The organism is Serratia sp. TSA_130.1, from assembly GCF_052691795.1.
In genome coordinates, this window is record NZ_JBQZFS010000002.1 from 1 (window position 1) to 54,437 (window position 54,437).

Sequence of the window (54,437 nt, forward strand, 5' to 3'; positions counted from 1 at the left end):
TGGATGACAACGGCGTGCTGACGCTGCTTTACACCGGCCACGTGTGGTTGGGCGAACCCGGTGACGACAGCCTGGTGCGGGAAGTGCAATGTCTGGCCACCAGCGAGGACGGCATACGCTTCGTCAAGCACGGACCGGTACTGGCCCCGCCGGACGGCATTCAGCATTTTCGCGATCCGAAAGTCTGGCGCGAAAACGGCGAATGGTGGCTGGTGGTCGGCGCCAAAGAAAACGGCCTGGGCCAGGTGCGCCTGTACCGCTCTGCCGACCTGCGCGCCTGGCGCTTCGATCGGGTGCTGGCCGGCGCGCAAACGGCGCATCAGGGCTATATGTGGGAATGCCCGGATTTCTTCCCGCTGGGGGAGCAACACCTGCTGCTGTTTTCGCCGCAGGGGCTGGCGGCGCAGGGCTACCGCTACCGCAATCGCTTCCAGAGCGGCTATCTGCTCGGCCATTGGCGGCCGGACGGCGACTTTACGGTAACGCAGCCCTTCTGCGAGCTGGATGCCGGCCACGATTTCTATGCGCCGCAGACCTTCACCGCCGCCGACGGCCGTCGGCTGCTGTTTGCCTGGATGGATATGTGGGAATCACCGATGCCCAGCAAAGCGCACCGCTGGGCCGGCGCCCTCACCCTGCCACGCGAGCTGACGCTGGCCGCCGACGGCAGCGTCCGCATGAATCCGGCGCGTGAACTGGCGGCGTTGCGCCGAGGATCGCAGACGTTGTCGGCGCAGACGCTGACCAATCAGCATCTGCCGCTGACGAACGATATGCAGGAGCTCATCCTGACGTTGAGACCGGCCGCCAGCGACGCCGAGCGGTACGGTCTGGCCATTGGGAGTGCGGCGCGGCTGTTCGTCGACAATCAGTCACACCGATTGGTGCTGGAGCGTTTTAATGAACACCCGGCGCTGTGCACCTGCCGCAGTGTGCCGCTGCCGGAGGGTGACATTCTGTCGCTGCGGATCTTTATCGATCGCTCCTCACTGGAGATCTTCGTTAATCAGGGGCAGGCCTGCCTGACCAGCCGCATCTATCCGACGGCGGGCGATCGCCGCCTCAGCCTGTTCGCCGAAGGCGGCCAGGCGCTGTTCGAGCCCATCACGGGATGGCAGTTGGCAAGCATCTGGGGGTAATGGGAATGAGCACCGGGCGCGCAGCGACGCCCCCGGTGCGTTTACAGCGAACCACGTTCCAGCAGCGGGCAAGGCACTTTCACCGTATCACGCTGTTCCCGCCGCTCAATCACATGCAGCGCCGCAAGACGACCCAGTTCATAATGCGGCAGCTGCACCGTCGTCAATGCCGGCAGGAACAGCTCGCCGGTGCCGACCATATTGTCGTAGCCCAGCACCGCCACCTGCTGCGGTATCCGCCATCCTTGCGCCAGCAATACCTGATACGCCAGAAACGCTATCCGATCGTTCCCACACACCACGACATCGCAATCGCGCCGGCCGGCGGAAAAATGCCGCTCCAGCAACGCTACGCAGTCGCGATAGCTTTGATCGCCGGCGCTCAGATCGAGATGATACTGCCGCAGCTGTTCAACATCGCGCCCCGCTTCGGGCCAGGCGCGTTCCAGACCGCGGCGGCGCAGCCCCGCCGCCAGCGTATCCGCCGGTAAATGAATGCACAAAGGCGCGCGATAGCCTTTGGCGATCAGCGTGCGCGTCGCGTCATACTGCCCTTGCTCATCATCAGGAATGTAGCTGGCGATCGAATGCGCCGGGCTGACGCAGTTGGCCAACACCAGCTTTTTGTCCAGCAGTTTGGCCGGCAGCGTCACCTCACGCAGTCCCATCGTGGTGAAGATCACCCCATCCGGCCGATGCGCCAGCAGCAGATCGACGGTCTGTTCGGCGTTGTCGTCGGCGAACAGGTTGACGACGAAGCTGTTCCAGCCGCGCTCGCGCGCGGTTTTCTCAATCGACAGGATCATTTCCACCGAGAACGGCGTCGTGGCGGTGTCCAGCGCCAGCACGCCGAGCGTCTGCACGCGATTTCCGTCACCGCGAATACGCCGCGCCGACAGATCCGGCACATAGTCCAACCGATCGATAGCTTGTTTGACGCGGCGGTAGGTTTCCGGCCGCAGCTTGCCGGGATCATTGATGGCGCGGGACACCGTCATCAACGAGACTCCGGCAAGTTTTGCGACGTCTTTCAGCGAAGCCATGCGCCCTTCTTTATGATTAATGGGAAAAAGTGAATAATCCCATAACCGAGCGCAGGACTCTACTCTGCGTTAACGGGGTGTGATGTCCGCCCACAGGATAGCGCTGCCGGCCCTTAACGGCGCCACGTCGCCCCCCGCCGCCGATGCCGTCCACCAGACGCCCTCGCGCGCGCTCAGTTCGCCGCCCCCCGGCAGCGACCAGAGCCCGCTCAGCACATACAGCACCCCCGCCCGCCCCGGCGGCAAGGTTAGCGGCTCGGCGCTGCGTTGCACCTGCGCCGCTAGCCGGCCGCGGCGCGTCATGATGTTGAAATCCTGACTGGCGCCGCCCAGCAGCGTCGCTTCCAGCGCCACGTCGCCGGAAAAGGCGAACGGCTCCCCGATACGCGCCAACTGATGGTCGATATGCCCGGCGCTGAACAGCCGCACGCCGTCGCCTTCCAGCAGCGTGATCGAACGGTCAATGCCCGCAAAGGCGGAAAACGGCCCGTCCTGCGCGATGGTGGCGATGCTGGCGCGCCAGTCGAAATCCGGCTCGCCCGGCGGCCAACTGACGATTTCACGGGTTTCCCCGCCGCCGTTGCGCCACGGGCTGACCGGCAGCCCAGCGAAATTAAAACGGGTCAGGCTCATCACGCCTCCTGCTGAAAGGTTTTCAGCACCTGCAGGAACTCGGCGCTGCTCTGCTGCTGCAGCGCGTGCCGCCCCTGCTCGATCACCTGTCGGCCGCCGACGAACACGTCGCGAATTTGCTCTTTGCCGCCGGCGAACAGCCAGCGGTTGAGGATCGAGGCATCCGGCGCCGCCGCCAAATACGGATCGTCGCCGTCCAGCACCAGCCAGTCGGCGCGATAGCCGCTCTGCAAGCGGCCGATCGGCGCGCCACACGCCTGCGCGCCGCCTTGCAGCGCCTGGTGATACAGCACATCGCCCACCGCCGATTGCTGCGGTGTCGTCAGGCGATTGCGGCGCTGATCGCGCAGCCGCTGCCCATATTCAAACCAGCGCAGCTCTTCCACCACGTTGAGCGAAACGTGGCTGTCGGAGCCGATGCCCCAACGCCCCTGCTGCTGCAGATAGGCGTCGCCGGGGAAAATGCCGTCGCCGAGGTTGGCTTCGGTGGTCGGGCACAGGCCGGCCACCGCGCGACTGCGCGCCAGCGCTTCCAGCTCATCGCGATCCAGATGGGTGGCGTGCACCAGGCACCAGCGCTGATCCACCGGCAGATGGTCATACAGCCAGGCCACCGGTCGCTGCCCGCTCCACGCCAGGCAGTCGTTCACCTCTTTTTGCTGCTCGGCGATATGAATATGCACCGGCAAGGTGCGATCCGACGCGGCCAAAATCTGTTGCATCTGGCCAAGTTCCACCGCGCGCAGCGAATGGAAACACAGACCGTGATTCTGCAACGGGCGATCCGCCAGTTGGCGAGCAATCACCTGCTGCTGTTGCAGATAGCTTTCGGCATCCTGGATAAACCGTTTCTGCCCCGGCTGCGCCGGCTGGGCGCCGAAACCGGCGTAGCTGTACAGTACCGGCAGCATCGTCATGCCGATGCCGGCCTGATGCGCGGCCGCGCTGAGGCGGCCGGTCATTTCACCGCGATCGGCGTAAGGCTTGCCGTCGGCGTCGTGATGCAGGTAGTGGAATTCGGCCACCTGGGTATATCCGCCCTTGAGCATTTCGATATACAGTTGACGGGCGACCACCTCCACCTGCTCCGGCGTCAGGCGCTGCACCAGCCGATACATCAGATCGCGCCAGGTCCAGAAGCTGTCCTGCGGGTTGCCCGCCACTTCCGCCAACCCGGCCATCGCGCGCTGAAAGGCGTGGGAGTGCAGGTTCGGCATGCCCGGCACCGCATCGCCGTGCAGCCGGGTGCAGCCTTGCGGTTCAGCGTTGGCGGTAACTTGAGTCAGATAACCTTGCGCATCGACGTCCAGCCGGACGTTATGCGCCCAGCCCTCAGGGAGCAAAGCGCGTGGGGCAAAATAAGCAGGCATGGCAGTATTCCACGGTTAATGTAACGGCGAATAAGGCGCGGCGATGGCGCGTCTTCAGGAATTTTTGGCGGTCGCCGGCAAGTTTCTGGCGCGACGGCCACTAGTTGTATATACATATACATACGCCGACATCAACAGTAAACTGGTGTTATTATTTTTTTATTTGACGAGGTTAACGTCGTGGCTGAACAACAGACCGTGTTACAACTGGCGGCTGCAATGAGCGATGCCCCCGCCCCGATCTACCAACGGGTCAAACAGGCGATCGTGAATCAAATCCGTGCGGGGCACTGGCAACCGCACCAGCGCGTGCCCTCCGAAAGTGAACTGGTGGCGGAACTGGGCGTCAGCCGCATGACCATCAACCGCGCGCTGCGCGAGCTGACCAGCGAAGGTTTTCTGATCCGCATGCAAGGCGTCGGCACCTTCGTCGCCGAAGCCAAGGCGCACACCGCGCTGCTGGAAGTGCACAACATCGCCGATGAGATAGCCGCGCGCGGTCATCGCCACAGCAGCAAAATCCTCGAGCTGAAGGCCCGCCCGGCCAGCGAGGAAGAGGCGGCGGCGCTCGGCATTCAGCCCGGCCAACGGCTGTTCTATTCGCAGATCGTGCATTACGAAAACGACGTGCCGGTGCAGGTGGAAGACCGCTGCGTCAATCCGCTGGTGGCGCCGGATTACCTGAAGCAGGATTTCGACCGCGTCACGCCCTACACCTATCTGACGCAGGCCGCGCCGCTGACCGCCGGCGAACACATCGTCGAAGCGGTGATCCCGACCCGGCGCGAACGCGAGCTGCTGCAGCTGGAGGACCACGAACCCGGCCTGCTGATCCACCGCCGCACCTGGTCCGGCAAAACCGTGGTGACCTCGGCCCGGCTGCTGTACCCCGGCAGCCGTTACCAGCTGTTCGGCCGCTTCACCAGCGAAGTCTGATCCCCGGCGGGCGCGCCCTGCGCCCGCATCTCCGCGGTCGATCACATCCTGATAACAAAATCTCTCCCGCCCCTTGTGACATCCCGGTGAATGCGTTAGGTTGTTTTTAATTGTATATACAACCATGTGGGAGCTGCGGCTCCGGCGGAGGAAAGCAATGACGTCTGAGATTCACTGTGACAGCCTGTGGCGCGGCGCCGATATCGTCACCATGCGCGACGGCAAATATCACACCCTGACCGACGGCGCGATCGCCGTACGCGACGGCAAGATTGTCTGGATTGGCGAACATGCGGCGCTGCCGCCCGGCCTGATGGCGGACGAAACGGTGAAATTCGACGGCGGCATCATCACCCCCGGCTTTGTTGATTGCCACACGCACCTGGTGTTCGGCGGCAACCGCAGCGGCGAGTTCGAACAGCGACTGAACGGCGTAAGCTACGCCGACATCGCCGCACAGGGCGGCGGTATCATTTCCACCGTGAAAGCCACCCGCGAGGCCGACGAAGCGCTGCTGCTGGAACAGGCGCTGTTCCGTCTGCGGCCGCTGCTGGCGGAAGGCGTCACCTGCGTGGAGATCAAATCCGGTTACGGCCTCAGCCTGGAAAGCGAACTGAAGATGCTGCGGGTGGCGCGCAAGTTGGGCGAACTGCTGCCGGTCGAGGTGAAAACCACCTGTCTGGCAGCCCATGCGCTGCCGCCGGAATACGCCAACCGCGCCGACGACTACATCAATCTGGTCTGCGATACCATTATCCCGCAGGCCGCCGCCGCCGGCCTGGCGGATGCGGTTGACGCCTTCTGCGAACATCTGGCGTTCTCACCGGCGCAGGTGGAGCGAGTCTTCGCCGCCGCCGAAGCGGCCGGTTTACCGGTCAAGCTGCACGCCGAGCAGCTCTCCGCCCTCGGCGGTAGCACGCTGGCGGCGCGCCATCACGCGCTCTCCGCCGACCATCTCGAATACGCCACCGAGCAAGACGCCCGCGCCATGGGCGACGCCGGCACCGTGGCGGTGCTGCTGCCGGGCGCCTATTACCTGCTGCGTGAAACCCAATGTCCGCCGGTAGAGCTGTTCCGCAAGCACCACGTGGCGATGGCGATCGCCAGCGACGCCAACCCCGGCACCTCGCCGGCGCTGTCGCTGCGTCTGATGATCAACATGGCCTGCACGCTGTTCCGCCTGACGCCGGAAGAAGCGCTGGCGGGCGTCACCACCCACGCCGCCAAAGCGCTGGGACTGCAACACAGCCACGGCACGCTGGAAACCGGCAAGGTGGCGGACTTCGTTCACTGGCCGCTGTCGCGGCCGGCGGAACTGGCTTATTGGTTGGGCGGCCAGCTGCCCTGTACGGTGATTTTCCGAGGAGAAGTACGTCAATGACCATTCGCGATCCTTTTAGCTTCCAAGGCGGCAGCCTGCCGCTGCTGATCAGCATCCCACACGCCGGCACACAGCTGACGCCGGCGGTCGAGGCCGGGCTGACCGACGATGCCCGCCCGCTGCCCGATACCGACTGGCACATTCCGCAGCTGTACGACTTCGCCCGGGCGATGGGTGCCAGCGTGCTGGTCGGCAACTATTCGCGCTTCGTCATCGATCTGAACCGCCCGGCGGACGACAAACCGCTGTACACCACCGCCACCACCGGCCTGTATCCCGACGTGCTGTTCGACGGCCGCCCAAGCTTCCTGCCGGGCAAAGCGCCGACGGACGCAGAACGCGCCGGTTATCTGCAGCAGATTTGGCAGCCTTATCATCAGCAGCTGCAGGACGAACTGGCACGCCTCAAAGCGCGGCACGGCTATGCGCTGCTGTTCGACGCACACTCCATCGCCTCGGTGATCCCGCGGCTGTTCGACGGCCAGCTGCCGGATCTCAACCTCGGCACCAACGGCGGCGAAAGCTGCGCCCAGGCGCTGAGCGATCGGCTGGTCGCCTGCTGCGAGCAGCAACAGCAGTATACCCACGTGCTGAACGGCCGCTTCAAGGGCGGTTACATCACCCGCGCCTACGGGCAGCCGCAGCAGCAACAGCATGCGATCCAGCTCGAACTGGCGCAGGTGAACTACATGTCCGAACAGTATCCTTACGCGTTCGAACCGCAGCGCGCCGCCTCACTGCAGCGCCTGCTCAAGCAGATGATTGAAGGCCTGTTGGACGGCGCCGCCAGGCTGAACTGATCCCCCTTTACAGGCGCCGCCGGGCGCCTGTTTCTCCCCCTGCCTTTAACCGCAACGTTAGCCGCAATCTGCGCGCTATATCAAAGTTTCGCGTGATTCCCCACTGACTGGTCTAAACAGCGCACAAAACAGCGGCCGACGAAAAACGCACTGCGCCACAATCAGCCGAAAAGCCCGCGCTCATCGTCAGCGCCGGGCGGCGTGTGGCCGAGCTGGCCCGTTTCGAATATCTCTCTGGAGGCCCTATGTCTGTAACACCGTTAAACTGGCGCGCTGCCGGCGCCGTCGCCGAACAACTGCTGGCCGGCTGGCAACGGCGTGGCGAACCCGGCGGCGCCATCACCCTGTTTGACGCCGAACAACTCCGCGCCACCGCCTGCGCCGGCCTGGCCGATCTGGCGCAGAACACCCCCTTCACCGCCGACAGCGTGGTGCGCTACGCCTCAGTGACCAAGCATATCTTCGCCGCGCTGGCGCTGAACGCCACCGATCGCGCCGCTCGGCTGGAACAACGCCTGGGTGAACTGCTCCCCGCCCTGCAGCCTGCGCTGGCGGACGTCACCGTCGGCCAGGCGCTGGACATGACCGGCGGCCTGCCTGACGTGCGCGAGACGCTCGGCCTGCTCGGCATCTCGCTGCATGCCGTCAGCGAGGCGCAGCCGGTGATGCAGTTTGTCGAGGGGCTGGAAAGGTTGAACTATGAGGCCGGCAGCGAGATCGCCTACAGCAATACCGGCTATCGGCTGCTGGAGGCCGCGCTGCGCAGCAAAGGGTATGATTTCGACCAGTTGGTGCAACGGCATATCGCCCAGCCGCTGCAGGTGCAGATGCGGGCGCCGGAAAGCTGGTTCGACGTGGTGCCGGGGTTGGTGCCGGGTTACTGGCGGGCGCCGCAGGGCTGGCAACACGCCAGCGCCGGCCTGCACCTTTCCGCCTCCGGCTGCCTGACCGGCAGCGTCAACGCCCTCACCCGCTGGCTGCAAACGCTGTTGGCGGACCAAGGCCCCGGTCAGGGCGTGCTGGCGCAACTCAGCGCGCCGCGCCGCCTCAATCAGGGCCAACTCAGCGCCTATGGCCTGGGGCTGGCGCGCACGCCGCTGGGCCGCCGCAGCCTGCTGGGCCACGGCGGCTCCCACGCCGGTTACAAAACCTATTTCCTGCTGGCGCCCGACCGTCAGGCCGGCGTCGCGCTGGTGGCCAACCGCGAAGATTGCGACAGTTTCGGCATGGCTTTGCAGGTGATGGCAGCGCTGCTGGGCGAACCTTTGCCGCAGCGCAGCGCGGCGATCCCCGACGGTCTCTACGCCACGCTGGCGGAGCCGCACTGGCTGGAGGTCAAAGACGGCAACCTGGCCTATCTGGGCAGCGATGAACCGCTGTATCAGGGCGAAGACGGCTACGCGGTGTCGCTGTCCGCCCATATGCCAATCAAATTGAAGTGGACCGGCGAAGCGGTCGAGGGCGAGGTCGGGCATGTGGCGCGCCGTTTCCTGCCGGTCACGGCCAACGGTGACTGCCTGAAGCATGTGCAGGGGTTGTGGTATCACCCGCACTATCGCACCGCCTTTGAAATTCGCGGCAATCGGGTGCATATTGGCGTCGGCCCAGCGGCGCAGACCGGCACGCTCAGCCCGCTCGGCCAGGGCCGCATGCTGGTGGAGTGCCAGGACGGCCCATGGTTGAAACGCTTTTGCCTCTATTTCCGCGGTTACAACGTGGATCTCATCGCCAACCGCAGCCGGATGCTGACCTTCCGCCGCAGCACCGTCGGCCGCGACTGACGATCAGCGCGCGCTGTCGGCTTTGACCGCCAGCAGCGCATCCGCCAGCCGCCGCTTGTCGGCGGCGCTGAGATTCACCTGTTCCACGGACGCCATAAACGCCGCCCGATCCGCCGCGTCGAGCGGGCCGGCGCGCAGCCGCGCCGCCAGCCGTTGCAGTATCCGGCTGCTCAATTGCCCGATCTGCACCCGCACCTGCGCCAGCGGGCGCGGCTGCCAATCGCTTTCCGGGCTCGCCAACCAGTCGGCGCGATAGCGGTACTGAATCGCCTTGGCGGCGTCCATCTGCGCGGTGATAAAAGGCCGTACCGACGCCGGCTCCAGCCCCAAACGCCCCGCTTCCGCCTGCGCGTTGGCCAACACCTTCGCCTCCTGCGCCAGATCTTCGATCGGCAAATGCTGCTGCGCCTTGTAACCGGCCACGTCTTTCATCAACGACAGCCGTTGGTTCACCAGCTCGCCGATAGCGGCGCCACCGTCCGCCAACGCCGGAAAACTGGTCAGGCAACACGCTATCAATAACGCCCTGAACATGGCGCCTCCCTTATGATGCAGTGAAAAGGTCAGGCGCCAAGTTCACCACGTCAGCACCGCGCCGGCAAATAAAAAAGGCCCCGCCGCAGCGAGGCCCGATGAGACCCAACCGGCGTTAGTCGAACACGCCGTTGATGACGGAAGCCACAATCGCAGTGCTGAGCGCGACCAGCACCAGATCGTCGCCGGCGATGCGCCATTCATAACCCGGATACTGCGGCAGTTCACGCAGCATCGAAGACGGCACCATTTTTTTGGCGATGCCCGGCGGCAGCGGTTTGCCGCGCGCCAGATTCTTGGCGATGCCCGGCGGCAACGAGCGGTAGCCGGTCAGCCCGTAGGTGTGCGCCAGCGAACGGGCGCGGTCGCGCGAGAGGCTGACGGAAACCAGATTATCGTCGTTTCTATAGTCTCTATAGTCGCCTTTATCTTTGTTGCCGTGATTGCCGTTGTTGCCGTGGTTACCGTTATTGCCGTGATTGCCGCTGTTGCCATGCCTGTTGCCGTTACCATTGCCGCCTTTGTCGGCCATGGCCGGGGCGGATGACAACCCCAGCGATGCAATCAGTGCCAACACCGTGAGAGTCGTACGACGTTTGTTCATGTTGTGTATTCCTGCGTGGGGGACTCTGTTTACTATAGTTGTCCTTTTCCGGGCAAAGTATAAGGAAAACTCCGAGATGACAGTGCGGTTTTACGGCATTCGCGCCACTCTCTTGTTTTAACGCAAAACGCCTCGAGAATTCCGAAATCTACCCCCGATTTTTCTTGAAGAAAAATAAGCCTTCCGCTAGCGTGGGACGGTAACAAAAAAGAGTTAGCGTGCTCTTTTTCGTCGCACCTCAAATCTTATTCTTATCATCCAGAATGATAATATCGAACACTTCCCGCCTTTCCGTGCGGGATTCTTTTTCCCACCGGCGTCGCCCCTATTTGGTGCTTTATGTTGAGATTTCGTTGCCGATAATTTACATTCGCTGTCTGAGAAACCTTAACCTCCCGCGGTGGCCAGGCTGGCAACGGGTGGGCGTTCAGGAGCAAAAGACGTGCAAATGACCCTCATGGAATACATCACTCGGCACTTTAACGGCGATCTTCATCGTTACGCGCAGTCGGAAGGCGTCAGCCGTGAACAAATCATTAGTTGGATAAATAATGAATGTCACGTGATCAAAGGCAGGCTGTTTATGCCGGTGAGGCATCTCCCGGTAGAACAAGCCCAGTGATGACGAAAAAAAACCCCGCCAGGCGGGGTTTTCTGTTTCTGATAACGCGGAAAATCAGAAGTTATAGCCGACCACGAGGTAGTAACCCCAACCGGTAGACTTGATCGGGCCCTGCGGCGTGCCGATCTCCGCGCCATCCTGCCACTGACCGCCGTTATGGAAATAACGCGCCACGAAAGAATAGTGCCAGTGATCGTAGTTCAGCGCCAAAATATGGCTGGAGGCGATAGAGTTGCTGGTGCGCACCTGTTTGCCGGTGCCGTCAACCCAATGGCTGTCCTTGCCCAGATCGGAACCGAAATCGAAGTTGGTGAAGCCGATGTAGCTCAGATTGCCGCCCCACACCTGGGTCAGCGGCACAAAGTATTTCACCTTGAAGCGGTAACCGTCCCAGCTGTTCTCGTTGGCGGCCTGGTAGTTTTCCCACTGGTATTTGGCATAGATGTTCATCGACAGGCTCATCGGCAGGCCGGTGTCGATATCGGTACCCAGGCCCATGTACCAGGTGTTCTGACGGCCGTCGGCGTTATGGCCCAGGTCATAGATGTAGTTGTTGGCGAAGTACCACTCTTTGAACGGACCGAAGCTCAGATCGGTGCCGGTCAGCTTGTCGATGGAGAAGCGCGGTTCAATCTCCATAAACAGCGGGGAGCCTTTGTCCCAGATGCCGCGGTCCGGGGTATTGCCCACGCCGAAGAACTTCGGCACGTCAACGTAGCCGTAGAAATCGAACCAGTCTTTCTTGGCGAAGGCTTCGTATTCGAGATACACGTCGTTATTCAGTTGCGGCCCGAAACGGGTGTGGTAGCTGCCCACCACGTTAACGCTCTGGTGCCACCAGTCGGAGACATATTGACTGTCTTTGCTATCAGCCATTGATGATGCACTGTAAGACGCTGCGAGCAGTACACCTGCTGCGAGAGCTATTTTTTTCATTTTATTACCACATGCTTAAAGGGCCATTTCCTGCCCGTTTAGAAAAGATGACAATGAGTCTGCCGACACCTGGCGTTGTCTTCACACAGAAACTCGGATGACGCGCGCATTATAGAAACCACTGACTGTAAGAATCTGTGATCCAGTTACGCATTTCGCGAATAGGTAATCGATTGCGTTCACATTTGTCAAATTATGTTTCATGCAAATTCACATTCGCTGTGATTTTTGTCATGTGTCGCGTTTTTTAGCGCAGTTTTTAAGCCAAATGACATCAGGGCGTCATCACGAGGTGGAAAAGAAAAAGCCGACGCGCAAGCGTCGGCCTTCATCAGCATCAGGAGAAAGTGCGGAACGTGAAATCAGCTTACCGCCGGCACCGCTTTGGCGATGTTTTCCTGGCGGAACGCCACCTCTTCACCGTTTTTGACCTCCCAGCTGGCGACCGGAATATCGGTTTTGGGCGCCGCCGCGACGACCGAACCGTAAATCAGCTTGTCATCGCGGCGCAAAATATAAACATCGAGCTGATATTCATGCCGCAAATTCGCCGTGGTCAGGCGCACGGTATCGCCGCGCTCATAATGATGCACGTCGATTTCAGGCTGCTGAATAAATTGAATGTCACTTCTCATTGTCGTCGTTCCTTCAGGCAACATGGCTAGTTAAATTCTAGTTCAACATTGCGGCGATGGCGGATAATTTCCGTTAATTTCCGCGAGTTGCCCGCCAACAGATCAGCGAACCCAGGGTAACCATCGCCACGCCCTGCCAGAAATTGACGGTCAGCGAGGTGTGCAGCACCAGCACGGCGAACACCGCCGACAGCACCGGGGTAAAATAGGAGACGGTCGCCAGCAGCGTCATGTTGCCGTGCAGAATGCCGACGTTCCAGGCGGCATACCCCGCCCCCATCGCCACCCCGGCGCACAGCAGCGTCACGGTCACGCCGACGCTGAACTGCATGCCGCTTTCCGCGCTGAAGGCGTACTTCAGCCACAGCGCCAGCGCGGTCAGCACGATAAACAGCACCACACCGTTGCTGCCCTGGGCGATCTTCTTGGTCAGGTTGCAATACAGCGCCCAGATCACCGCGCCGCTGAACGCCAGCGTATAGCTGAGCGGATTGCTGCGCACGTTGGCCAGCATCTGCGCCGGTGACCAGCCGCCCTCGCCGCTCATGATCCAGCCGATGCCGAACAGCGACAGCAACAGCCCCGGCAGCAGCCACCATTTCGCCTTTTGGCCGTTGAGCGCCAGCGCCATCAGCACGGTGAAACAGGGCCACAGGTAGTTGATCATGCCCACTTCTATCGCCTGCAGGCGGGTATTGGCGTAGCCGAGCGACAGCGACAGGCAGATCTCGTAGCTGACGAACAGCAGGCTGCCGACGATCAGGTAAGGCCGCGGAAAGCTGCGCCATTTCGGCACGCCAAGCGCCACCAGCAAAAACACCGCGCTGACGCTGTAGATCATCGCCGCGCCGCCGACAGGCCCCAGCCCTTCGCTGACGCTTCTGATCAGGCCAACGACGCTGCTCCACAGCACGATGGCCAACAAACCGAACAGCGTGGCACGGGTACGCGAGGGCAAAGCGGGCATAAGGCAGGTCCAATAGGTTATTTTTTATCAGGTTTTTCACTCTACTGCCGCACGCGCCAAAAAGAAAGGCGGGAAACTCCCGCCTGTGAATTTATTGCTGCGGTTGCCGCTCCAGCTGCGGCGGCGGTTGGCGAAAACGCCGGGTCAGCCAGGCCAAGTAGCCGAAGCCCAGCGTCGCCCAGATCAATCCCATGGTCAGCGAGCTCTTCTCCAGATTCAGCCACAGCACGCCCACCGTCAGCGCCCCCACCAACGGCAGGAACAGGAAGTTGAAACGATCCTTCCAGCTTTTGTTGCGCCCTTCGCGAATAAAGAAGTGGCTGATCACCGACAGGTTAACGAAGGTAAAGGCCACAAGCGCGCCAAAGTTGATCAGCGCCGTGGCGGTCACCAGATCGAACGACAGCGCCGACAACGCCACCAGCCCGACCATCAGTACGTTCAGCGCCGGCGTACGCCATTTGGGGTGGATATAGCCGAAGAATTTCTCCGGGAACACGTTGTCACGCCCCATCACGTACAGCAGGCGCGACACGCTGGCGTGCGACGCCAGGCCGGAGGCCAGCGTGTTGATAAAGGTCACGCACAGGAAGATCGATTGGAACAGCTTGCCGCCGACGTACAGCGCAATCTCCGGCAGTGCGGCGTCGGGCTGATGAAAGCGTTGAATGGACGGGAAAAACAGCTGAATGAAGAACGACACGCTGATAAAGATCACCCCGCCGTACAGCGCGGTCAGGAAGATGGCGCGCGGGATCACCTTGGCGGCGTCGGGCGTCTCTTCACACAGCGTGGTGACTGCGTCAAAGCCGAGGAACGAGAAGCACAGGATAGTCGCGCCGGTAATGATCGGCAGCAGGTGCGCATTCTCGCTGAGGAACGGCCGCAGGCTCCACACCGTACCCATCCCCTCGCCGTTGTGCAGGCCGCGTACCACCAGGTAGATAAATACCAGAATGATCGCCACCTGCGCCAGTACGAACAGGGTATTGAAGTTGGCCACCAGATTGACGCTTTTCAGGTTGATGGCGGTGATCAGAATCACGAAGCCCACCACCCACACCCAGGGCGGCACCTCCGGGAACAGCGCGGTCAGGTAGATCTTGGCCAGCAGCGTGTTGATCATCGGCAAGAACAGATAGTCCAGCAGCGACGACCATCCCACCAGGAAACCGACGTGCGGGTTGATCGCCTTCTGCGCATAGGTATAGGCAGAGCCGGCGGTGGGAAACTGGCGCACCAGTTTGCCGTAGCTGATGGCGGTGAACAGCACGCCGGCCAGCGCCAGCAGGTAGGAGGTCGGCACATGGCCGTCGGTGAGGCCGGAGACGATGCCGAAGGTGTCAAACACCGTCATCGGTGTCAGATAGGCCAGGCCCATCATCACCACTTGCCACAGCTTGAGGGATTTGCGCAGCTGCGGTTTGCCCGCCTGGCCGCCGTCGATGGCTTTAGTCGTCATGGCATTTCCCCTTTTGGTCCTCTGCTGTCAACCGTGCAACGTCATTCAGAGAGGCCGCGGGGAAACTGCTGCTCAGGCGGCGGGAAAAACGGGTTGGGATCGCTGTCGGGCGGCCGGCGACCGGCCCGTCGGCACTGCGGCACAGGCAAACGTCTGCGCAGGGAGATGACTGAGTCATGGTTATTTCCTCGTCGGCGTCCTGTACGCCGTGATAGAAGAAATTCTGTACCGCAGCGCGCAGCCTCGCCGGCCACAGGAGAGCCGATGAAATGCGCCGGACGCGCGCGGTAGTCGCAGGGTGAGCGGGATCAGGCGTTTTTCAACATCCACTCGATCTCGGTTTCGGTGATCAGGCGCTCAAACTGCACCAGCTCATCGGTTTTGCAGGCCAGATAGACGTGGCTGAAGCGTTCGCCCAACAATGCATTGAGCACCGGCTGATGTTCGAACTCGTACAGGGCGTCGCTCTGGCGGATCGGGAACGGCAGCCCGTCCTGCTCCAGCCCGTTGCCGGTCACCGGCTCAGGCAGCGGCAATGCGGTTTCCAGGCCGTAGACGATGCCGGCCAGAATGGTCGCCATCACCAGATACGGGTTGGCGTCGGCGCCCGCCACGCGATACTCCACCCGGTGGTTATCGCGATCGCCGCAGGGAATGCGCAGCGCCACGGTGCGGTTGTTATGCCCCCAAGAGGCCTGGGTCGGCACATACATGCCGGGCTGGAAGCGGCGGTAGGCGTTGACGTTCGGCGCCAGCAGCGCCATCGAGGACGGCATCAGGGCGATCATGCCCGCCAGCGCCTGTTTCAGCAGCGCCGAATCTTCGCCGTCGTCATCGGCGAACACGTTGTCGCCTTGCGCATTCAGCATGCTGATGTGCACGTGCATGCCGCTGCCGGCGTGCTCCTCATACGGCTTGGCCATAAAGGTCGCCTGCATATTGTGGTTCTCGGCCACCATGCGCACCAAGCGCTTCAGCGCCAGCGCATGGTCGCAGGCCTGCAGCACATCATCGGTATGGTGCAGGTTGACCTCGAACTGCCCCGGCGACGCCTCCGCCACCGCGCCGTCCGCCGGAATGCCCTGCAAGCGCGCCAGTTCGTCGATCTCGCTCAGCACGTCGGCGAAATGATTCAGGTTATCGACGGAGTACACCTGGCTTTGGGTGTTGCGCTCCTGGGTCCCCGGTGCGCACGGCGGCTGCAGATACCCCTCCGCATCGCGTTGACGATCGATGAGATAGAACTCCAACTCTACCGCTACCACGGGGGAGAGCCCGCGCTGGCGCAAACGCTGCCACACTCGGTTCAGCACATTGCGCGGTTCAACGTCAAAGGGAGTGCCATCTTCATCCAACATGGTGAGCAGCACCTGCGCGATATATTGCGGATCCGCCGCCGACGGCGTCAGCGTGCCCGGTACCGGCACGCACACGTGATCCGGCTCGCCCAGCTCCTGCCCCAACCCGGCTTCTTCCACCACGTTGCCGAGAATATCCATCGCAAATACCGACGCCGGGAAGTAACAGCCTTTTTCCAGCTTATTCAGACCGCCGACCGGGATGCGTTTGCCGCGGAAGCTGCCGTTCAGATCGGTCAACAGGACGTCGACATGTTGGGTTAACGGATAACGTTCCAGGTACTTCTTCACTTCGCGCTGGAACGCGCTACTTCGTCTCTCTTCACTGTGCTGAACAAAGTTTTCCACTTCTACGATGTTGGTCTGCATGGTTCACCCGCCGTTTGTGTTTTGCTGTCGTCGATGTTTATTGACCGTCTTGTTCAATATAATGCCCACAAATGAAACGTAGATGAAACAAATTTGTTTTGCAAGTGTTACTTTTGGTTTGAATATTGCCCAATCGACTGCTAGATTTATAGAATATTGAACGAAATCGGCGGTGGAGAAGCTTATCGTTCATAATTTCGAACGTACCAAGGGGATAGCATGGACAATATATTTAACAGACCAGTCATTGGCGTCGTCATGTGCAGGTATAGGTTAAACGGGCACCTCACACAGACCTTGCAAGAAAAGTACCTGAATGCCGTTATCACCGCCGGCGGCTTGCCGATCGCCCTGCCGCACGCGCTGGCGGAGCCGGAAATGCTGGCAGAACTGCTGCCGCGCCTCGACGGCATTTTGCTGCCGGGCAGCCCCAGTAATGTGCAGCCGCACCTTTATGGTGAAAACGGCGATGAGCCTGACGCCGATCCTGGCCGAGACGCGTTGAGCCTGGCGCTGATCCGCCAGGCATTCGACAGGCGCATTCCCCTTTTCGCCATTTGCCGCGGCATGCAGGAGATGGTGGTCGCCACCCAAGGCACCCTGCATCGCCGCCTGTACGAACTGCCCGAGCTGCTGGAGCATCGTGAAGATCACGACCTGCCGCTGGAACAGCAATACGCCCCCGCCCACGAAGTCATCGTTCAGGAAGGGGGGCTGCTTTCGCAACTGATACCGGATTGCAACAGATTCTGGGTGAACTCGCTGCACGGCCAGGGCGCCAAAACCCTGGGCGCGAGCGTTCGCATCGAGGCGCACGCCGCCGACGGGCTGGTGGAGGCGATCAGCGTACGCGATCAGCCTTTCGCGCTCGGCGTGCAGTGGCACCCGGAGTGGAACAGCGACGAGTACGCCCTGTCGCGCCTGTTGTTTGATGGTTTCATTACCGCCTGTCGGAACTATCAAAAGGAAAAACGCCCATGAGCGACGTCAGCTTGGCACCGGGAAAACGTCTGTCGCAGATCCGTCAACAATTGGGGTTGTCGCAGCGCCGGGTCGCCGAACTGTCTGGGTTAACCCACAGCGCCATCAGTACTATCGAGCAAGACAAGGTCAGCCCGGCCATCAGCACGCTGCAAAAGCTGCTGACGGTATACGGTCTGTCGCTGTCGGCGTTTTTCGCCGAACCGGAAAAACCGGCTGAGCCGCAGATCGTGATAGACAGCGACGACCTGATCGAGATCGGCAGCCAGGGCGTATCGATGAAGCTGATCCATAACGGCGATCCGAATCGCACGCTGGCAATGATGATCGAGACCTACGAACCGGGCACCACCACCGGCGAGCGCATCAAACACCAAGGGGAAGAGATCGGCACGCTGCTGGAAGGCGAAGTGGTGCTGCAGGTCAACGGCCAGAGCTATCACCTGCAGGCCGGGCAGAGCTACGCCATCAATACCGGCATTCCCCACAGTTTCAGCAACACGTCGGCGCGCATTTGCCGGATTATCAGCGCCCATACGCCGACGACATTCTGATCAACGGAGCCAGGCATGAACTTTCACCATTTGCAGTATTGGCAACAACGGGCGCAGGCCCTGAAGATTGAGCACCAGCTGTTTATCGACGGCCGCTACCAGCCGGCCGCCGCGGGGAAACGTTTCGCCGTCGAAGATCCCGCCGGTCGCCGTGAGCTGGCGCAGGTCGCGCGCGGCGAAGCCGCCGACATCGATCGGGCGGTCAGCGCGGCGCGCGCCACCTTTGAACGCGGCGACTGGGCCCAGGCCGCGCCGGCGCAGCGCAAAGCCACGCTGCTGCGCTTCGCCGAGCTGATGGAACAGCATCACGAAGAGCTGGCGCTGCTGGAAACGCTGGACACCGGCAAACCGATTCGTCACAGCCTGCGCGACGACGTGCCGGGCGCTATCCGCTGCATCCGCTGGTACGCCGAAGCGATCGATAAGGTGTACGGCGAAATCGCCCCCACCGGTCGCGAGGCGCTGGCGCTGATCGAACGCGAGCCGATCGGCGTGGTCGGCGCCATCGTGCCCTGGAACTTTCCGTTGCTGCTGGCCTGCTGGAAGCTCGGCCCGGCGCTGGCCGCCGGCAACAGCGTGGTGCTCAAACCCTCCGAAAAGTCGCCGCTGAGCGCCATCCTGCTCGGCAAACTGGCGCAACAGGCCGGGCTGCCGGACGGCGTGCTGAACGTGGTGCCCGGCTACGGCCACGACGCCGGCAAGGCGCTGGCGCTGCACCGCGACGTCGACGCCCTCACCTTTACCGGCTCTACGCTGGTGGCGAAACAGCTGATGATTTACGCCGGCGAATCGAACATGAAGCGCGTCTGGCTGGAGGCCGGCGGCAAAAGCGCCAACATCGTCTTCGCCGACTGCCCGGATCTGGATCAGGCCGCCCGCAGCGCCGCCGCCGGCATCTTCTACAATCAGGGGCAGGTGTGCATCGCCGGCACTCGCCTGCTGGTCGAAGCGAGCATAGAGCAAGCGTTCCTGCAGGCGCTGCGCAAACACGCGGCGGCTTTCGTGCCCGGCGATCCGCTCGATCCCGACACGGTGATGGGAACGCTGATCGACAGCGGCCACTGCGAGAAAGTGGCCGGCTATATCGATCGGGGGCTGAGCCAGGGCGCCGCGCTGTTCCTCGACGGGCGCGACCATCCGCAGGGCGACCACGCCGGTTATCTGGGGCCGACCATCCTCACCCAGGTGGACAATGCCATGAGCGTGGCGCGCGATGAAATCTTCGGCCCGGTGCTGGCGGTGACGGCGTTCGACGACGAGCAACAGGCGCTGCAGCTGGCCAACGACAGCGACTACGGCCTCGGTGCCGCGGTCTGGACCCGCGATCTGGCGCGCGCGCACCGCATGGCGCGCCAACTGAAGGCCGGTACGGTGTTCGTCAACAACTACAACGACGGCGATATGACCGTGCCGTTCGGCGGTTACAAGCAAAGCGGCAACGGCCGCGACAAATCGCTGCATGCGCTGGACAAATTCACCGAATTGAAAACCACCTGGATCTCGCTGGAATAAGGGCTTACATCATGACTGAACACGTAAAAAGCTATTATGCGGCCACGGCCAACGCGCATCAGCCCTATCCGCAACTGAATGAATCGATCGAATGCGACGTCTGCGTGATCGGCGGCGGCTATACCGGCCTCTCCTCCGCGCTGTTCCTGGTGGAAGCCGGTTACAACGTGGTGGTGTTGGAAGCGGCGCGCATCGGTTTCGGCGCCAGCGGCCGCAACGGCGGCCAGTTGGTCAACTCTTACAGCCGCGACATCGATGTGATTGAAGAGCGTTACGGCGCGGAAAGCGCCCGCCTGCTCGGCAGCATGATGTTCGAAGGCGCGGAGATCATTCGCAGCCGCATCAGCCGCTACGCCATCGACTGCGACTACCGCCCCGGCGGCATCTTCGCCGCCCTGAACAACAAGCAGTTCCATGCACTGATCGAGCAAAAACGCAACTGGGAGCGCTACGGCAATACCCAGCTTGAGCTGCTCGACGCGGACCGGGTGCGCCAGGAGATCGCCAGCGATCGTTACGTCGGCGCGCTGCTCGATCACAGCGGCGGCCACATCCATCCGCTCAATCTGGCGCTGGGCGAGGCCGAGGCGATTCGCCTGCAGGGCGGGCGCATCTTCGAGCAATCGGCGGTGACGAACATTCGCCACGGCGAACCGGCGCTCATCAGCACCGCCAATGGCCAGGTGAAGGCGCGCTTCGTCATCGTCGCCGGCAACGCCTATCTGGGCGATAAGCTGGAGCCGCGGCTGGCCAAGCGCAGCATGCCGTGCGGTACCCAGGTGGTGACCACCGAACCGCTGGCGCCGGAGATAGCGCAGGCGCTGATCCCGCAGAATTACTGCGTGGAGGACTGCAACTACCTGCTGGATTACTACCGCATCACCGCCGATCATCGTCTGCTGTACGGCGGCGGCGTGGTGTACGGCGCGCGCGATCCGGACGACATCGATAACCTGATCCGGCCGAAGCTGCTGAAGACCTTCCCGCAGTTGAAAGGGGTGCGTATCGACTATCGCTGGACCGGCAACTTCCTGCTGACGCTGTCGCGCATGCCGCAGTTCGGCCGGCTGGAGAATAACGTGTACTACATGCAGGGATACAGCGGCCACGGCGTGACCTGTACCCATCTGGCGGGCAAGCTGATCGCCGAGCTGATGCGCGGCGACGCCGAACGCTTCGACGCCTTCGCCAAGCTGCCGCACCTGCCGTTCTTCGGCGGACGCAATCTGCAGATCCCGTTCACCGCCATCGGCGCGGCCTACTACACGCTGCGCGATCGCATCGGCGTCTAAAACAACAGGCCCGGTCATGATGGCCGGGCCTGCGCATTAACGCTTAGACGATCTTCGGTTGGCCGTCCGAGGCGGTCGCCCCGCCATCGACCGGAATGTTGGCGCCATTGATAAAGCTGGCGTCGTCGCTGGCCAGAAACGCCATCACCGCCGCCACTTCTTCCGGCTCCGCCGCACGCCCCAGCGCGATGCGCTCATTGAACTTGTCGCGGATCTCCTGCGGCCAGCCGTTGGTCATGTTGGTTTTGACCAGGCTCGGGCAGACCGAGTTGATGCGCACGCCGTCACCGCCGTGATCCAGCGCCATGGCGCGCGTCAGGTTAACCACCGCGCCTTTCGCCGCGCAGTAATAGGCCGCGCCCCAGTCACCGCCCAGGCCGGACACCGATGCGGTATTGACGATGCAGCCTTTGGTTTTCAGCAAGTGCGGCAAGGCGAATTTGGAACAGAACACCACGCCGTCGATATCGACCCCGGCGATGCGACGCCAGTCGTCGATGCTGGTTTCCAGCACGCTGCCCGCCACGTGTACGCCGGCGTTGTTCAGCAGGACGTCGATGCGGCCCAGTTTTTCCGCCACCTCGTTCATCATTTTTTCAACCGCCACGTGATCGGAAACGTCGATATGCACCGCCATCGCGCGGCCCTTCGGCAGCGAAGCGGCGACCTTGTCTACCGCTTCCTTGGCCCAGTCGGCCAGCACCACAATGGCGCCCTCGGCGGAGAAGCGCCGCGCCGCCGCTTCCCCCATGCCATTGCCCGCACCGGTGATAACCACGACTTTATTGTCAAAACGCATGAGACCTCCTCCATGTAAACGCATTTATATAAGTCATACAAATCTCATTGCCCCGAGGATAAGACGCAGGCTCCCTGAGAGCCAGTCAAAACGTGCGGTTTATTAACCAAAAGGAGGTATGCGAGTCATTTCAATGCGCTGGGTTAATCTTTATCGGATTTTGGCCAACATATTGATGGAGATAATAAAATTGCGGCCAGTCACTATTTTCCTGGCGGATTGTCAGCAAGCGGGATTATTGCGGATAGACGGTTATGGCCGCTCAGAGATAAGCGATGCGAATGAAAAAAGCAGCCGCCCGCCGGCGGCCGCGACTATTTTTTCTCGATGGGGATCACCAGCAGATCGACGTTCAACTCATTGATCGCCTGACGCGCCGAAGAAACCAGCCGGCTCCAGACATCGTGGTGATGGCCGAAGATCACCAGATCGAACCCTTTTTCCTTCGCCACCCGATTCAGCTCTTCCGTCAATGCGCCACGGCTGACGATCACCTCTTCCACCGGATAGGAAGACTGCCCTTTGATCGCATTGAGCATATTCTTCACCCGCTCCGAAAACGTGCGATCGGTGTAGTTGTAATCTCCCACGCCCAGATCGACATAATAACCGGCGCGGTGAATATCGATATAAATCAGTGAAAGTTTGGCCTGGAGCGCGGCGGCCAGCCTGGCGCCCTTGCCCAACAGGAACTCGGCGTCTTCGCTGAGATCCGTGGCGACAACGATATGCTGATAAGCCATGACGGCGGCCCTCCGCGTCAAACCCATGAACAGGATGGCGTTCCTTGCCGCATGTTTCTCATGCACCTTAAGTTTAGCCCAGCGCCGGCCCCCTCGCCTGCTGCAGTGTCGTTCTATTAATGGAACGATGCATCCCGGCTTTAGGCTCTACCGGATTTATCTCCTCTCTCTACACTGTAGGCAAGTGCTGAGTTTCAGCCTTATCAATCAAAGAAGATACCCACTGACCTCACGACGAGAAAAGGAAAATACCATGAGCACTCCAGCCAACTTCAACGGCCAGCGTCCTGTTATTGATGCTAATGACGCGGTCATGCTCCTGATCGACCACCAGAGCGGTCTGTTTCAGACCGTCGCCGATATGCCGATGACCGAACTGCGCGCTCGCGCCGCCGCCCTCGCCAGCATCGCCACCCTCAGCAAACTGCCGGTGATCACCACCGCCTCGGTGCCGCAGGGCCCCAACGGCCCGCTGATCCCGGAAATTCACCAGAATGCACCGCACGCGCAATACGTCGCCCGTAAAGGGGAAATCAACGCCTGGGACAACCCGGACTTCGTGGCGGCGGTCAAAGCCACCGGCCGCAAAACCCTGATCATCGCCGGCACCATCACCAGCGTCTGCATGGCCTTTCCGTCCATCAGCGCGGTGGCCGAAGGCTATAAGGTCTTCGCGGTGATCGACGCCTCCGGCACCTACTCGAAAATGGCGCAGGAAATTACCCTGGCGCGCGTGGTACAGGCGGGCGTGGTGCCGATCGACACCGCCGGCGTCGCCTCCGAGCTGCAGGGCAGCTGGAATCGCGCCGACGCTCAGCAGTGGGCCGAGGTCTACACCAAAATCTTCCCGGCCTATCAGCTGCTGATCGAGAGCTACCTCAAGGCGCAGGACGTGGTGAAAAATAACGAACTGCTGGACTCGCAGCGTTAAGATCGCGGGTATAAAAAACCCCGGCCAAGGCCGGGGCTATTAATCGTGTGCCGGTGACTTTCCCGGCTGTCATGTTATGGCGTAAGCGTCCATCCCACACTCCAACATTACGCAGACTAAGCGCGACTTTTTCACAACAGAAAAATAGACTGAAACGCGGCGTTATTAATTCTGCGGCAATCTGTTTTTCTGTTGCCAATAATCATTAATTATTGGAACGTCATCGAGGAATCGAACCCCAGTCCGCCAACGAATAATTTCGCTGCCGCTCTTCCTGCTGAGCTAATGACGTATCGAGAAAGACTCCGGGCGGACCCGGAGTTTATTCAGGCTGAGGATTTCATTGCTTAACTGCTCCGGCTTAAACCATCATCGCTGTCGTAAGAAATTGCACCTCGGCCGAAAATTATAACGCGACCACGTTGCCGGCAGAAGGCCCCTTCATGCCATTTTCGATAGTGAACTCAACCTGTTGGCCTTCGTCCAGCGTTTTGAAATCGTTGCTCTGGATAGCGGAGAAGTGTACGAACACATCTTTGCCGCCGTCTGCCGGGGTGATAAAGCCAAAGCCTTTACCTGCATCAAACCATTTTACCAAACCCGTCATTTTATTGGACATAGAGATATTTCCTTTATATTTTTGCGACGCCATAGGGCGATAGAGGTCTGTTTTTATTGGAAACTTATGGGGCACTAGAGAAGAGAATTCGCGGAAGAAGAGGTATCTGAGGGATATCGCTAATACTGAGAACTGCTTTACTAAAACTGCTTTCATAAGGTCTGTACTACAAACCGATGACGCTATTTACACACAGCTAAATTATTTAAGCAAGATATATTTTAAATTATATTCATCTGCCTCATAAATTTATTACCGCAAAGCACCGCCTGCATCTGCCGCTAACGGCCTATGAAAAAATTTTTTCGCACTGCTGGATCATACCGGCGATTCATTATAGAACTAGGTTCCCCCTTCTTACAGGCCGTTAACCGATGATTGATATGCCAGCCGTGCTCGCCGTCTTCACCGTGTATATTGTCGGCGTGGTGATCCCCGGCCCCAACTTTGTCGCCGTTGCACACAAAGCCGTTTCCGCGCGCCGCAGCGAGGCTTTCGCTCTGGTGGCAGGTATTGTCTTGGTCAACCTGTTCTGGGCGAGCAGCGCCCTGCTCGGCGTCGGCATGATTTTCACCCTGTTCCCTTGGCTGGCGCTGGCGGTAAAAGTGGCCGGCGCAGGTTATTTGATTTGGTTCGGTTATCGGCTGATCGCCCATGCAGCTCCCGGCTCAGGGGTTGTCGGCGCGGCGGGTTGGGTGAACTCCGGCTTCAGATCGGCATTCTTGCAAGGGGTCGCCACCAACATCGCCAACCCCAAATCCGTCGCCTTTTACGCCGCGGTGTTTTCGTCGGCGGCGCCTGCCCATGTCTCCATGCCCACCTTCGCCGCCATGCTGCTGGAGGTCGCGGTAGTCGCTAGCCTGTGGTATGGCCTGGTGGCGCTGGTGCTGTCGCACGCGCCGATCGCCAGCGCCTACCGACGCAGTAAAGCCTGGATCGATCGCGCCTGCGGCGTGCTGATCATCAGCCTGGGCATCAGGCAGCTCTTCAGCCGATGATTGCGATCCCCAGCCGCTCCAGCAGTTGAGCGGCCTGGTGACTGTCCATTTTAACGCCCTGCAGATCGGTGGTGCGCAAATCCAACTCGCCCAGTTCCGCGTTGCTCAGATCGCACTGGGTGACATCGGCGGCGCGCCAGTCAAAACCGGAGAATTCGCCGCCGGACAGATCGGAGCCGCTGAAGCTGGCGCCGAGCACCTGCGCGCCGTGCCAACGGTTTTCCCACAGCTCGCATTTCTCCAACACCACTTTGGCAAAATTGGCGTAGCTCAGGTTGCTCTTGGTGATATAGGCGCTGCAAAACCAGGTGCGGCTGGTGATCATATTCATAAAGCTGGCGCCGCGAAAATCTGCTCCCTGCGCGCGACATTCGCGGATCTCCAACCCCAATGCGTCAACGTGGCGGAAATCGGCCATCGATAAATCGCAGCTTCTAAAACTCGCGTCTTTCAGGATCGCGCGGCTGAAGTTACCGCCCTGTCGGCTCTCGCGATCGTAAAATTGGCAGCCGATAAATTCGGTGCCGGTCAGATCGGCGCCCGAAAAATCACACAGCATAAAGCTGCCGTTTTCAATTTTTTCGCCGGTAAAGCGGTTACGCGCGATCTTCTCACCCTTCAGCGCCAGGCTCATTGCAACACCCCTGTTTATTTATACAGTCAGTGCGGCATTTAATCCTATTCCGGCGCGGTTGGCAACCGCCGTCGCTCAGCGGCCATCCGCTGCGGGCGGTGCGAACGCCACCTTGACGATGCTGAAGCGCTTGACGCTTTCCGCCTGAGCGACGTCGGCAAAAAGTTTGGGGTAACGCGAGTTGACCACCCACACCTCGCCATCGCGCAGCGCGGCGCCGGTCGGCCCATCCAGCCCCGGCGGCGCGGCAACGGCGACGATATGCGCGCTGGCCCAGCCGTCCGTCGAGGAGAGCAGCGACACGTCACCGGACATGCCCCCTGTTCTCCCTGGATAAGACTGTACGATCACCAATTCGTTGGCGTTTTTGAGCCGCAGCCCGTCCGGCCCTTTCAGCCGATGCGGCAGCCTGATTTCACTTATCGCAGGCGTGTTATCCAGCGTCACCTTCCACAGCAGCCCGCGGGTGTAGTCCGACGCAATCAGGTAGCCATCCGGGTGATACACGATACCGTTGAGATAAGGCTGCGTGCCCTGTGCAGCCACAGGCGCCTCGGCGGGCAGCAGAAGCGATGAGCGCACCAGGATCGACACCTGGCGCGTTGCCCGGTCGATCTTGTAAATCTGCGGCTGGAAGCTGTCGGTGACGTAGATATTGCCCTGCGCATCGAGCGCCAGATCGTTGGCGAGCGTCGGCCCACGGCTTAACGAAGACAGATCGTACACCTGCTGCAGCGCACCGGTATCGAGACGAAATTCCAACACCTGCGCCACGCGATTGCGCGTGCCGGGCGAAGAGTGGAGGGACACCCCTACGTCTTCATTGCACACCAGCACCCGGTTGCGCTCGGTGTCCACCAGCATGCCGGAGGTGGTAATCAGTCCCTTGCCGGTGGAAAAACGCCGATAGCGGCCATCGGGATAAACCAGGCCAAGTTGCCCGCCGCGCAGGGAAGACACCAAAAACGCGCCGGCGCGCGCATTCCAGGCGACGCCCTCTGGGTAAGCGCCGACGGGATCCGGCGAAAAGTCGATGCGTTGCGTCGCGTGCGCCTGCATCACGCCGCTGAGAAACAGCGCGGCGCTGGCCAGCAGGGTGACGCGCCGGCGGTGCGGCAATAAAAAAGAAAAGAGGCTGTAGCGGAACATGAGCATGATCCTGATGAGGACTCGGATCGCTAGAGTAGGATCGCGCCGCTCACGGCACCAGCCGGGAAAAAGGCAATGCGCCACTAAAAAAATCGCAGTAATCAGCACAAAAAAAAACCGCCCGGTGCGGGCGGTTGAGGTGACGGCGAACCGTTACTTCAGAGCTTCCTGAATGGCGTCGGCCATCGGGCCGACGTGCTTCTCCGCCGCCTTCAGCTGGAAGTCCACGCCGTTGCCGTCGTTGGTATCCGACAGCGTGGCCTTGATCAGCTCCAGCGCCGCCTGCACCGCCACCAGCCGTTTGTGCTGTTCGTCCGTGACCGGTTCGGCGCCCATATTGGCCGGATAATAATGTTCTAACATCGCGCTCTCCTTTTGATGACGTTAACCTCTAACCTACCAGAAAACCGCGCATTTACTAAGGAAACCAAGCCGGGTGCGGCCGAATGACGATAAATTGCACTATACTGGACGAGGCAAACCCTCCTGCTACAGGATCATCGCCATGTCATTTCAGGGAAGCTGCCACTGCGGCGCCGTCACCTTCTCCGTGGACGCCGAACTGCCCACCGCAGCCCTCAGCTGCAACTGTTCAATCTGCCGCCGCAAAGGGCTGCTGCTGTCGTTCTTCCCCATCAACGCTTTCACGCTCAACAGCGGCCAGGACCAGCTCAGCACTTACACTTTCAATCACCACAAGATCCGCCATCAGTTCTGCCGAGTCTGCGGAGCCCAGCCCTTCGCCTACGGCACCGCGCCGGACGGCGCCGCGATGTGCGCCGTTAACCTGCGCTGCGTGCCTGACGTCGCGCTGGATGCGTTACAGATCCACGCCTATGACGGCGCCAGCGTCTGAGATTCCGCGTTTTCAGCGGTAGACGGAGAACTTCTTGGTGAGCGGTTTAAGCTGTTCGGTGTCGCCGTAGAGCGCCACCGCCACGAAATCCAGCTGCTCGTAAGGGGTGTTGGCGGTGTCGGCGATCTGTTGTTCGGCGGAGTGCGACAGCATGGTGGTAGTGAAGAAGTTGGCCAACACGCCCTCTTCCTTACACTTCAGAATCAGGTTGCTAAGCTGGCTGCTGTTCTTGGCCTGCAGGATCACGATCGGGTAGTGGCTCATGTTGGCGCTGACGCCGTCCAGGCTGCTCGGATAGTGGTGAAACTCGCGCTGCTCGATAAGATCGGTGATGCCCGCCGTCAGATGGCAGGAGGCGTTAAACAGGGTGGCCGGTTCGTGGTTGCGGTTGAGGATGATGTAGAATTTTTTCTCGTTGTCGCTGTACATACTCTTCTCCTTGAATAGGCAGCCAGTTTTACCCAAGCTGCACACGGTTTCAAGGCGTGAAAAGGGGCCGCGTTCGGCCCCCATGATAACGCTGCCGGCTCAGACGGCGCCTTCACCTGGGCCGAGCGGTTGCGCCACCTGATGCAGCACGGTGATGTTCTGCAGGATAGTGCCGCCGTCGATCGGTTTCATCTGGCCATCGCGATCTTTATAGTGCGTCGGTTTGGCACCGTGGAAGAACAGCCCGGCGTTGACCTGCACACCCAGATAGCCTGCGCTGGCCGGCAGGCGCTGCACGTCGGTCCAGGGATTGGAAACCGGCACATACTGGAATCCCTCGCTCGTCCTGGCGTATAGCGGGCGCAGCAGCGTGACAAAGGCCATCATCGGCGACAGCGCGTCTTTAAAGATCTGCACCGGCCGGTCAACCGTCATCAAGAAACCCTGCGGCTGCTCCTCGACCGTGTCGAGACTCAGGCTGCTGCTGATATCGTCACCCCGGCCGCCATAGCTCCATTCAATGGCCGGCGCCCCACTCTCGTTCATCATCTCTGACATACACTGCTCCTTATAAAATGAATTCAACACGCCTGCTGCGTGCCGGAACAGTAAACCGCCGCAGGGGGACCCGCGTCCACGCCGGGCGGCACGCTGGCGAACCAAACAACGAAGGCGCGCAATCAATAAAGCTCGAAATGAATAATTTCCCCGCGTGATAGCGCAGCATTTGAACGACCTCAGCCGTTGCAAGGGCACATAGTGATGGCGTTACCGCCACTGGAGAGTGTTATGACCACGATTAAACCGGACGCCATCGACCGCGTTTCCCCTACCGCCACGCCCTGGCTAGCCGTCATCAACGTACTGTTCGCCGGCATCGCCGCGGCGCTGCACGTGGGTAAGGCCACCATCGCGCTGCCGGCGCTACAGACCGAGTTCGGCCGTTCGCTCGAGGCGCTAAGCTGGGTTATTTCGGCCTTTCCCTTCGTCGGGGTGTTCGGCGGCATCGCCGCCGGGCTGCTGGTGCGCCGCTGGGGCGACCGGCGCCTGCTGGCGCTCGGATTGCTGATCATCAGCGCCGCCAGCTTTACCGGCGCCACGCTCCACGACTTCAGCGGATTGATCGTCAGCCGCTTTGTCGAAGGCCTCGGCTTCGTGATCGTGGTGGTCGCCTCGCCGGCGGTGCTGAACCGCATCGTCGCCCCGGCGCAGCGCAGCCTGGTGTTCGGCATCTGGAGCACCTTCATGCCGGCGGGCATCGCCATTTCGCTGTTTTTCGGCCCTCACCTGGCGGGCTGGCAACAGAACTGGCAGGCCGGTGCGGCGCTGACGCTGCTGGCCGCGCTGCTGCTGCCGCTGACCACGCCGCGCCGCGCCGCCGACGCGCACGCTCCGCCGTTGCCGCTGCGGCAAGCGCTGGGCGCGATGCTGCGGGCGCGCCAGCCGCTGTTGCTGGCGCTGATGTTCACCGCTTATAACCTGCAGTTTTTCTCGGTGATGACCTTTTTACCGATCTTTCTGATGCAGCGCATCGGTCTGACGCTGGCGGCCGCCGGCGGCATCAGCGCGGCGGCGGTGGCGGCGAACATCATCGGCAATCTCGCCGCCGGCGTACTGCTGTCGCGCGGCCTGCGCGCCAGAACGCTGCTCGCGGCCACCAGCCTGGTCATCGGCATCTTCGGCATCGGCATTTTCCTGCCGGTGACGCCCAACGGCCTGCTGATCCCCTTGTGCTTCCTGTTCTGCGCCATCGCCGGCATGCTGCCCGCGACGCTTCTGGCCGCCACGCCGGCGGCGACGCCAGAGCCCACGCTGCTGCCGCTGAGTCTGGGGTTGGTGATGCAGGGGAACTACCTCGGCCAGGTGATCGGCCCGGTCGCGCTGAGCGCCATCGTGGCCGCGGCCGGTTGGGCGGCGCCGGCTTGGCTGGTGCTGGCGGCGGCGGTGTCAGGGGCGGGATTGGCGCTGATTTTTCGCCGCGGGCCGCGCAATGCGGCGTAATGGCGCATTAATGAGAAAGGGGGTTCTATTTATTATTAGCGGTGCTGAATATTCCCTGGTGCGGGCGCGTGCTTATCGTGAAGGATAAGGCCAGTGATGATCCAGGCCCGACAATGACAAGGCGCCGGTCGCAACAAGATAAATCAGCAGACCGGCGAAAGCGATCAGTAATGCCTTTTCGATAACGGCAAGTCGTTTGTGTTCTGTCATTTGCATACTCCTGCGTGGTATCGGGCGAACGGCCGCCCTCATCAACACTAGGAAAGCCTGGCGCAGGCGGCAAGCGCAACACACAAAATGAAACACAATCAATAAATTTTGTTAACTATTTAGCGTTCTTTCTTTCCTTGTGCTGCCACCTGAGCCTCGCGCGGCGCCCTCCTTTCCCCTTAGTAACCCTATGGAATACGCCGTTAAAAATCCCCTACCGGATAAGCAAAGGTAATGATAGTGTTGTTTTCATTCAGTTCATCTATGCTGAAAATTCATCTTTTGAGGGACGACTATGATGTCTAAAGGCATTTCCAAGGGATTCTTTATTCTGATCCTATTCATCGTTACCGCCGCCTTTCTCGACGTGCTGGGGCCTTATTACTCCTCGGTGCTGTGGGCGGTTATTCTGGCGGTGATTTTCCATCCGGTGAAAAAGAAGTTGAAACAGTACGTCGGCGAACGCAACGGCGTGGTGTCGCTGCTGACGGTGGCGCTGATCTGCCTGATCGTGTTCACGCCGTTAGCGATCATAGCCTCATCGCTGGCGATGGAATTCAACATGATTTACACCAAGCTGCAGACCAACAACAGCCAATTGCCGACCATGCTGGCGGACTTCATGCGTCATCTGCCCGGCTGGGCGCAGCGCTTCCTGGCGGAACATAACCTCAACAGCGCCGCCGAGATCCAAAAACAACTTTCCGAGGTGGCGCTCAAGGGCGGGCAATACCTGGCGGGCAGCGTGTTCCTGATCGGCAAAGGCACCTTCAACTTCGTCGTCGGCTTCGGCGTGATGCTCTACCTGCTGTTCTTCCTGCTGAAAGACGGCCCGTACCTGGTAAACCTGGCGCTCGAAGCGCTGCCGCTCTCCCAGCACGTGAAGCACCACCTGTTCGTGAAGTTCGCCGCCGTCTCCCGCGCCACCGTCAAGGGCACGGTGGTGGTCGCCGTGGTGCAAGGTGCGCTCGGCGGGCTGGCCTTTTACTTTACCGGCATCGACGGCAGCCTGCTGTGGGGCGCGCTGATGGCGTTCCTGTCGATCATTCCAGCCGTGGGCTCCGCCATCATCTGGGTGCCGGCGGTGATCTACTTCTTCGCCACCGGCATGCTGTGGAAAGCCATTTTCCTGGTGGTGTTCTTCGTGGTGGTGATCGGCCTGGTGGACAACATTCTGCGCCCGCTGCTGGTAGGCAAAGACACCAAAATGCCGGACTACCTGATCCTGATCTCCACCCTGGGTGGCATGGAGATTTACGGCATCAACGGCTTTGTCATCGGCCCCTTGATCGCCGCGCTGTTCATCGCCTGCTGGAACATCCTGTCCGGCCGCGACAGCGAGGAGAATATCGAAGAGATCGACGAAGAATTCATCGAGGAAGGCAAAAATCATCCCGACGCGGCGGAGTAACCCTCTCGCAGCGAATCACACAGGGGCCCAATTGGGCCCCTTTTTTGTCTGTGGTATCCTTGCCGCGCTTACAAGGAAGAACGGGTTTCGTTATGCTTATTTTTTACGCCACGCTGGCTATCGCCTTCACTCTGCTGTGCCTGCTGGCCTTTATCTCTTGCGCTTACCAGCTTTCGAAGCAGGGCGACGTCAAATTTTTGGCCTCGCTTTCCGTGCTGATCTTCGCGCTGCTGGCCTTCTATGCCGCTTATGGCTACGTCAGCACCTGGCTGCAACAGCAGGCGGTGGATGTCCGGCTGTATTAGCGCAGCGGGATGAAAAAGACCTGCTCCGGATCGCCGTCATCGAGATTGTCAATTTGGCCGCTGGCGACAAACCCGGCGTTCAACAGCAGCCGCTGCATCGGCAGGTTGGAATGATTGGTGGAGGTGAACAGCTTCGGGTGCCGGCAGTGCAACTTAAGCGCCGCAATCAGCGCCTGCCCGACGCCCCGGCGGCGATAGCGCTCGCCGACCATCAGCATCTCGACAAAGCCGCAGCCGAAGAAGTGATAGTGCAGCACGCCGTAGCCCATCGCCATGCCCTGTTCCTCGGCAAGATAACAGATACCCTGCCCGCACCAGGTGCGGATCTGCGCCGCGCGCTGCGGCTCGTCTTCGGCGACGCTGTCGAGGGCGATCAGGGCTGCGGCATCGCTGTCGGTGGCCTGGCGAACAAACATGTTTTAATCCTCGTGCTGATGGATAACGGAGATACCGCATCAACGAAACGGCAACCGCGGCGGGATAGTTTTTACATCCCGGTCGAATTTTGTAATCCTATTATAGAGTTACCAAAACACACGCCAAGGAAGGAAAGCATTTCCCGATGAGCATACCGCAAATCTCCGCCGCCCTGCTGTTTACCCTGCTGCTGGCCGGCTGCCAGTTCCACAAGACCGTGTTCCCGCCGCCGTATATCGGCACCCCGCAAGAGATCGGCACCTACGAAGTGAAAGGGCTGACGTTCGTCACCACCGTCACCTTCAGCGGCCTGTTCGCCGAAGATCTGGTGCGCGAATACGCACAGAAACACCACTATCGCTACTATGTGGTAACGATGCGCAGCAACACGAGAGAATTAGCATGAAGCATGCGAGCACCATGATAAATCAGTACTATAGCCCCCTATTTCAGTATCTAAAAAAACACCCAGTAGAAACACCACTTAATGTCCAATTAATTTAAAAAACACCCATAGTTAATTATAGATTCCGTGCATACTGGGATGCGACTCACAAAATAGACACTATTTTTACATGAATAAATCTTTATTCCGATTTAGGTATTGCATCAAAAATATAGCACTAACAAAATAGTCATCGTGTCCAACCACAAAAAGCTAGCATGGTAATCAATAGCATAGCAATGATGTTATTTAAACTAAAAAAGGAATCATAGCATGGCACTTGAAACATTCGATCAACAACTAGACAAAACTAACGGAAATGTCCCATCTATACTGCTGGGGAATGGATTTTCCAGAGCATGGGATAACACTATATTTGACTATAAGAACCTATTTCAACTCGCGGATTTTGGAAGCAGGGATGCTATTTTAAGAAGAATTTTTACAGATTTTTCAACATACGACTTTGAAAAGATCATGCAAGCTCTAGAAGCTGCAGAATTAATATGTCAGACATATAATGCAAATACCCAAACCATAGATGACATACGTAATGACAAACACAGATTGAAAGATTCCCTCATTGAAGTTATAGCACACAATCATCCAGAGCGTTCTAGCCATGTAACTACGGCACAATATGACAGAGCAAAGCCATTTATATCACAATTCGAGAATGTGTTCACGTTAAACTACGATTTATTACTTTATTGGATAATTAATAAAACTGAAATAGCTCCATTGGGATACCACCATAACGATGGATTTAGAGGCGACACCTGGATTGGTCGTCCCGAGCAAAATATATTTTTCCTCCATGGAGGACTACATCTTTATGATACAGGAACACATATTAAAAAACACTTATTCAGAGAAACCTCTGGTACGAGCATTGCCGAACAAGTAGCAAATAATTTAAATCACGGTAATTTTCCATTATTTGTATCTGAACCAACATCAGAAAATAAATTAGAGCAAATAAAACACAACCCTTATTTAAACGCATGCTTTTCTGCACTTAAAAATATTAACGGCCATCTTTTTATTCATGGCCACTCTATATCTGAAAATGACAATCACATTTTTAAAAAGATACAAGAGAGCAACGTAACCGATGTTTATGTGAGTATTTTCGGCGACGAGAACTCACCTACCAATCGTGAATGCATAGCAAACTCTCACCGATTCATTCAGAATCACAACATATCCGTTCAATTCTATGATGCATCAACTGCACCAATCTGGAATTGACAACTACAATAAATAAAACCACGATAAACAAGGTAAAGGGAGAGAGAAACCTCCCTTTTCACTCATCAGATATCAGTCAGAACAGGAATAAAACCCAACACTTCATTATAAATAACCGATAATACCCTTTACAATCCAATCGCTAATATTAATATCAATTCATTTACCAGTTGGCACTGAAATCCAAATAAACATTATTTTAACCTATGTTATCACATTTCATTAAGTTATACTCCATCAGCCGCACATGACAGAAACCATGAGAAAATACATGGTAGCCAATTAGTAAAACACCACACCACTTCATATTATAAAACGATTTCGTTATCTATTACTGTAATTCAGCAGTTGCCACACGGCCCATGCAAAGTTCGTCACCACCTTCAGCGGCCTGTTCGCCGAAGATCTGGTGCGCGAATACGCACAGAAACACCACTACCGCTATTACGTGGTAACGATGCGCAGCAACGGTTTTAAAGACCGAAGCGAGCGCGTAAGCGCGATGATGTATCGGTAGAGAGTGGCGCCACATGCCGTGAAATAATGCCGAAAAAACGGGCTTTAGCATGAGGAAGCGCTATACGAAATATTGCACAACCCAATACTCACAGGCCGCATGAAAATACGGCCTGTGACTTTGGTTTAATTGTCTGGCATCGCAGTGCCGTTTATTTTCACTGCGGGCGAAATTCCAACGTGCTGCTTTTGACCGCTTCGTAAACCGCGGTCGTTGGCGGCTTAGGCAGACGCGCATTGGCGATTGCTTTGATCGCGGCCTGGCAAAGTTCCGGTTCCCCTTGTTCAGCCCGAATGCTGATCAGCATACCGTCCGGCGCCAGCTTGATGCTCAATGTGCAACGCTTGCCTGAGTAGGCTTCGGCATCTTTCAAATGGCTTTGAATCGCGGCCTGCAACTGGGCGATATAGTGTTCTTTCTCTTTTCCCGGCGCCTTTGGGTTGCCAAGGTTGGCGAAAAGATCGTCAACCTCTTTATTCACCGGATCGGTTTGGCTGGGGGCGGTGCTCTTGGCACACCCGGTTAACGCCAGTGCGAACATTCCCGCCAATAGCGTGGCGACGCCGGTTTTATAGCCTGAATGCGTGATTTTCATATCCCTGTCCTTATGGATGATAGTCAGCTGAAATCAACGTGGTATTCGACAAGATCCCCGGCGCATACTTATACAGAATTAACGCCAAACCGCCAGAGACATTGCGAGTATCAAGCATCGGCATGCGGAGAATCGTGGGCCGATGATGACATGAAGCCATAGCGCCCCAGGCGGGGCGTATACCTGAAAACCCTGACCTTTCGATAACCTTGTTATCCGAACGAGCAATCACTCCATCAATAAATTAAGTTATTCTTAATTTTTTATCCCATTAGAAGCACTTTCAACCCTGGCAATCTGGAAAATCTGCCTATACTTACTTTCCTGATATTAAATTTGTTTAAGTAACCAGGATGGTAGGTATGAAAAGCAAACGCCCCTTTGCCGCGCTGCTGGCGGCAACAGCATTGATGTCCCTGGTGGGCTGCGCTTCCAATCAGGCGATCAAAACGACGGACGGTAAAACCATTGTTACCGACGGCAAGCCCCAGATCGATAAAGATACCGGATTGGTCTCCTATCGAAATGCTGAAACGGGCAAAACGGAACAGATCAATCGAGACCAGATTGCAAACATGAGTGAGTTGAATAACTAAAAGGAGCTTCAAATGAAAAAAGCGCTTGTTCTTCCCGCGATCGCCCTGGTAGCCATCGCCGCACTGTCAGGCTGCACACGCACCAGCTACGCTATTCATACCCACGATGGCCGAACGATCATCAGTGACGGCAAACCGAAAGAGACTTCTGCCGGGTTGATCGGGTATACCGACGCCAATGGCGTCAAACAGCAAATCAACAAGACGGAAGTCAAAGAGGTGTCGGAAATCCCGCATTAAGGTTCCGATAATCTGAGCCTGCTAAAACAAAGGGAGCCGATGGCTCCCTTTCTATTCAAACAGTAAGCGCGCCCATTGGCGTTTAACGATAACGTCGATAAACGCCTGACATTTCAGCAGACAACGTTGCCAGGTTTGCCATACGGATCTCCCCTTTCCCAGCGTCGAACGGCTATAATCCGATAAGTGGAGTTTTTTAAAACGATAAGGAGGGAGTATGTACAAAACTATTTTGGTTCCCGTGGATATTACCGAGCCGGAATTAACACAGCAGGTCATCCCGCATGTCAACGCGCTCGCCAGGCTCGAAGACTCCCACGTCCATTTCCTCGCGGTGATCCCGTCACGCGCCACCTACGCCGCTTTCGGCTTTGCCGCCACGGCGGCGATAGAAACCAAAGATGAAACCATTGCGCTAGCGAGCGAGGGGCTGGCGAAAGCGGCAAAACAATTCAGCGTTCCCGAGGATCGAGTGACCACGCATGTCGCCGTCGGCGATCCCAAAGATCAGATCCTGGAACTCGCTGATGCGCTTAACGCGGAGATTATTGTGATGGGTTCCAACCGCCCTTCTGCAATGACTTACCTCCTCGGCTCGAATGCCACCGCGGTGGTGCGCCACGCCAATTGCCCGGTGCTGGTCGTGCGTGAATCGGCTAACGCTTAAAATCGCTTGCTCATTTGAACAATAAAAAACGGGAGCCCTTAGGCTCCCGCTCTCATTCAAGCGCTGAACACCCTTACATGTGTTTAACGATAGCGTCGCCAAACTCTGAGCATTTCAGCAGCTTAGCGCCGTCCATCAGGCGCTCGAAGTCATAGGTCACGGTCTTGGCGGCGATGGCGCCTTCCATGCCTTTAACGATCAGGTCAGCTGCTTCGAACCAGCCCATGTGGCGCAGCATCATCTCTGCGGACAGGATGATGGAGCCTGGGTTCACTTTGTCCTGGCCGGCGTACTTCGGCGCGGTGCCGTGAGTCGCTTCGAACAGCGCGCAGTCAGAGCCGATGTTGGCGCCCGGCGCGATGCCGATGCCGCCTACCTGGGCCGCCAGGGCGTCGGAGATGTAGTCGCCGTTCAGGTTCATACAGGCGATCACGTCGTATTCCGCCGGGCGCAGCAGGATTTGCTGCAGGAAGGCGTCGGCGATCACGTCTTTAACCACGATCTCTTTGCCGGTGTTCGGGTTCTTGATCTTCAGCCATGGGCCGCCGTCGATCAGCTCGCCGCCGAACTCTTCGCGCGCCAGCTCATAGCCCCAATCCTTGAAGGCACCTTCGGTGAACTTCATGATGTTGCCTTTGTGAACCAGGGTCACGGAGTCACGGTCGTTGGTGATGGCGTATTCGATCGCCGCGCGCACCAGACGCTTGGTCCCTTCTTCAGAGCATGGCTTCACGCCGATACCGCACTGCTCCGGGAAGCGGATTTTCTTCACGCCCATTTCGTCGCGCAGGAATTTGATCACTTTGTCCGCTTCGGCGGAGCCGGCTTTCCACTCGATGCCGGCGTAGATGTCTTCGGCGTTTTCGCGGAAGATCACCATGTCGGTCAGCTCAGGCTGTTTCACCGGGCTTGGGGTGCCCTGGTAGTAACGCACCGGGCGCAGGCACACGTACAGGTCCAGCTGCTGGCGCAGGGCCACGTTCAGAGAACGGATACCGCCGCCGACCGGGGTGGTCAGGGGGCCTTTGATGGCGACGCGGTAGTCGCGGATCAGGTCCAGAGTTTCGTCCGGCAGCCACACGTCTTTACCGTAAACGTGGGTAGATTTTTCGCCGGTGTAGATTTCCATCCAGGAGATTTTACGTTCGCCGTGGTAAGCCTTTTTAACGGCCGCATCAACCACGTGGATCATGGCAGGAGTCACGTCAACGCCGATGCCGTCGCCTTCGATGAACGGGATGATCGGGTTATGAGGAACAACCAGTTTACCCTGGGCGTCAACCGTGATTTTTTTACCTTCTGCCGGAACAACTACTTTGCTTTCCATCAACCTCTCCTTCAAGCGCAATTTTGTTAATGCTTTGTAAGATGCGTGTAGATACTACTTGAATATTCGGTCCGCGCCAATCCGAAACGGATTCGGTTATAATGCGCTTATCATCCGTAATCTCAACTGTTATGAAAAAATTCTCTGTTAGAAATCACAACGTTAAACGATTCAGCAAGCCGAATGCCGCCAAACCCGCCGCGCCGAAGGGGCCACGTCGAATTGTGTTATTCAACAAGCCCTTCGACGTGTTGCCGCAGTTCACCGACGAAGCCGGCCGCGCCACGCTGAAAGAGTACATCCCCTTCCCCGACGTTTACGCCGCCGGGCGCCTGGATCGCGACAGCGAAGGGCTGCTGGTGCTGACCAACGACGGCCAGCTGCAGGCGCAGCTCACCCAGCCGGGCAAGCGCACCGGCAAAATCTATTATGTGCAGGTCGAGGGCGCGCCGCAGGAAAGCGATCTGGCGCCATTGCGCTGCGGCGTTACGCTGAAAGACGGCCCCACGCTGCCCGCCGGGGTGGAGCTGGTAGCCGAGCCGCAGTGGCTGTGGCCGCGCAACCCGCCGATCCGCGAGCGTAAATCCATCCCCACCAGTTGGCTGAAAATCACCCTGTTCGAAGGGCGAAACCGCCAGGTGCGTCGCATGACGGCGCATATCGGGTTCCCTACCCTGCGCCTGATTCGCTACAGTATGGGTAATCTTTCGCTGGGCTCACTGCAGCCTGGTGAATGGAAAAGCATCGATTCTCTGTAGACCGATAACTGATGGAGGCGCCATGAAATCCACGCCGATCGCGCTGCTGCTCGCCGCTCTGGCGGCCCCGTTTGCCGCCCAGGCCGCCAGCTTCGACTGCGCCAAGGCGGCAAGCCGCGATGAGCAAGCCATCTGCGCCAACCGCACGCTGAACGATTTGGATGTGCAAATGGCCACCCAATACCAATTGCTGCGCGGCCTGTTCGCCATGGGCGCGCGCGGCGCGATGCAGGACAGCCAGCAGGCCTGGCTGGCAAAACGCCAGCAGTGCGGCGGCGACACCGCCTGTCTGCTCAAAAGCTACCGCACCCGCATCGCCGAGCTGGACGATATCTATCGGCGCATCGACAAACCGCTGTAAGGAGACCGCATGTTCAAACCGCACGTCACCGTGGCCTGCGTGGTGCACGCCGCCGGCAAATTTTTAATTGTCGAAGAGACCATCAACGGCAAAGCGCTGTGGAATCAGCCGGCCGGCCACCTGGAGGCCGACGAGACGCTGGTGCAGGCCGCCGAGCGCGAGCTGTGGGAAGAGACCGGCATCCGCGCCACCCCGCAGGCGTTTTTACGTCTGCACCAATGGATTGCGCCGGATCGCACGCCGTTCCTGCGTTTTTGCTTCGTCATCGAGCTGGAACAGCCGCTGCCGACCGAGCCGCACGACAGCGATATTGATCGCTGCCTGTGGTTGAGCGCCGACGAGATTTTGCAGGCGCCCAACCTGCGTTCCGCGCTGGTGGCCGAGAGCATTCGCAGCTACCAGCAGCCGGAGCGCTACCCGCTGTCGCTGGTCGGCAGCTTCGCCTGGCCGCATTGAGGCGCCGGGCAGCACAAGATGAACAGTGCGCCGGCGCGGGCAACGTGGTAAAATCCTGCGCTTGTTTTTATCAGCACGGTTCGTGTTCAAGTTCGTGAGATCCCCATGTCAGACAACAGCCAGAAAAAAGTAATCGTCGGTATGTCCGGCGGCGTCGACTCTTCCGTTACCGCCTATCTGTTACAGCAACAGGGCTATCAGGTCGCTGGGCTGTTCATGAAAAACTGGGAAGAAGACGACGACGAAGAGTACTGCTCCGCCGCGACCGATCTGGCCGACGCGCAAGCGGTCTGCGACAAGCTGGGCATCGAACTGCACACGGTGAACTTTGCGGCGGAATACTGGGACAACGTGTTTGAGCTGTTCCTGGAAGAATACAAGGCCGGCCGCACGCCGAACCCGGACATCCTGTGCAATAAAGAAATCAAATTCAAAGCCTTCCTGGAGTTCGCCGCCGAAGACCTGGGGGCCGATTTCATCGCCACCGGCCATTACGTGCGCCGCCAGGACGTGGACGGCAAAAGCCGCCTGCTGCGCGGCGTCGACGGCAACAAAGATCAGAGCTACTTCCTCTATACCCTGAGCCACGAGCAGGTGGCGCAAAGCCTGTTCCCGGTTGGGGAACTGGAGAAGCCGGAGGTGCGCCGCATCGCCGAGCAACTGGAGCTGGTCACCGCCAAGAAGAAAGACTCCACCGGCATCTGCTTTATCGGCGAGCGCAAATTCCGCGACTTCCTCGGCCGCTACCTGCCGGCGCAGCCGGGCCCGATCGTCAGCGTCGACGGCCAGACCGTCGGTGAACACCAGGGCCTGATGTATCACACCCTGGGCCAGCGCAAAGGGTTAGGCATCGGCGGCCTGAAAGACAGCAGCGAAGATCCGTGGTACGTGGTGGATAAAGACGTGGCCAATAACGTGCTGGTGGTCGCGCAAGGGCACGATCACCCGCGCCTGATGTCAGTCGGCCTTATCGCGCAGCAGCTGCACTGGGTTGATCGCCTGCCGCTGACCGGCCCGTTCCGCTGTACGGTGAAGACCCGCTATCGCCAGCAGGACATCCCTTGCACCGTGACCCCGCTCGACGACGAACGCATCGAAGTGCGTTTCGACGAGCCGGTCTCTGCCGTCACCCCCGGCCAGTCGGCGGTGTTCTACCAGGGCGAAATCTGCCTCGGCGGCGGCATCATCGAACAGCGCCTGGCGTAGTTCGCCTGCCGCCCAAGAAAAACGCTGCGTTTACCGCAGCGTTTTTTTTATTCAGAATTCCACCTGCGCCCCCAGTTCGATCACCCGGTTTGGCGGGATTTCGAACAGATCCGGCGCCCGCAGCGCGTTGCGCTGCAACAGCTGGAACACCTTGCCGCGTACGCGCAGATACCAGGGGCGCTTGCCCAATACCAGCGTATCGCGCGACATGAAGAACGAGGTCTCGTTCATGGTGAAACTCATCCCTTCCAGGCCGCAGCGATAAAGGATATCCGTCACGTTGGGCGTTTCGCGCCAGCCGTAGCTCGCCACCACCCGCCAAAAGCTCGTCGACAGCTGTTCGATCGCCACCCGCTGCACGTTGTGCACATACGGCATGTCGGTAGTCACGATAGTCAGCAGGACCACGCGCTCATGCAACACCTTGTTGTGCTTCAGGTTATGCAGCAGCACCAGCGGCACCGCATGCGGCGTGCGCTCCATAAACACCGCGGTGCCCGGCACCCGCTTCGGCGGCGCCTTCTCCAGCGACTCGATCAGCGCGGTCAGCCCTTCCTGGTTGTCGCGCAGCCGGCGGATCAGGCGCGAGCGCTCGGTCTTCCAGGTCAGCATGATCAGCAGAATGATCAACCCCAGCGCCACCGGCAGCCAGCCGCCGGTCGCCAGTTTGATCAGGTTGGCGCCGAACAGCGGCACGTCGATGCACAGCATGGCAAGCAGCATCAGCCCACCCAGATAGCGCGGCCAGCCCCAGTTTTTCACCGCCACGATGCTCAGCAAAATCGACGACAGCAGCATGGTGCCGGTCACCACGATGCCGTAAGCCGAGGCCAGGTTGCTGGAGTGTTTGAAACTGATAATCACGATCAACACCGCCGCGAACAATAGCCAGTTCACCACCGGAATGTAGATCTGCCCGGACTCCTGATCGGAGGTATAAATGATGCGCATCGGCGGCAGGTAGCCCAGCCGCACCGCCTGGCGCGTCAGGGAGAAGACGCCGGAGATCACCGCCTGCGAGGCGATCACCGTCGCCAACGTGGCGATCACCAGCAGCGGGATCAGCGCCCAGGTGGGCGCCAGCAGGAAGAACGGGTTATTGATCGCCGCCGGGTTGGCCAACAGCAGCGCCCCCTGGCCAAAGTAGTTCAGCACCAGCGCCGGCGCCACCAGCGTAAACCACGCCAGGCGGATCGGTTTTTTGCCGAAGTGGCCCATGTCGGCGTACAGCGCTTCGGCGCCGGTGACCGACAGCACCACCATGCCCAGCGCGAAGAACGACACTGCCTTGTACTCGAGGAAGAAATTCACCGCCCAGTAAGGGTTCAGCGCCCGCAGCACGCCGGGGTGATGCAAAATGCCGCCGATGCCGAGCAGCGCCAGCGTCAGGAACCAGATGACCATCGCCGGGGCGAACAGTTTGCCGACGCTGCCGGTGCCGTGTTTCTGGATCGCGAACAGCGCGGTCAACACCAGCAGCGACAGCGGCACGATAAAGCTGTCCAGCTCGGGGGCAATAATCTGCAGGCCTTCGATAGCCGAGAGCACCGAAATGGCCGGGGTAATCACCCCATCGCCATAAAAGAAGCTGCCGCCCACCAGCCCGACCAGCACCGCCGCCGGCACCCAGCGCGCATCCAGCTTGCGGATCGCCAGCGACATCAGCGTCAGAATTCCCCCTTCACCGTCGTTGTCGGCACGCATCACGAAGCAGACGTATTTGATCGACACCACCAGCGTCAACAGCCAGAAAATCAATGACAGAAAGCCGTAGATCGACGTCGGCGTCAGGGTGATCCCTTCTTCCGCCGTCAGGCATTCGCGCAGGGTATACAGCGGGCTGGTGCCGATATCACCGTACACCACGCCGATGGCCGCCAGCGTCACCGCCGGCAGCGGCTGCTTGTTTTTTACGTGCATATAAAGGTCTTTATTTGAGGGGTCACGTTGGCAGTATAGATGCAGCCGCCGCACTTTATTTGCCGCCGCAACAATAAGTTCGTGCCGCGCCACCGGCGATTTTCGCCGTCTATTTGCGCAGTTCTGCGCCGCACGGCGCATCCGCCTCGCCACAGGCGTATTAGACGCTGGGTTTACCCTCAATTTTATGGCATGATCCGCGGCATTCGTTGTCATCGTTGTTACAGCCACGCCCGATCGTTACCGTTCGCGGCCGCCGCCGTTACCCTGGCGATACGCACAACCTTATACAGTAAGCCATGTACCGTTCACCGCGTTTACAGGAGTCATCGTGGCGAAGAATTATTATGACATCACGCTGGCCATGGCGGGTATCAGCCAGTCGGCGCGTTTGGTTCAGCAATTGGCCCATGAAGGGCAATGCGACCGCGAAGCGTTTCACACCTCGCTGAAAAGCCTGCTGCAGATGGACCCACCCTCTACGCTGGCGGTGTTCGGCGGCGAGGAGCGCAATTTGATGGTCGGCCTCGAAACCCTGATGGGCGTGCTTAACGCCAACAACAAAGGGCCGGGCGCGGAACTGACCCGCTACACCATCAGCCTGATGGTGCTGGAGCGCAAGCTCAACGCCAACAAACAGGCAATGAACACGCTCGGCGAACGCCTCGGCCAACTCGAGCGCCAGCTGGCGCACTTCGATCTTGAGTCGGACACCATCATCAGCGCGCTGGCCGGCATTTATGTCGACGTGGTCAGCCCGCTCGGGCCGCGCATCCAGGTGACCGGCTCACCGGCGATCTTGCAGAACCCGCAGGTGCAGGCCAAAGTTCGCGCCACGCTGCTGGCCGGCATTCGCGCCGCCGTGCTGTGGCAACAGGTCGGCGGCAGCCGCCTGCAGTTAATGTTTTCCCGTAATCGTCTGTTCAAGCAGGCGCAAAATATCGTTGCTCATTGTTAATCGATCCCAGGAGTTGCTACCGATGGAATTATCCTCACTGACCGCCGTTTCCCCCGTTGATGGACGCTACGGTGATAAAGTCAGCGCACTGCGCCCCATTTTCAGCGAATACGGTCTGCTGAAATTCCGCGTACAGGTTGAAGTACGTTGGCTGCAAAAACTGGCCGCCTGCGCAGAAATCAAGGAAGTTCCCGCTTTTGACGCCGACGCAAACGCTTTCCTCGACAAAATCGTCGCTGAATTCAACGAAGAAGACGCTCAGCGCATCAAAACCATCGAGCGCACCACCAACCACGACGTGAAAGCGGTCGAGTATTTCCTGAAGGAAAAAGTGGCGGCGGTGCCTGCGCTGCACGCGGTGTCCGAGTTCATCCACTTCGCCTGCACCTCCGAAGACATTAACAACCTGTCGCACGCGCTGATGCTGCAAAGCGCTCGTCAGGACGTGGTGCTGCCTTACTGGCGTAAAATCATCGATGCGCTGAAAGGGCTGGCGCTGGAATACCGCGATATCCCGCTGCTGTCGCGCACCCACGGCCAGCCGGCTACGCCGTCGACCGTCGGCAAAGAGTTCGCCAACGTGGCTTACCGCATGGAGCGCCAGTACCGCCAGCTGGAGCGTGTGGAGATCATGGGTAAAATCAACGGCGCGGTCGGCAACTACAACGCCCACATCGTCGCCTACCCGGAAGTGGACTGGCATCAGTTCAGCGAAGCGTTCGTGACCTCGCTCGGCATCACCTGGAACCCGTACACCACCCAGATCGAACCACACGACTACATCGCCGAGCTGTTCGACTGCGTAGCGCGTTTCAACACCATTCTGATCGACTTCGACCGCGACATCTGGGGCTACATCGCCCTGAACCACTTCAAGCAGAAGACCATCGCCGGGGAAATCGGCTCCTCCACCATGCCGCACAAGGTCAACCCGATCGACTTCGAAAACTCCGAAGGCAACCTGGGCCTGGCCAACGCCGTGCTGGGCCACCTGGCGGGCAAACTGCCGGTGTCCCGCTGGCAGCGCGACCTGACCGACTCCACCGTGCTGCGTAACCTGGGCGTGGGCCTGGGCTATGCGCTGATCGCCTATCAGGCCACCCTGAAGGGCATCAGCAAGCTGGAAGTGAACCAGGCGCACCTGCTGGACGAACTGGATCACAACTGGGAAGTGCTGGCCGAACCGATCCAGACCGTGATGCGCCGTTACGGCATCGAGAAGCCTTACGAGAAGCTGAAAGAGCTGACCCGCGGCAAGCGCGTGGACGCCGCCGGCATGCAGGCGTTCATCGACGGTCTGGCGCTGCCGGAAGAAGAGAAAACCCGTCTGAAGGCGATGACCCCGGCCAACTACATCGGCCGCGCCACCACCCTGGTCGACGAGCTGAAGTAAGCGCGTTAGCCCGATAAGATAAAAAGGCGGCCCTGGGGCCTAATGCCAGTCAGTTAAGCCTGACTGGCATTTTTTTATCCATCCTCTGGGCGTTCTGTGCAGGGGAATTGCCGTAAAAACCTCGCATTTCTCTGATGCCGTAGCGAACGGCAATTGGAGGGGCCGAAGGCGCGGCCCCTCCACCCGCGCCCTTGCTTAACACCGTCTGTCCGCTGTGCGGATGCCCTCGCCGCGTCTGCATTGTCGGGCGGGTCGGCTGCGACAAACATCCCTGTTAGTCTCGCCTCAACCGGCCTTCCCTGGCCGGTTGCCCCTGACAATGCCGTCTTGCTCGGCAGCCGGTGATGCGCGCCTAAGGTCAACACCCGAGCTGGCAGCTACCGGGCAACCTGTCCCTTATGAGGTTAGGGTAGAGGCGTTGGAGATGAGCGCGGTGTTGAGCGCCCTTGAAGGCGTCGAACGCAGTCGCGATGCATAGGCGAAACCGCCATGGATGGCGGTTTCAGGCGAGACAGGCAGGGACGCCTGTCGTAGCCGGCCGTGATGCGGCGCGATGAAGTGAGAGTCGTTGGCGCAGCCAACCGTCTGATAGGGCAAAGGCGCGGGTTGCCAGGGGCCGCGCCTTCGGCCCCTGGCTCGGTCGAGGTGCTGGAGCCTCATGATGCACCTCACCTTTATCGACCGAAAACTGCACAAATACGTTCAGAAAAACGCTAACTGACAAGCATTAGGCCCTGGGGCCGCCTTGTTGCTTATTATTCGCCGCGCAACACCTGCAGCCGGGCTATCTGCCGCCCCTGCGCATCGAAGTTGTCCGCGCTCAGCCAGCGCGCCAGCGCCTGCCGCACCGCCGGCCACCGGTCGGCGGTGATGGCGAACCAGTCGGTATCCCGGCTGCGCCCCTTGACGATCACCGCAAAGCGGAAGTTGCCCTCGTAACGGAAACCAAAGCGCAGCGCGGCCTGGCGCGACGGCGCGTTGTGGCTGTCGCACTTCCATTCGCAGCGGCGGTAGCCCAGCGTATCAAAGGCGTAGCGCAGCAGCAGCGCGATGGCTTCGGTGGCGCTGGAGCGCTGTTTCATCAACGGCGACCAGCTGACGTGGCCGATCTCCAGCACGCCGTTGGCCTCGTCGATGCGCATCAGCGCCACCGTCCCCACCGGCGCGTCGCTGGCGGCGTCGAACACCGTCAGGTTGACCAGCGTCGGGTTGGCCTGCAGCGTCTCCAGATGCTGCAGCATCGCCGCCGGCGTATCGGGCCGTTCGATAGACAGATAGGTCCAGTCGCGGCCGTCCGGCGCCAGCTGGAAAGCATCGTACAGCGCGGCGTAATCCCGCTGCGGCTCGAGCGGCGCCAGTGAACAGAAACGCCCGCCGAGCGTTGCGCCGCCCGGGCGGCGAGCCGGCTGCCAATCCGGCATCGGTTCGCCAATCGGCTGACCATAACGATTCATTGCCATACGCGCCTCCTGCGGTTAACGGGTATAAACGATAAACGAACTTCTTCTGCCGATTTTGTCGTACAGCGAACGCGCCGGCGCGTTGTACTCCTGAGTCATCCAATAGACCCGATCGCTGCCGCGCGCCTCCGCCAGCCGATACGCCTGTTCGACCAGTTTTTCCGACACTTTATGGCCGCGCGCCTGCGGCGACACAAAGAGATCTTCGATATAACAATAGCCCACCGCGCTCCAGGTGGACGGATGGAATACCAGGTTCATCAGCCCCAGCAGCCGGCCGTCGGCATCCTCCGCCACCAGCCCGTACACCTGTTCATCCTGCCCCAACCGTTCGAAGGTGCGATCGGTCACCTGCGGCGCCACGTCGGCGCGGTAGAAGTCGAGATAGCCCTGCCACAACGCCAGCCATTGCGCTCTGTCGTCGCCATTGATTCTGCGGATAGTCACTTCACGATTTGATGGGTTCATAGCGCCTCACGGGGTTAAGATATTATTTCCATTAGGGAAATAACCGAATAGCGGCAGGATACACCGCGCAGCGACGGTGTAATACGGACCAATTCAAAACGCCGAGCAGACCAATTTTAACCGCCGTTTTCCCGCGGCAGCGCGTTGAACACCTGCGCCAGCGTGGCGATAAAGCGCACGATCTCGTCCGGCGCATAGGCCGAGAAACCGAGCACCAGCGCCCCGCGCTGCGGCGCGCCGGTGTAGAAATCCGCCAGGCCGTACAATCGTATTCCCCGCTCGGCCGCCGCCGTCACCAGCCGCCGCTCCGTCGCCGCATCCGCCAGCGGGCAAACCAGCTGCAGGCCACCCTGCGGCAAGGCCGGGCGCGTCCAGGGCGCGAGATGGCGATGCACCGCGTCGTACAGGACGTCCAGCCTCGCCTTGTACAGCGTACGCATATTGCGCAGATGCTCGGCGTAGCCGCCCTCGTGCAGGCAGTGGAACAGCGTCATCTGCGCCAGTGCCGACGTGTAGCCGTCCTGAAACTGCCTGGCGGCGACCAATGGCCGCACCAGCTGCGGCGGCGCGATCATGAAACCGATGCGCAACCCCGGAAACAGCGTCTTGCTGAAGGTGCCGATGTACAGCGTGCGCCCGCCGCTGTCCAGCCCCTGCAGCGCCGCCTTGGTTTGTCGATCGTAGTTGAACTCGGCGTCGTAATCGTCTTCGATGATCCAGGCCCGCCGGCTCTGGGCCCACTGCAACAGCGCCAGGCGCCGCTCGAGGCTCAGCGAGTATCCCAGCGGGTAATGATGGGACGGCGTGATGTAAACGCCCCGCCCGCCCCCCGAAGCCTGCATCAGTTGCCCGACGTCCAGCCCTTGCTCATCAATGCCGATCGGCCGCGCCTGCAGCCCCGCCGACTGCACCAGTTTTTTCGCCCCCTGGTAACCCGGCTCTTCGACGAATACCGCATCGCCGGGATCGAACAGCACCTGCGTGCACAGCGCCAGCGCCTGCTGAGAGCTGGTGACCACGATCACCTGCTCCGCCGTCGCCTTGACGCCCCGCTCCCGCTGCAAATAGTGCGCGATCTCCGCACGCAGCTCCGGCAAGCCCTGCGGATCGGCATACCCCAACAGCCGCTCGCCGTGCCGCCGCAGCGCCTGCTTTTCCCACTGCAGCCACGAATCGATGGGAAACGCCCGCAGATCCGCCAGCGAGGGCGTCAGCGACGCCTGACGGCTGGTGTGCGGCGTATGGCTGACCGCCAGCAACGCCCGGCCGCGATCGCTTAGCTCGCGTTCCGCCAGCCGCGCCTCCTGGCCCGCCTGCGTCGCCAGCAGTTCACGGCCGAGCAACGTATCGCAGCGATAGCGAACATAGCTGCCTCGCCCCACCGCCCGGCTGATGTATCCCTCCGCCTCCAGCCGCGCGTAGGTCTGCTCCACCGTATCGCGCGCCACTCCCAGCCGGGGCGCCAATGCGCGGCTTGGCGGCAGCTTCGCCCGCCACGGCAGTTCCCCGGCGGTGATGAGCCGCAACAGGGCCTGATGCAGCGCCGAACGTCGGGTCAACCCCTGCTGACGCTGCTGGGTGAAGGCCGCCAGGATTGCCGCGTCGTCCGCGCAGGATGGGTGGTCACTCATGGGCTGTCTGTTTCTCCAAACTCGGGGCGATTGCACACTACTCTACCTTATTTCATCCCCTCGGCGGCGGCAGTTGCGCTGCCCGGCGAAATCCCCTTAAATAAGCCATTGCATTGAGGCTACAGGATTTCCGTCGGCTATGAGCAAGGAGACCAACCAGCGTCTGCTGGAAAAACTGCTGCAGGATCTGGCCAGCGCGGGCGCGATGCCGCTGTATCTGCGCTTTAACGCCTCGGTGCGCCAGGCCATCGAGCAAGGATTGCTGAACGCGGGGGATTTCCTGCCCAGCGAGCGTCTGTTTACCGAACGGCTCGGCATCTCGCGCATCACGGTGCGCAAAGCGCTGGCCTGTCTCGAGCAAGACGGCATCATCGGCCGTTCACGCGGTTACGGCACTTTCATCCAGGCGCAACGGCCCGCGCCGAAGCTGCGCTATTCATTAGCGGACGTCAAAGGGTTCTCGCGCGAGGTGATGCAACAAGGGCGCCGGCCGGACACGCAATGGCTCAGCCGCGAACGGGTGCCGGCCAGCGCCGAACTGGCGGAAAAGCTCCAGCTGGCGACCGGAACGCCGATCTATCAACTCAAACGCATTCACTTTCTCGATCGGCAGCCGATGTCGGTGGCGGTGTCCTACGTGGTGGCGGCGGCGATTACCAACGTCGACGAGATTGGCATCTCGCTCTATGACTACTTCCGCCGAAATAACGTGGAGATGGGATCGCTGCGCAGCCAGGTCAGCGCGGCCATGGCCGATGACGACATCCGCCGGGCGCTGCAATTATCAGAACCGATGCCGCTGCTGATCGTGCGCCAGACGCTGTTCGACCACCGCAAGAAGCCTATCGAATACAGCGAAAGCTTCTGCCGCAGCGACATGTACGAATTTACCAGCGAAAGCTGATCCGTTACGCCTCGCCCTGCCGACGGCGGCGAAAACGCACGAACGCCTGGGCATACGCCTCGACGTCCAGTGGATTCACCCGCTGCAACTGCGCCAGCAGCGCAGGATCCATCGCTTCGGCGCCGTGCAGCGCGCCGCAGACAGCGGTGGCCATCGCGCCGATGGTGTCGGTATCGCCCCCCAGGTTGGCGCACAGCACGGCGCAACGGGTAGGATCGGTTTGCGCCAGCTGCACCATCGCCAACGCCGCCGGCACCGACTCGATGGTGCTCGCCCCGGCGCCAATCAGTTGATATATCCGCTCGGATGCCTGTTCGGGATCGGCCGCCTCATCCACCACCTGAAACGCCAACTCGATGCGCGCCGCCAGCGAAGGGCTGAACGTCGTCACCTGACGGCGCTGGGCATACTCCGCCACGCCCGGCAACGCCAGGCGAATCGAGGCCCAGTCCGCCCCCTCCACCGCACGCGAAACCGCCCAGGCGATCGCCACGGCACCGGCGACGGCGATGTCGGATTTGTGCGTCGGGCTGGAGGCCAGCCACACCTGCTGACAGAACCCCTCCAGCGGCGCAGACGGCAGCACGCAACCCAAAGGCGAAATGCGCATCGCCGCGCCGTTGGTGATGCCGTTGTTTTCCAACGCGGCGATCGGCGTGCCCGCTTTCTGCTCGCTCAACGCCAGTTTGGAACTGGGGCCGAGAATGTTCTTGTTGAAGGCGTCAAAACTGTCCACCCAGCGGATCACGTTGCGGGCGATCAGTTCTGGCACCACCTCGCCTTCCGCTTCCAGCAGCGCATCGGCCAGCGCCAACGCCATCGAGGTATCGTCGGTATATTGCCCGGCCTTGAAGTAACAGGCGGCCGAGTTCTCCGCCGGCCCATCGAGGAAGCCGTCTATCCAGCCGAAGTGGCGCTTAACCCGCTCACGCGGCCACAGCTCGGAAGGCATGCCGAGCGCGTCGCCCAGCATCTGTCCGTAAAATGCGCCCGCTATGCGTTCTGCCTGGGTTAATTGCTTCATCCATCGCTCCTGAGAAAATATGCCGATACCTCAATAATACCTTATTAGTACCTTTAAAGCTTATCAAGCGCTCCGGTTCACACTTTCCTTTCGCGGCAATGCCCGACGCGTTTAAGTTGCGTTTAACGTTGCCCCGCCGCTGTTTATCCGACGTTTATCAGAGCTTGTCGATAATGTCGGCGAACAAATTGATAACGCTTATTTTAATACATTGCTTCGGCTCTCTTGCGGGCCGGGCGGGTTATACCTACCATAACCTCAGCATTTTTTGCCAAAATGGTTCAGGTGGCCGCGTTATCCCCTGACACGCCGCAGAGCGTGTTCCCTTTTATCGCGTGGGTGACAGGACATTCACCCGCACAGTCACAGGAGTTCGCCATGCGAGTACTGGTTGTTGAAGATAATGGTTTGCTGCGCCACCACCTTTCCGTTCAGATGCGCGAGATGGGCCATCAGGTCGATGCGGCTGAAGACGCCAAGGAAGCCGATTATTTCCTGCAGGAGCATGCGCCGGATATCGCCATCGTCGATCTCGGCCTGCCGGGCGAAGACGGCCTGAGCCTGATCCGCCGTTGGCGCGCGCACCAGACCAAGCTGCCGATCCTGGTGCTGACCGCCCGCGAAAGCTGGCAGGACAAAGTGGCGGTGCTGGAAGCCGGCGCCGACGACTATGTCACCAAGCCGTTCCACCTGGAAGAAGTGATCGCCCGCATGCAGGCGCTGATGCGCCGCAACAGCGGCCTGGCATCGCAGGTGATCGTGCTGCCGCCGTTCCAGATCGATCTGTCGCGCCGCGAACTGAGCGTCAACGATCAACAGATCAAGTTGACCGCCTTTGAATACACCATCATCGAGACCCTGATCCGCAACGCCGGCAAGGTGGTGAGCAAGGATTCGTTGATGCTGCAGCTTTACCCGGACGCCGAACTGCGCGAAAGCCACACCATCGACGTGCTGATGGGCCGCTTGCGCAAGAAGGTGCAGGCGGAATACCCGCATGAAGTGATCACCACGGTACGTGGCCAGGGCTATCGTTTTGACGCGAAGTGAACATGATGTTCAACAAGAATAAAAAACCGTTTTCGCTGCGCGCCCGCTTCCTGATGGCGACCGCCGGGGTGATCCTGGCGCTGTCGCTCTCTTACGGTTTGGTGGCGGTCGTCGGCTACATCGTCAGCTTCGACAAGACCGCCTTCCGCCTGCTGCGCGGCGAAAGCAACCTGTTCTTCAGCCTGGCGCAGTGGAAAGACAACAAGCTCACCATCGCCATTCCTCCCGATATCGATCTCAATTTTCCCACGCTGGTGTTTATCTACGACGATAAAGGCAACCTGCTGTGGAGCCAGCGCAAGGTGCCGGAGCTGGAGAAGCTGATCAACAAGGAATGGCTGGAGGAGTCCGGCTTCTACGAAATTGACACCGATACCCGCATCAGTAGCGAAGTGCTGGGGGACAACCCCAAAGCGCAGGATCAGCTGAAGAATTATGACGATACCGATCAGAACGCGCTGACGCACTCGGTGGCGGTCAATACCTATGCCGCCACGGCGCGGCTGCCGGCGTTGACCATCGTGGTGGTCGACAGCATTCCGCAGGAGCTGCAGCGCTCAGACGTAGTGTGGGAGTGGTTCAGCTACGTGCTGCTGGCCAACCTGCTGCTGGTGGTGCCGCTGCTGTGGCTGGCGGCCTACTGGAGCCTGCGGCCGATCAAGGCGCTGGTCAATCAGGTGGGCGAGCTGGAGAACGGCGAACGCGATCAGTTGGATGAGAACCCGCCCAGCGAACTGCGCGGCCTGGTGCGCAATTTGAACATTCTGGTGCGCAACGAACGCCAGCGCTACACCAAATACCGCACCACCCTGTCGGATCTGACCCACAGCCTGAAAACGCCGCTGGCGGTGCTGCAAAGCACCCTGCGCTCGCTGCGCAGCGGCAAGCAGACCACTATCGAAGAAGCCGAGCCGATCATGCTGGATCAGATCGGGCGCATCTCTCAGCAGATCGGTTACTACCTGCATCGGGCCAGCATCAACTCCGGCCAGACGGTGCTGACGCGCGAGATCCACTCGGTGCCGGCGCTGCTCGACAGCCTGGTGGTGGCGCTGAACAAGGTTTATCAGCGCAAAGGGGTGGTGATCACGCTGGACATCTCGCCGGAAGTGACCTTTATGGGCGAGAAGAACGACTTTATGGAAGTGATGGGCAACGTGTTGGAAAACGCCTGCAAATACTGCCTCGAGTTCGTGGAAATTACCTCGCTGCACTCCGATAAAAACCTCATCCTCGTCATCGACGACGACGGCCCGGGCATCCCGGAAAGCAAGCGCCAGCTGATCTTCCAGCGCGGCCAGCGGGTGGATACCCTGCGTCCCGGTCAGGGCCTTGGCCTGTCGGTGGCGGCGGAGATCATCGAGCAATACGACGGCGAAATCGTCATCAGCGACAGCCCGCTCGGCGGCGCGCGCATGCAGGTCACCTTCGCCCGCCAGCACGATACCCACCACAACGAGTAAATTATGCCTCTGCGGCCCCGATCCACGGGGCCAAACTTCCGTTATAATCGCACTCAGGCTCACTCCTCTATCCTGGAATAGAACATGGATTATCAATTAGACCTGGACTGGAACGATTTTTTGCAACGTTATTGGCAAAAACGTCCGGTGATTCTGAAGCGCGGCTTCAAAAACTTTATCGATCCGATCTCCCCGGATGAGCTGGCCGGGCTGGCGATGGAAAACGAAGTGGACAGCCGCCTGGTCAGCCACCAGGACGGCCGTTGGCAGGTCGCGCACGGCCCCTTCGAGAGCTTCGATCACCTGAGCGAAAACAACTGGTCGCTGCTGGTGCAGGCGGTGGACCACTGGCATGAGCCTTCCGCAGCGCTGATGCGCCCGTTCCGCCAACTGCCGGACTGGCGGATGGATGACCTGATGATCTCCTTCTCGGTGCCGGGCGGCGGCGTCGGCCCGCACCTCGATCAGTACGACGTGTTCATCATTCAGGGCACTGGCCGCCGCCGCTGGCGAGTCGGGGAAAAAACGCCGCTGAAACAGCACTGCCCGCATCCGGATCTGCTGCAGGTAGAGCCGTTCGACGCCATCATCGACGAAGAGATGGAGCCGGGCGACATTCTCTACATTCCGCCGGGCTTCCCGCATGAAGGCTACGCGCTGGAAAACGCGCTCAATTATTCGGTGGGCTTCCGCGCGCCGAACGGCCGCGAGCTGGTGAGCGGCTTCGCCGATTACGTGCTGGCGCGCGAGCTGGGCAGCAAACGCTACGGCGATCCGGACGTTAAACTGCGCGAACACCCGGCGGAGATCCTGCCGCAGGAAGTGGACGCCTTACGGCAGATGATGCTGGATCTGGTGCAACAGCCGGAACACTTCCAGCACTGGTTCGGCGAGTTTATCTCCCAATCGCGCCACGAGCTGGATCTGGCGCCGCCGGAGCCGCCGTATCAGGCCGGGGAAATCTACGAACTGCTGCAACAGGGTGAAGCGCTGCAGCGCCTGGGCGGGTTGCGCGTGCTGCGCGTCGGCGATCGCTGCTTCGTCAACGGCGAACTGATCGACACCGACCAGCTGCAGGCCGCAGACGCCCTGTGCCAGCACTTCAGCGTCGACGCCGCCCTGCTCGGCGACGCGGTAGACGATCCGTCATTCCTGGCGCTGCTGACCGCGCTGGTCAACAGCGGCTATTGGTACTTTAACGACTGATTGCGAGTACGCGAACAAGCCACCCTATCGGGTGGCTTTTTTTATGCCTGCCGCGCCTGCGCGCGAAAACCGGCCAGCGCTTCATTCGCCATGCCCGCCTGCTCCGCCGCCGTGCAAATTTGCCGCCAGG

The 54,437-nt window shown here is 59.9% G+C and carries 59 protein-coding genes and 1 pseudogene (1 of these 60 running past the window's edge); 31 read left to right on the forward strand and 29 right to left on the reverse strand.

Annotation, left to right across the window (positions count from 1 at the left end):
• Nucleotides 1-1,139: glycoside hydrolase family 32 protein (locus ACUTQY_RS06610; protein ID WP_445583317.1), on the forward strand; the 1,139-nt coding region annotated here is incomplete at its 5' end.
• Between the two features lie 41 nt (nt 1,140-1,180).
• Here the strand turns inward: ACUTQY_RS06610 and ACUTQY_RS06615 are convergent.
• The 3 genes from ACUTQY_RS06615 to ACUTQY_RS06625 form a co-directional block, all read right to left on the reverse strand.
• Entirely contained in the window at nt 1,181-2,182 is a 1,002-nt protein-coding gene (locus ACUTQY_RS06615) for a LacI family DNA-binding transcriptional regulator (RefSeq protein ID WP_445583318.1), read from the reverse strand.
• Nucleotides 2,183-2,251: 69 nt separating this feature from the next.
• Nucleotides 2,252-2,815, reverse strand: a complete 564-nt coding sequence (locus ACUTQY_RS06620) for a HutD/Ves family protein (protein ID WP_033652099.1) — start codon at nt 2,813-2,815, stop codon at nt 2,252-2,254.
• Nucleotides 2,815-4,185, reverse strand: a complete 1,371-nt coding sequence (locus ACUTQY_RS06625; RefSeq protein ID WP_046686930.1) for a formimidoylglutamate deiminase — start codon at nt 4,183-4,185, stop codon at nt 2,815-2,817. The genes ACUTQY_RS06620 and ACUTQY_RS06625 overlap by 1 nt, the downstream gene beginning before the upstream one ends.
• A gap of 180 nt (nt 4,186-4,365) precedes the next feature.
• On the opposite strand from ACUTQY_RS06625, the gene hutC reads away from it, so the two are divergent.
• The 4 genes from hutC (at nt 4,366) to ACUTQY_RS06645 (ending at nt 9,083) form a co-directional block, all read left to right on the forward strand.
• A complete protein-coding gene (hutC, locus tag ACUTQY_RS06630) occupies nt 4,366-5,121 on the forward strand; it encodes a histidine utilization repressor (protein WP_033652097.1) in 756 nt (251 codons plus the stop codon).
• A 157-nt stretch (nt 5,122-5,278) separates the two neighbouring features.
• On the forward strand, nt 5,279-6,502 hold the full coding sequence (gene hutI, locus ACUTQY_RS06635) for an imidazolonepropionase (RefSeq protein WP_046686929.1): 1,224 nt from the start codon (nt 5,279-5,281) through the stop codon (nt 6,500-6,502).
• Nucleotides 6,499-7,302 carry an N-formylglutamate deformylase gene (hutG, locus tag ACUTQY_RS06640; RefSeq protein ID WP_046686928.1) on the forward strand — a complete coding sequence of 268 codons (804 nt, stop codon included), beginning with the start codon at nt 6,499-6,501 and terminating at the stop codon, nt 7,300-7,302. The genes hutI and hutG overlap by 4 nt, the downstream gene beginning before the upstream one ends.
• A 245-nt stretch (nt 7,303-7,547) precedes the next feature.
• Nucleotides 7,548-9,083, forward strand: coding sequence for a serine hydrolase domain-containing protein (locus tag ACUTQY_RS06645; protein ID WP_046686927.1), 1,536 nt, complete (start codon nt 7,548-7,550; stop codon nt 9,081-9,083).
• Between the two features lie 3 nt (nt 9,084-9,086).
• On the opposite strand, the gene ACUTQY_RS06650 is transcribed toward ACUTQY_RS06645, so the two are convergent.
• Together ACUTQY_RS06650 and ACUTQY_RS06655 are read right to left on the reverse strand one after the other, a co-directional pair.
• Entirely contained in the window at nt 9,087-9,617 is a 531-nt protein-coding gene (locus tag ACUTQY_RS06650) for a chorismate mutase (protein WP_033652093.1), read from the reverse strand.
• A gap of 115 nt (nt 9,618-9,732) precedes the next feature.
• Nucleotides 9,733-10,221 carry an anti-virulence regulator CigR family protein gene (locus tag ACUTQY_RS06655; protein WP_046686926.1) on the reverse strand — a complete coding sequence of 163 codons (489 nt, stop codon included), beginning with the start codon at nt 10,219-10,221 and terminating at the stop codon, nt 9,733-9,735.
• Between the two features lie 442 nt (nt 10,222-10,663).
• Here ACUTQY_RS06655 and ACUTQY_RS06660 point away from each other — a divergent pair, with 442 nt between their 5' ends.
• Entirely contained in the window at nt 10,664-10,843 is a 180-nt protein-coding gene (locus ACUTQY_RS06660) for a hypothetical protein (protein WP_033642811.1), read from the forward strand.
• 54 nt (nt 10,844-10,897) lie between these two features.
• Here ACUTQY_RS06660 and ACUTQY_RS06665 read toward each other — a convergent pair whose 3' ends face one another.
• From ACUTQY_RS06665 to ACUTQY_RS06685, 5 genes are all read right to left on the reverse strand, one after another.
• Nucleotides 10,898-11,779, reverse strand: coding sequence for a nucleoside-specific channel-forming protein Tsx (locus ACUTQY_RS06665; protein ID WP_046686925.1), 882 nt, complete (start codon nt 11,777-11,779; stop codon nt 10,898-10,900).
• A 362-nt stretch (nt 11,780-12,141) separates the two neighbouring features.
• A complete protein-coding gene (locus ACUTQY_RS06670) occupies nt 12,142-12,414 on the reverse strand; it encodes a hypothetical protein (protein WP_033642807.1) in 273 nt (90 codons plus the stop codon).
• A gap of 73 nt (nt 12,415-12,487) precedes the next feature.
• Nucleotides 12,488-13,381 (reverse strand): aromatic amino acid DMT transporter YddG, encoded by an 894-nt coding sequence (gene yddG / locus ACUTQY_RS06675; protein ID WP_342188344.1) that lies wholly within the window; start codon nt 13,379-13,381, stop codon nt 12,488-12,490.
• A 91-nt stretch (nt 13,382-13,472) separates the two neighbouring features.
• A complete protein-coding gene (locus ACUTQY_RS06680) occupies nt 13,473-14,843 on the reverse strand; it encodes an APC family permease (RefSeq protein ID WP_033642803.1) in 1,371 nt (456 codons plus the stop codon).
• 308 nt (nt 14,844-15,151) lie between these two features.
• Complete coding sequence (locus ACUTQY_RS06685; protein ID WP_015377637.1) at nt 15,152-16,570, reverse strand: glutamine synthetase family protein; 1,419 nt, start codon at nt 16,568-16,570, stop codon at nt 15,152-15,154.
• A 219-nt stretch (nt 16,571-16,789) separates the two neighbouring features.
• On the opposite strand from ACUTQY_RS06685, the gene puuD reads away from it, so the two are divergent.
• Genes puuD through ACUTQY_RS06705 form a run of 4 tightly spaced genes read left to right on the forward strand, consistent with a single transcriptional unit; the run spans nt 16,790 to nt 20,909 of the window.
• Nucleotides 16,790-17,551, forward strand: coding sequence for a gamma-glutamyl-gamma-aminobutyrate hydrolase (gene puuD, locus ACUTQY_RS06690; protein ID WP_025302552.1), 762 nt, complete (start codon nt 16,790-16,792; stop codon nt 17,549-17,551).
• Nucleotides 17,548-18,105: an HTH-type transcriptional regulator PuuR gene (gene puuR, locus ACUTQY_RS06695; protein WP_033642801.1), complete on the forward strand. Its 558-nt coding sequence runs from the start codon at nt 17,548-17,550 to the stop codon at nt 18,103-18,105. Before puuD ends, puuR begins: the two co-directional genes overlap by 4 nt.
• A gap of 15 nt (nt 18,106-18,120) precedes the next feature.
• Nucleotides 18,121-19,617: an aldehyde dehydrogenase PuuC gene (gene puuC / locus ACUTQY_RS06700; protein ID WP_046686924.1), complete on the forward strand. Its 1,497-nt coding sequence runs from the start codon at nt 18,121-18,123 to the stop codon at nt 19,615-19,617.
• Nucleotides 19,618-19,628: 11 nt separating this feature from the next.
• Nucleotides 19,629-20,909 (forward strand): NAD(P)/FAD-dependent oxidoreductase, encoded by a 1,281-nt coding sequence (locus ACUTQY_RS06705; RefSeq protein ID WP_046686923.1) that lies wholly within the window; start codon nt 19,629-19,631, stop codon nt 20,907-20,909.
• 43 nt (nt 20,910-20,952) lie between these two features.
• On the opposite strand, the gene ACUTQY_RS06710 is transcribed toward ACUTQY_RS06705, so the two are convergent.
• Nucleotides 20,953-21,708: an SDR family NAD(P)-dependent oxidoreductase gene (locus ACUTQY_RS06710; RefSeq protein ID WP_016928044.1), complete on the reverse strand. Its 756-nt coding sequence runs from the start codon at nt 21,706-21,708 to the stop codon at nt 20,953-20,955.
• A 314-nt stretch (nt 21,709-22,022) separates the two neighbouring features.
• On the reverse strand, nt 22,023-22,451 hold the full coding sequence (locus ACUTQY_RS06715) for a universal stress protein (RefSeq protein WP_033642798.1): 429 nt from the start codon (nt 22,449-22,451) through the stop codon (nt 22,023-22,025).
• Between the two features lie 253 nt (nt 22,452-22,704).
• Here ACUTQY_RS06715 and ACUTQY_RS06720 point away from each other — a divergent pair, with 253 nt between their 5' ends.
• The gene (locus tag ACUTQY_RS06720) at nt 22,705-23,382 is read left to right on the forward strand and encodes an isochorismatase family protein (protein WP_016928046.1); all 678 of its coding nucleotides are present in this window, start codon (nt 22,705-22,707) and stop codon (nt 23,380-23,382) included.
• A 213-nt stretch (nt 23,383-23,595) separates the two neighbouring features.
• Here the strand turns inward: ACUTQY_RS06720 and ACUTQY_RS06725 are convergent.
• Nucleotides 23,596-23,674: pseudogene (locus tag ACUTQY_RS06725) on the reverse strand.
• A gap of 114 nt (nt 23,675-23,788) precedes the next feature.
• Complete coding sequence (gene cspE / locus ACUTQY_RS06730) at nt 23,789-24,001, reverse strand: transcription antiterminator/RNA stability regulator CspE (protein WP_004941268.1); 213 nt, start codon at nt 23,999-24,001, stop codon at nt 23,789-23,791.
• Between the two features lie 374 nt (nt 24,002-24,375).
• Between cspE and ACUTQY_RS06735 the strand changes: the two genes are divergently transcribed.
• Nucleotides 24,376-24,999, forward strand: coding sequence for a LysE family translocator (locus tag ACUTQY_RS06735; RefSeq protein WP_046686922.1), 624 nt, complete (start codon nt 24,376-24,378; stop codon nt 24,997-24,999).
• Here ACUTQY_RS06735 and ACUTQY_RS06740 read toward each other — a convergent pair.
• The 3 genes from ACUTQY_RS06740 to ACUTQY_RS06750 form a co-directional block, all read right to left on the reverse strand.
• Entirely contained in the window at nt 24,989-25,633 is a 645-nt protein-coding gene (locus tag ACUTQY_RS06740; RefSeq protein ID WP_033642796.1) for a Qnr family pentapeptide repeat protein, read from the reverse strand. The two genes, ACUTQY_RS06735 and ACUTQY_RS06740, sit on opposite strands and share 11 nt — an antisense overlap.
• 75 nt (nt 25,634-25,708) lie before the next feature.
• Nucleotides 25,709-26,782: an SMP-30/gluconolactonase/LRE family protein gene (locus ACUTQY_RS06745; RefSeq protein WP_046686921.1), complete on the reverse strand. Its 1,074-nt coding sequence runs from the start codon at nt 26,780-26,782 to the stop codon at nt 25,709-25,711.
• A gap of 153 nt (nt 26,783-26,935) precedes the next feature.
• On the reverse strand, nt 26,936-27,145 hold the full coding sequence (locus ACUTQY_RS06750) for a hypothetical protein (RefSeq protein WP_046686920.1): 210 nt from the start codon (nt 27,143-27,145) through the stop codon (nt 26,936-26,938).
• A gap of 142 nt (nt 27,146-27,287) precedes the next feature.
• Between ACUTQY_RS06750 and ACUTQY_RS06755 the strand changes: the two genes are divergently transcribed.
• Nucleotides 27,288-27,638: a GFA family protein gene (locus ACUTQY_RS06755; protein ID WP_046686919.1), complete on the forward strand. Its 351-nt coding sequence runs from the start codon at nt 27,288-27,290 to the stop codon at nt 27,636-27,638.
• Nucleotides 27,639-27,650: 12 nt separating this feature from the next.
• Here the strand turns inward: ACUTQY_RS06755 and ACUTQY_RS06760 are convergent, their stop codons facing one another.
• Nucleotides 27,651-28,067: a DUF2000 domain-containing protein gene (locus ACUTQY_RS06760; protein WP_033642793.1), complete on the reverse strand. Its 417-nt coding sequence runs from the start codon at nt 28,065-28,067 to the stop codon at nt 27,651-27,653.
• A 99-nt stretch (nt 28,068-28,166) separates the two neighbouring features.
• Nucleotides 28,167-28,625 (reverse strand): hypothetical protein, encoded by a 459-nt coding sequence (locus tag ACUTQY_RS06765; protein ID WP_046686918.1) that lies wholly within the window; start codon nt 28,623-28,625, stop codon nt 28,167-28,169.
• 231 nt (nt 28,626-28,856) lie between these two features.
• Here ACUTQY_RS06765 and ACUTQY_RS06770 point away from each other — a divergent pair, with 231 nt between their 5' ends.
• A complete protein-coding gene (locus ACUTQY_RS06770; protein ID WP_342188350.1) occupies nt 28,857-30,068 on the forward strand; it encodes an MFS transporter in 1,212 nt (403 codons plus the stop codon).
• A gap of 72 nt (nt 30,069-30,140) precedes the next feature.
• On the opposite strand, the gene ACUTQY_RS06775 is transcribed toward ACUTQY_RS06770, so the two are convergent.
• The gene (locus ACUTQY_RS06775; RefSeq protein ID WP_016928056.1) at nt 30,141-30,278 is read right to left on the reverse strand and encodes a hypothetical protein; all 138 of its coding nucleotides are present in this window, start codon (nt 30,276-30,278) and stop codon (nt 30,141-30,143) included.
• A gap of 295 nt (nt 30,279-30,573) precedes the next feature.
• On the opposite strand from ACUTQY_RS06775, the gene ACUTQY_RS06780 reads away from it, so the two are divergent.
• Both ACUTQY_RS06780 and ACUTQY_RS06785 read left to right on the forward strand, forming a co-directional pair.
• Nucleotides 30,574-31,689 carry an AI-2E family transporter gene (locus tag ACUTQY_RS06780; protein ID WP_046686916.1) on the forward strand — a complete coding sequence of 372 codons (1,116 nt, stop codon included), beginning with the start codon at nt 30,574-30,576 and terminating at the stop codon, nt 31,687-31,689.
• 92 nt (nt 31,690-31,781) lie between these two features.
• A complete protein-coding gene (locus ACUTQY_RS06785; protein WP_046686915.1) occupies nt 31,782-31,994 on the forward strand; it encodes a hypothetical protein in 213 nt (70 codons plus the stop codon).
• On the opposite strand, the gene ACUTQY_RS06790 is transcribed toward ACUTQY_RS06785, so the two are convergent.
• Nucleotides 31,991-32,410: a GNAT family N-acetyltransferase gene (locus tag ACUTQY_RS06790; protein ID WP_046686914.1), complete on the reverse strand. Its 420-nt coding sequence runs from the start codon at nt 32,408-32,410 to the stop codon at nt 31,991-31,993. The two genes, ACUTQY_RS06785 and ACUTQY_RS06790, sit on opposite strands and share 4 nt — an antisense overlap.
• A 146-nt stretch (nt 32,411-32,556) precedes the next feature.
• Between ACUTQY_RS06790 and ACUTQY_RS06795 the strand changes: the two genes are divergently transcribed.
• Both ACUTQY_RS06795 and ACUTQY_RS06800 read left to right on the forward strand, forming a co-directional pair.
• A complete protein-coding gene (locus ACUTQY_RS06795) occupies nt 32,557-32,817 on the forward strand; it encodes a hypothetical protein (RefSeq protein WP_046686913.1) in 261 nt (86 codons plus the stop codon).
• A gap of 312 nt (nt 32,818-33,129) precedes the next feature.
• Nucleotides 33,130-34,107, forward strand: a complete 978-nt coding sequence (locus ACUTQY_RS06800) for a DUF4917 family protein (RefSeq protein WP_072055818.1) — start codon at nt 33,130-33,132, stop codon at nt 34,105-34,107.
• A gap of 674 nt (nt 34,108-34,781) precedes the next feature.
• Here ACUTQY_RS06800 and tolA read toward each other — a convergent pair.
• Nucleotides 34,782-35,219 carry a cell envelope integrity protein TolA gene (gene tolA / locus ACUTQY_RS06805; protein ID WP_046686911.1) on the reverse strand — a complete coding sequence of 146 codons (438 nt, stop codon included), beginning with the start codon at nt 35,217-35,219 and terminating at the stop codon, nt 34,782-34,784.
• 362 nt (nt 35,220-35,581) lie between these two features.
• Here tolA and ACUTQY_RS06810 point away from each other — a divergent pair, with 362 nt between their 5' ends.
• The 3 genes from ACUTQY_RS06810 (at nt 35,582) to uspF (ending at nt 36,722) form a co-directional block, all read left to right on the forward strand.
• Entirely contained in the window at nt 35,582-35,815 is a 234-nt protein-coding gene (locus ACUTQY_RS06810; protein WP_033642785.1) for a YgdI/YgdR family lipoprotein, read from the forward strand.
• Between the two features lie 12 nt (nt 35,816-35,827).
• Entirely contained in the window at nt 35,828-36,055 is a 228-nt protein-coding gene (locus ACUTQY_RS06815) for a YgdI/YgdR family lipoprotein (protein ID WP_019454813.1), read from the forward strand.
• A 217-nt stretch (nt 36,056-36,272) separates the two neighbouring features.
• Nucleotides 36,273-36,722, forward strand: coding sequence for a universal stress protein UspF (gene uspF, locus ACUTQY_RS06820; protein ID WP_046686910.1), 450 nt, complete (start codon nt 36,273-36,275; stop codon nt 36,720-36,722).
• Nucleotides 36,723-36,795: 73 nt separating this feature from the next.
• Here uspF and icd read toward each other — a convergent pair whose 3' ends face one another.
• Nucleotides 36,796-38,049 carry an NADP-dependent isocitrate dehydrogenase gene (icd, locus tag ACUTQY_RS06825; RefSeq protein ID WP_046686909.1) on the reverse strand — a complete coding sequence of 418 codons (1,254 nt, stop codon included), beginning with the start codon at nt 38,047-38,049 and terminating at the stop codon, nt 36,796-36,798.
• Between the two features lie 131 nt (nt 38,050-38,180).
• Here icd and rluE point away from each other — a divergent pair, with 131 nt between their 5' ends.
• The 4 genes from rluE to mnmA all read left to right on the forward strand — a co-directional run bounded on the left by rluE (nt 38,181) and on the right by mnmA (nt 40,830).
• Nucleotides 38,181-38,807 (forward strand): 23S rRNA pseudouridine(2457) synthase RluE, encoded by a 627-nt coding sequence (gene rluE / locus ACUTQY_RS06830; protein ID WP_046686908.1) that lies wholly within the window; start codon nt 38,181-38,183, stop codon nt 38,805-38,807.
• Between the two features lie 22 nt (nt 38,808-38,829).
• On the forward strand, nt 38,830-39,168 hold the full coding sequence (locus ACUTQY_RS06835) for a lysozyme inhibitor LprI family protein (RefSeq protein ID WP_046686907.1): 339 nt from the start codon (nt 38,830-38,832) through the stop codon (nt 39,166-39,168).
• A gap of 9 nt (nt 39,169-39,177) precedes the next feature.
• Nucleotides 39,178-39,624 (forward strand): NUDIX hydrolase, encoded by a 447-nt coding sequence (locus ACUTQY_RS06840; RefSeq protein ID WP_004941205.1) that lies wholly within the window; start codon nt 39,178-39,180, stop codon nt 39,622-39,624.
• A 105-nt stretch (nt 39,625-39,729) separates the two neighbouring features.
• The gene (gene mnmA, locus ACUTQY_RS06845) at nt 39,730-40,830 is read left to right on the forward strand and encodes a tRNA 2-thiouridine(34) synthase MnmA (RefSeq protein ID WP_016928066.1); all 1,101 of its coding nucleotides are present in this window, start codon (nt 39,730-39,732) and stop codon (nt 40,828-40,830) included.
• 51 nt (nt 40,831-40,881) lie between these two features.
• On the opposite strand, the gene kup is transcribed toward mnmA, so the two are convergent.
• Complete coding sequence (gene kup, locus ACUTQY_RS06850; protein ID WP_033642781.1) at nt 40,882-42,750, reverse strand: low affinity potassium transporter Kup; 1,869 nt, start codon at nt 42,748-42,750, stop codon at nt 40,882-40,884.
• Nucleotides 42,751-43,081: 331 nt separating this feature from the next.
• Here kup and hflD point away from each other — a divergent pair, with 331 nt between their 5' ends.
• The gene (gene hflD / locus ACUTQY_RS06855) at nt 43,082-43,708 is read left to right on the forward strand and encodes a high frequency lysogenization protein HflD (RefSeq protein ID WP_033642780.1); all 627 of its coding nucleotides are present in this window, start codon (nt 43,082-43,084) and stop codon (nt 43,706-43,708) included.
• A 22-nt stretch (nt 43,709-43,730) separates the two neighbouring features.
• Nucleotides 43,731-45,101 (forward strand): adenylosuccinate lyase, encoded by a 1,371-nt coding sequence (gene purB, locus ACUTQY_RS06860; RefSeq protein WP_033652066.1) that lies wholly within the window; start codon nt 43,731-43,733, stop codon nt 45,099-45,101.
• A gap of 755 nt (nt 45,102-45,856) precedes the next feature.
• On the opposite strand, the gene ACUTQY_RS06865 is transcribed toward purB, so the two are convergent.
• From ACUTQY_RS06865 to pdxR, 3 genes are all read right to left on the reverse strand, one after another.
• A complete protein-coding gene (locus ACUTQY_RS06865; RefSeq protein WP_046686906.1) occupies nt 45,857-46,561 on the reverse strand; it encodes a GNAT family N-acetyltransferase in 705 nt (234 codons plus the stop codon).
• A 15-nt stretch (nt 46,562-46,576) separates the two neighbouring features.
• Entirely contained in the window at nt 46,577-47,029 is a 453-nt protein-coding gene (locus ACUTQY_RS06870; protein WP_046686905.1) for a GNAT family N-acetyltransferase, read from the reverse strand.
• 116 nt (nt 47,030-47,145) lie between these two features.
• Nucleotides 47,146-48,660, reverse strand: coding sequence for a MocR-like pyridoxine biosynthesis transcription factor PdxR (gene pdxR / locus ACUTQY_RS06875; protein WP_046686904.1), 1,515 nt, complete (start codon nt 48,658-48,660; stop codon nt 47,146-47,148).
• Between the two features lie 139 nt (nt 48,661-48,799).
• On the opposite strand from pdxR, the gene ACUTQY_RS06880 reads away from it, so the two are divergent.
• Nucleotides 48,800-49,564 carry a GntR family transcriptional regulator gene (locus ACUTQY_RS06880; protein ID WP_046686903.1) on the forward strand — a complete coding sequence of 255 codons (765 nt, stop codon included), beginning with the start codon at nt 48,800-48,802 and terminating at the stop codon, nt 49,562-49,564.
• 4 nt (nt 49,565-49,568) lie between these two features.
• Here ACUTQY_RS06880 and ACUTQY_RS06885 read toward each other — a convergent pair whose 3' ends face one another.
• On the reverse strand, nt 49,569-50,588 hold the full coding sequence (locus tag ACUTQY_RS06885; RefSeq protein WP_342188353.1) for an ADP-ribosylglycohydrolase family protein: 1,020 nt from the start codon (nt 50,586-50,588) through the stop codon (nt 49,569-49,571).
• A 378-nt stretch (nt 50,589-50,966) separates the two neighbouring features.
• On the opposite strand from ACUTQY_RS06885, the gene phoP reads away from it, so the two are divergent.
• The 3 genes from phoP (at nt 50,967) to ACUTQY_RS06900 (ending at nt 54,307) form a co-directional block, all read left to right on the forward strand.
• Complete coding sequence (gene phoP / locus ACUTQY_RS06890; RefSeq protein ID WP_004941169.1) at nt 50,967-51,638, forward strand: two-component system response regulator PhoP; 672 nt, start codon at nt 50,967-50,969, stop codon at nt 51,636-51,638.
• Nucleotides 51,639-51,643: 5 nt separating this feature from the next.
• On the forward strand, nt 51,644-53,101 hold the full coding sequence (phoQ, locus tag ACUTQY_RS06895) for a two-component system sensor histidine kinase PhoQ (RefSeq protein WP_033644257.1): 1,458 nt from the start codon (nt 51,644-51,646) through the stop codon (nt 53,099-53,101).
• 84 nt (nt 53,102-53,185) lie between these two features.
• Nucleotides 53,186-54,307, forward strand: coding sequence for a ribosomal protein uL16 3-hydroxylase (locus tag ACUTQY_RS06900; protein ID WP_004941161.1), 1,122 nt, complete (start codon nt 53,186-53,188; stop codon nt 54,305-54,307).
• Nucleotides 54,308-54,348: 41 nt separating this feature from the next.
• On the opposite strand, the gene ACUTQY_RS06905 is transcribed toward ACUTQY_RS06900, so the two are convergent.
• Nucleotides 54,349-54,437: the 3' end of a malate/lactate/ureidoglycolate dehydrogenase gene (locus ACUTQY_RS06905; protein WP_033644256.1), read on the reverse strand. 1,000 nt of this gene lie beyond the right edge of the window; 89 of the gene's 1,089 nt are visible here — the last part of the coding sequence; the start codon falls outside the window, past its right edge — the gene reads right to left on this strand; the stop codon is at nt 54,349-54,351.

What these genes read in the sequence shown, in the direction of transcription:
- uspF (WP_046686910.1), top strand. Translation starts at nt 36,273, where the DNA reads ATGTACAAAACTATTTTGGTTCCCGTGGATATTACCGAGCCGGAATTA.
- ACUTQY_RS06795 (WP_046686913.1), top strand. Translation starts at nt 32,557, where the DNA reads ATGAGCATACCGCAAATCTCCGCCGCCCTGCTGTTTACCCTGCTGCTG.
- mnmA (WP_016928066.1), top strand. Translation starts at nt 39,730, where the DNA reads ATGTCAGACAACAGCCAGAAAAAAGTAATCGTCGGTATGTCCGGCGGC.
- ACUTQY_RS06775 (WP_016928056.1), bottom strand. Translation starts at nt 30,278, where the DNA reads ATGACAGAACACAAACGACTTGCCGTTATCGAAAAGGCATTACTGATC.
- kup (WP_033642781.1), bottom strand. Translation starts at nt 42,750, where the DNA reads ATGCACGTAAAAAACAAGCAGCCGCTGCCGGCGGTGACGCTGGCGGCC.
- ACUTQY_RS06625 (WP_046686930.1), bottom strand. Translation starts at nt 4,185, where the DNA reads ATGCCTGCTTATTTTGCCCCACGCGCTTTGCTCCCTGAGGGCTGGGCG.
- ACUTQY_RS06815 (WP_019454813.1), top strand. Translation starts at nt 35,828, where the DNA reads ATGAAAAAAGCGCTTGTTCTTCCCGCGATCGCCCTGGTAGCCATCGCC.
- ACUTQY_RS06685 (WP_015377637.1), bottom strand. Translation starts at nt 16,570, where the DNA reads ATGCAGACCAACATCGTAGAAGTGGAAAACTTTGTTCAGCACAGTGAA.
- yddG (WP_342188344.1), bottom strand. Translation starts at nt 13,381, where the DNA reads ATGCCCGCTTTGCCCTCGCGTACCCGTGCCACGCTGTTCGGTTTGTTG.
- ACUTQY_RS06880 (WP_046686903.1), top strand. Translation starts at nt 48,800, where the DNA reads ATGAGCAAGGAGACCAACCAGCGTCTGCTGGAAAAACTGCTGCAGGAT.
- ACUTQY_RS06670 (WP_033642807.1), bottom strand. Translation starts at nt 12,414, where the DNA reads ATGAGAAGTGACATTCAATTTATTCAGCAGCCTGAAATCGACGTGCAT.
- ACUTQY_RS06665 (WP_046686925.1), bottom strand. Translation starts at nt 11,779, where the DNA reads ATGAAAAAAATAGCTCTCGCAGCAGGTGTACTGCTCGCAGCGTCTTAC.
- rluE (WP_046686908.1), top strand. Translation starts at nt 38,181, where the DNA reads ATGAAAAAATTCTCTGTTAGAAATCACAACGTTAAACGATTCAGCAAG.
- ACUTQY_RS06715 (WP_033642798.1), bottom strand. Translation starts at nt 22,451, where the DNA reads ATGGCTTATCAGCATATCGTTGTCGCCACGGATCTCAGCGAAGACGCC.
- ACUTQY_RS06780 (WP_046686916.1), top strand. Translation starts at nt 30,574, where the DNA reads ATGATGTCTAAAGGCATTTCCAAGGGATTCTTTATTCTGATCCTATTC.
- ACUTQY_RS06810 (WP_033642785.1), top strand. Translation starts at nt 35,582, where the DNA reads ATGAAAAGCAAACGCCCCTTTGCCGCGCTGCTGGCGGCAACAGCATTG.
- ACUTQY_RS06720 (WP_016928046.1), top strand. Translation starts at nt 22,705, where the DNA reads ATGAGCACTCCAGCCAACTTCAACGGCCAGCGTCCTGTTATTGATGCT.
- ACUTQY_RS06800 (WP_072055818.1), top strand. Translation starts at nt 33,130, where the DNA reads ATGGCACTTGAAACATTCGATCAACAACTAGACAAAACTAACGGAAAT.
- ACUTQY_RS06745 (WP_046686921.1), bottom strand. Translation starts at nt 26,782, where the DNA reads ATGTTCCGCTACAGCCTCTTTTCTTTTTTATTGCCGCACCGCCGGCGC.
- ACUTQY_RS06900 (WP_004941161.1), top strand. Translation starts at nt 53,186, where the DNA reads ATGGATTATCAATTAGACCTGGACTGGAACGATTTTTTGCAACGTTAT.
- ACUTQY_RS06655 (WP_046686926.1), bottom strand. Translation starts at nt 10,221, where the DNA reads ATGAACAAACGTCGTACGACTCTCACGGTGTTGGCACTGATTGCATCG.
- tolA (WP_046686911.1), bottom strand. Translation starts at nt 35,219, where the DNA reads ATGAAAATCACGCATTCAGGCTATAAAACCGGCGTCGCCACGCTATTG.
- ACUTQY_RS06650 (WP_033652093.1), bottom strand. Translation starts at nt 9,617, where the DNA reads ATGTTCAGGGCGTTATTGATAGCGTGTTGCCTGACCAGTTTTCCGGCG.
- hutI (WP_046686929.1), top strand. Translation starts at nt 5,279, where the DNA reads ATGACGTCTGAGATTCACTGTGACAGCCTGTGGCGCGGCGCCGATATC.
- ACUTQY_RS06735 (WP_046686922.1), top strand. Translation starts at nt 24,376, where the DNA reads ATGATTGATATGCCAGCCGTGCTCGCCGTCTTCACCGTGTATATTGTC.
- ACUTQY_RS06770 (WP_342188350.1), top strand. Translation starts at nt 28,857, where the DNA reads ATGACCACGATTAAACCGGACGCCATCGACCGCGTTTCCCCTACCGCC.
- ACUTQY_RS06760 (WP_033642793.1), bottom strand. Translation starts at nt 28,067, where the DNA reads ATGTACAGCGACAACGAGAAAAAATTCTACATCATCCTCAACCGCAAC.
- cspE (WP_004941268.1), bottom strand. Translation starts at nt 24,001, where the DNA reads ATGTCCAATAAAATGACGGGTTTGGTAAAATGGTTTGATGCAGGTAAA.
- puuC (WP_046686924.1), top strand. Translation starts at nt 18,121, where the DNA reads ATGAACTTTCACCATTTGCAGTATTGGCAACAACGGGCGCAGGCCCTG.
- ACUTQY_RS06750 (WP_046686920.1), bottom strand. Translation starts at nt 27,145, where the DNA reads ATGTTAGAACATTATTATCCGGCCAATATGGGCGCCGAACCGGTCACG.
- ACUTQY_RS06740 (WP_033642796.1), bottom strand. Translation starts at nt 25,633, where the DNA reads ATGAGCCTGGCGCTGAAGGGTGAGAAGATCGCGCGTAACCGCTTTACC.
- ACUTQY_RS06785 (WP_046686915.1), top strand. Translation starts at nt 31,782, where the DNA reads ATGCTTATTTTTTACGCCACGCTGGCTATCGCCTTCACTCTGCTGTGC.
- ACUTQY_RS06710 (WP_016928044.1), bottom strand. Translation starts at nt 21,708, where the DNA reads ATGCGTTTTGACAATAAAGTCGTGGTTATCACCGGTGCGGGCAATGGC.
- phoP (WP_004941169.1), top strand. Translation starts at nt 50,967, where the DNA reads ATGCGAGTACTGGTTGTTGAAGATAATGGTTTGCTGCGCCACCACCTT.
- ACUTQY_RS06765 (WP_046686918.1), bottom strand. Translation starts at nt 28,625, where the DNA reads ATGTCAGAGATGATGAACGAGAGTGGGGCGCCGGCCATTGAATGGAGC.
- ACUTQY_RS06885 (WP_342188353.1), bottom strand. Translation starts at nt 50,588, where the DNA reads ATGAAGCAATTAACCCAGGCAGAACGCATAGCGGGCGCATTTTACGGA.
- ACUTQY_RS06645 (WP_046686927.1), top strand. Translation starts at nt 7,548, where the DNA reads ATGTCTGTAACACCGTTAAACTGGCGCGCTGCCGGCGCCGTCGCCGAA.
- ACUTQY_RS06755 (WP_046686919.1), top strand. Translation starts at nt 27,288, where the DNA reads ATGTCATTTCAGGGAAGCTGCCACTGCGGCGCCGTCACCTTCTCCGTG.
- icd (WP_046686909.1), bottom strand. Translation starts at nt 38,049, where the DNA reads ATGGAAAGCAAAGTAGTTGTTCCGGCAGAAGGTAAAAAAATCACGGTT.
- ACUTQY_RS06865 (WP_046686906.1), bottom strand. Translation starts at nt 46,561, where the DNA reads ATGGCAATGAATCGTTATGGTCAGCCGATTGGCGAACCGATGCCGGAT.
- phoQ (WP_033644257.1), top strand. Translation starts at nt 51,644, where the DNA reads ATGTTCAACAAGAATAAAAAACCGTTTTCGCTGCGCGCCCGCTTCCTG.
- ACUTQY_RS06680 (WP_033642803.1), bottom strand. Translation starts at nt 14,843, where the DNA reads ATGACGACTAAAGCCATCGACGGCGGCCAGGCGGGCAAACCGCAGCTG.
- ACUTQY_RS06835 (WP_046686907.1), top strand. Translation starts at nt 38,830, where the DNA reads ATGAAATCCACGCCGATCGCGCTGCTGCTCGCCGCTCTGGCGGCCCCG.
- ACUTQY_RS06615 (WP_445583318.1), bottom strand. Translation starts at nt 2,182, where the DNA reads ATGGCTTCGCTGAAAGACGTCGCAAAACTTGCCGGAGTCTCGTTGATG.
- ACUTQY_RS06705 (WP_046686923.1), top strand. Translation starts at nt 19,629, where the DNA reads ATGACTGAACACGTAAAAAGCTATTATGCGGCCACGGCCAACGCGCAT.
- ACUTQY_RS06840 (WP_004941205.1), top strand. Translation starts at nt 39,178, where the DNA reads ATGTTCAAACCGCACGTCACCGTGGCCTGCGTGGTGCACGCCGCCGGC.
- puuR (WP_033642801.1), top strand. Translation starts at nt 17,548, where the DNA reads ATGAGCGACGTCAGCTTGGCACCGGGAAAACGTCTGTCGCAGATCCGT.
- ACUTQY_RS06790 (WP_046686914.1), bottom strand. Translation starts at nt 32,410, where the DNA reads ATGTTTGTTCGCCAGGCCACCGACAGCGATGCCGCAGCCCTGATCGCC.
- puuD (WP_025302552.1), top strand. Translation starts at nt 16,790, where the DNA reads ATGGACAATATATTTAACAGACCAGTCATTGGCGTCGTCATGTGCAGG.
- hutG (WP_046686928.1), top strand. Translation starts at nt 6,499, where the DNA reads ATGACCATTCGCGATCCTTTTAGCTTCCAAGGCGGCAGCCTGCCGCTG.
- purB (WP_033652066.1), top strand. Translation starts at nt 43,731, where the DNA reads ATGGAATTATCCTCACTGACCGCCGTTTCCCCCGTTGATGGACGCTAC.
- pdxR (WP_046686904.1), bottom strand. Translation starts at nt 48,660, where the DNA reads ATGAGTGACCACCCATCCTGCGCGGACGACGCGGCAATCCTGGCGGCC.
- ACUTQY_RS06620 (WP_033652099.1), bottom strand. Translation starts at nt 2,815, where the DNA reads ATGAGCCTGACCCGTTTTAATTTCGCTGGGCTGCCGGTCAGCCCGTGG.
- ACUTQY_RS06870 (WP_046686905.1), bottom strand. Translation starts at nt 47,029, where the DNA reads ATGAACCCATCAAATCGTGAAGTGACTATCCGCAGAATCAATGGCGAC.